The sequence below is a fragment of the uncultured Psychroserpens sp. genome, assembly GCF_947503375.1.
Lineage (GTDB): Bacteria > Bacteroidota > Bacteroidia > Flavobacteriales > Flavobacteriaceae > Psychroserpens.
Map to the genome: position 1 here is coordinate 57,672 of NZ_CANNDQ010000007.1, position 57,671 is coordinate 115,342.

The following is a 57,671-nucleotide window of genomic DNA, read 5'->3' on the forward strand; positions in this document are numbered from 1 at the left end:
CTGCAGCTGAGTCTCGTAATTATGAAATAAAACCAGTTAATGGAATTAAAGTGCTTGACGAGAATATCCCTGGATTAGGAAGTCAAAGAGCTATTGTACGTTGGGCTTTTGAGGACGGAACAAAATCAGGTGATTATAAACGATTCTCTATTCCAACTGGTGGATATGCTGTTGTGCAATTGGTAAAGAAAACCAAAAAAGGTTTAATGGATGCTGAAAGTGCTTCTGCTACTGTTTTAAGTGAGATTAGAAAGGAGAAGAAAGCTCAAATGATACGAGAAAAAATCACAGGAACTACGATTGAAGACGTTGCTAAAAATCAAGGTGTTGCTACTAACAGAGCTTCTGCCGTGAACATGAAGAGTCCAACGCTTTCTGGCGCAGGATCAGAACCTAAAGTAGTTGGCGTTGCTTTTGGGCTTGAAGAAGGTGAAGTTTCTAAACCTATTGATGGTAATAAAGGTGTCTATCTAGTTCAAGTCACTAAAATAAATGAAGTAACTTCACTTGATAATTATCAAGCGCTAGCTAACCGATTGAGCATTGCTAGATCTAATGCTGCACAAAGCAAAGTTTATAATGCTTTAAAAGAAACAGCAGATATTGAAGACAATAGAGCAAATTTTTATTAGTGCATACTACAAGACAATAAACATAAAAAAAGCTTCACATTAGTGAGGCTTTTTTAGTGTTAAAACACCATAGATTGGTAGTTTATTAGTGTTTTATATCCTTTTTCTTTAAAATAATCGGTTGGATCAGTTTTTGAAGCTACTAGAATAAAATCACCGCCCCAAGCACCAAGACTTTTTATGCTTCCACTAAAATCATTAAATAGTTTTTGCTTCACAGGAGTTTGGTTTATCAACTTCGAAATAAGATGTTCATGTTGCTCTATCAATTTTTGAAAAGTTTCTAAAGAATCGCATGAGAGCATTTGTTTAGTTATATTTGAGATTTCAGAAATTTCAGCAGTAATAGCTGAAGTAACAGCCCTGTACTGTGCTATTCCATCTCTGCTATCTTGCTTTTGATTGAGATGAACAAAATACAAGTGAGATTTGAATGAAGGGTTAAAATCAACAGGTGTTATATGTCTTTGATGCTTATCAATCAATTGATAGGTAATGGCACTATTGGCGTCAGCGCAAGCAATGTCGTAGCCACTTCCACCAAACGTGAGTTCTAAAAGTTTGTATGGGTCTATTTTTGCCCAATTAGACATGGCATATATTAATGTAGAAGATGTGCCTAGTCCCCAATTCCTAGGGAATTCAAGTTCTGTAGAAACCTTGTAACCTTGATCTGTATCTAAAAACTCTGGTTGAAGCATTTTTGCTGCACGTAAGATTTGCAATAATCTTTTTGTGACAGAATCGTGATCATTGATTTGATCAGTAAGTTTGAGTTGGTCTAAGTCGAATTCAGTATTGAACCAAATGTTTGAGTTGTCATCAATGCTTTGCCATACTAATCTAGAACCTTCTATAGGTTCAACAGTAAAATGTTGACCATAAGTTGTGGGTAGAGCTAACGATAATGAGCCATCAAGAATGACATATTCTCCTGTGAGTAGTAATTTTCCATGACCGAAATAATTTTTTATCATTGGTGTTTTACTCTTCTTAATGCTTCTAATGTTTCAACAACGGCGCTATGGTTTACTGCATTGGTCTTAAAATGGGATATTAGTTGTTCTTTTTCCTCAGGCGTAGCTTTAAACTGATTTAAAATATTCATCAGGTGCATCTTCATATGTCCTTCTTGAATACCTGTTGTGGTTAAAGAACGTAAAGCAGCAAAATTTTGAGCCAATCCTGCTACTGCAACAATTTTCATGAGTTCTTTAGCTGAAGGTTTATCTAGCATTTCTAAAGCTAATTTCACAAGGGGATGTAAGCTAGTCAAACCGCCTACGGTTCCTAATGCCAATGGAATTTCCATCCAAAACTTAAATACGCCTTTATCTATTGATGCTTGTGTTAGGCTACGATATTGACCACTTCTTGAGGCATAGGCATGAATTCCGGCTTCAATTGCACGAAAATCATTTCCGGTTGCTAGAACAACAGCATCAATGCCATTCATGATTCCTTTGTTATGTGTAACTGCTCTGTAAGGCTCTATTTCAGCAATCTTTACAGCTTGAATAAATTTTTCAGCAAAAGATTGAGGTGAAATACCATCGTTTTCTGTTAACTCTTCTACTTTGCAACTTACTTCAGCTCTAACTAAACAATTGGGCACATAATTAGACAAAATACTCATAATTATATTCAAATTTCCACTTAAGTTTGTTTCAGCATAAGTCTTTAGCGTTGTAGCAAATTGTTCTAAACAGCTATTTATAAAATTTGCGCCCATTGCATCAATGGTCTCAAATGTGGCATGAAGCTGATAATAATTATCAAGCTCTTTGGTTTTGTTTTTAAATTCAATATCTAAAATACCACCACCGCGTTTTTTCATGCTTTTAGTAATAGTGCTAGTATCATCATAAAACTTTTGGCTTAGTTCATTAAAAGCTGTAATTAATTCTTTGGTTTCACCATCATAGGTAAAATGTACTTGTCCGATTTTTGTTGTAGAAATAACTTTAGCTTTGAAGCCTCCTCGATCAAGCCAAAATTTAGCAGCTTTACTTGCTGCTGCTACAACCGAACTTTCTTCAATGGCCATTGGAATGGTATAGATTTTGCCATTGATTAGAAAATTTGGCGCAACACCAAACGGGAGATAGTAATTGGTTATGGTATTCTCTATAAATTCATCATGTAACTGTTGAAGTTTCTCATTTGAATTCCAATACTGCTTTAAGATGATTTTAGCATCATCATTGTTTTTGAAATAAGTATCCACTATCCAATCAATTTTTTGAGATTTAGACAGTTTTGAAAAGCCAGTAATCGTTTTGTGCATTAACTTGAATTTAAGGTTACAAAGATACTATTCTTGCTTGTAAATTTCTTTACTGATACTAATATTGCGTATTTAACTGTTAATAGTTAGGGTTTTTTGCTTAATTTTTAGTAAACTTGGCAATATTTTGTCAAAAAATAGCACGATTCTTGATACAAGATTAAGAATTAAGAAAAATACTAACTAAAACAATTATTTATGTCAGCAACAACTTTAAAACCTCACCAAAGAGAGCTTTGGGGACATCCAGTTGGATTATACGTTTTATTCTTTACTGAAATGTGGGAACGTTTTTCCTATTATGGAATGCGTGCTCTTCTAACACTTTACTTGGTAGAAAAAACTACTGCAGATAACCCTGGACTTGGTTGGTTAGATTCTGAATCTATAATGCTTTATGGATGGTACACGATGTTAGTTTATGTCATGTCAATACCAGGCGGTATGATTGCTGATAAATACCTCGGGCAAAAAAAGGCCGTTTTATATGGTGCTTTAACTTTAGTCGCTGGTCATGGAATTTTAGCTTTTGAACCAATGTGGGCTTTTTATACTGGTTTGGCTCTAATAATACTTGGTGTTGGACTCTTAAAACCAAATATTTCTACTATGGTCGGAGGTTTGTATAAACAAGGAGACATCAGAAGAGATAAAGGCTTTAGTATCTTTTATATTGGGATTAATTTGGGGTCTCTATTAGCAACATTTATTGTTGGATATGTTGGCGAGAAAATAGGATGGCATTACGGTTTTGGTCTTGCGGGAATTGCAATGTTACTTGGTTTAATGGTGTATTTATATGGTCAGAAATACCTAGTTACGGTTGGAAATAAACCAACTCAAGAAGATAAAAATAATGATGTTTCATTAGCTAAATTGTTTGGTGATTTATTCAAGTCTCCTGTTAATTTAGGAATTGTCGTTATCATCATGGCTTATGCTGTTTATGCTGGATTTACATATTCAGGAGTTGATAGTTGGGGCTATACTGCACTATACGTCTTTATAGCGTTGGTTGCAGGTGTAATGATGATGATTTACAAGAACCTAGACACTCAAATTTCTAAAGACCGTTATTTAGTACTTCTCTTATCGTTTCTAATTGTAATTGTCTTTTGGGGAGCTTTTGAGCAAGCAGGAGGATTAATGAGTATATATACTAAGACAAATACAGATAGAGTGTTATTTGGATGGGAAATTCCAGCGACGTGGTTTCAAGGGTTAAATGCTGGCTTTATTATTATTTTCGCAACTCTTGTTGCAGGATATTGGGCTAAAAGAAAGTTGAAAGGAAAGGAAGGGTCTTCTTTATTCAAAATGGCAATAGGTACTATGATTATGGGTCTTGGTTTTGTGTTTATGATTTTTGCTGCAGCTGAATATAATGCAGAAGGAAGTTCAGGAATGCAATGGTTAGTTTTGGCATATTTATTTCATACTATTGGAGAGCTTTGTTCTTCTCCTGTTGCATTGTCTTTTATTACAAAATTAGCGCCCGTTAAGTACGCTTCATTGATGATGGGTGTATATTTTGCTGCTACAGGTTTAGGTAATAAAGTGGCTGGAGTTATAGGAGAGTCTGCATCAGAGTTTGGTGAGTATGCAATTTTTTCAGGAATAACTATTTTTACAGTAATTTTTGGATTATTAGTAATTTTACTTTTGAAACCGCTTAAGCGTTTAACTCATGGTGCAGAAGATAATGAACGAGAAATGCATACTGATGAGACTGAAGGTTTTGAACTAGCAGACAACTAAAAGCAAATAATATATAAACCCTCTTTTTGAGGGTTTTCTTCTTATAACTAAACTTATATTTTAATTAATTTTCTCAATTATGAGTGAAAATTCTACAGACCAATTCTTTAAAAGCAATGTATTAGGGCATCCTTCAGGATTGTTTGTTTTATTCTTTACAGAAATGTGGGAACGCTTTTCATTTTATGGAATGCGTGCTCTTTTAGTACTATTTTTAACGGCATCAATTTTTGATGAAGGTTGGGGCTGGCCTAGAGAACATGCAATGGCAATATTCGGGTCGTATGTTGGTTTGGTATATTTATCTACAATGTTAGGTGGCTATTTTGCAGATAAAAAAATTGGTTATAGATGGGCTGTAGTTATTGGTGCCTTATTAATGACCTTAGGGCATGGTTCTATGGCAATAGAAACTCCTTGGTCTATTTATCTTGGTCTAGCACTATTAGTTTTTGGCAATGGTTTTTTTAAACCTAATATGACATCAATTATCTCTGAGATGTATCAGCACAGGCCAGAAAAAAAAGATGGTGCTTATACTATTTTTTATATGGGTGTAAACGCTGGTGCTTTTTTTGGAATACTGCTTTGTGGTTATTTAGGAGAAAAAGTAGGTTGGAGTTATGGGTTTGGTCTGGCAGGTATATTTATGCTATTTGGATTAATTCAATTTTGGCTGGCTCAAAACATTTTTGGAAATATTGGTTTAAAACCTAATAAACTTGATAAAGAATCTATTGAAGCTCAGGATAATGATAAACGTGTGCCGTTTTCTAAATGGCAATTAGGATTAATACTATTGATGACCATTTTAGGGTTATTATGGATTTTAAATGATCCAGCAACTAAAGTTTCAGAAGGAAATTTTAATCTTTTCGGCTTTTTAGGAGATAACGGTAATAATATAGTTATCATATCTGCTTTAATAATGTTTTTGATTTTATTGATTTATCGTCTTAGTCAATATTCAAAAACCACAAGAGAAAAATTAATAGCAGTTTCTTTCTTTGCATTTTTAACTGTTTTTTTCTGGGCTATTTTTGAGCAATCACCTGGAACTTTGACCATTTTTGCTAATGATTATACAGATAGAATTTTAGAAGGAACATCGGCAAACATATATAAGATTGTTAATGCACTAATTGCAATAATCCCCTTAGCTGTCATTACTTGGGTTTTGATACTTCTGTTTAAGCAAACATTTAAAAACTATAAATGGTCTAATTTAATTCTTGGTTGTAGTTTTTTAATTGTTTGGGCTATAGCAATATGGATGATCAATAATGATTTTAAATCACAATCTTACACAGCTAACTATCAAAATGTAAATGGAGATACTAAGGAAGTTAAAATAGTTTCATCAGAATCATATAGTGTTAATGATGTAATTCAAATTAGAGATAATCAAAAGCTAGCACTTTATAACCCTAAAGATGATAGTAATAAGTCTAATACTTTAGTAAATAATATATTGTTAGATGAAGATAAGAATGAAATTGCTGAAGTTTTTAATGGAAGAGTCATTCGCTTTTCTAAAGAAGATAAAATAGGGGCATTTGGCACAAAAGTAAATAAAGGAGAAGTTGAGTTTGTTAACTCAAAAGGCGAAACAATTACAAAAACGTTACGATTATCAAGTAAAGAAAGAGATAGTTTAGAACTAAATAATAATTTATACTTAAAGATTGAGCATGATGTTAATTATGATTTACACAAAGAATCTGAAAACCGTGCAACAATAACAGCTATAGATAATGCAGTAGAAATTCCAGCTAGCTGGTTTGCCATTTTAAATTCTTTATTTATTATTGCTTTAGCACCATTGTTTTCAAAGTGGTGGGAAAGTAAGTATAATCCATCAGCAAACATGAAGTATGGGATTGGCATGTTTTTACTGGCTCTAGGGATGGCTTGTGTTGCTTTTGGTGCTGCAGGAATAGAGCCTGGTGCTAAAACGGCTTCAGTTAGTATGATATGGTTAGTCTTGGTTTATTTATTTCACACTATGGGCGAATTATGTATTTCGCCAGTAGGATTGTCTTACGTAAGTAAGTTGGTTCCTGCACGAATGATTGCATTTATGTTTGGTGTTTGGTACTTAGCAGTTGCTATTGGAATGAAAGGCGCTGGTAAATTTGGTGAGAATGTTGATAAGATTGCAGACGAAAACGGAATAAGTTATTTTTTCTGGATGCTTACTATAGTATCAGTTATTGTAGCTGTATTCTCTATTGTTATGACACCAATAATCAAAAAACTAATGCATGGTGTACGATAATCGAATAAAATCGTTAAAATATCGCAAAACGCTCCTTTTTTGGAGCATTTTTCGTAAGTTCGGAATAGAAATTGCAACACATTAATCATGAAAAAAATAACATATATACTTGTTTTAGCACTATTAACTTCCGTTAGTAGTTTTGCTCAGTTAGAAGGTATTAATTGGGTTACCTTAGATGAAGCATTAGAACTTCAAAAGAAAAACCCGAAAAAAATCATGATGGATGTCTATACCAACTGGTGTGGTCCATGTAAAATGCTTGATAAAAACACATTTCATAATAAAGATGTTGTAGACTACGTGAATGAAAATTATTATGCTGTGAAGTTTAACGCTGAAGGTGATTCAACAGTTAATTATGATGGTAAAACATTTAGTAATCCTAATTATAAACCAGCTTTAGCAAACAGACGAAATGGTGTACATGAGTTAACTCGATATTTAAAGGTTAGCGCGTATCCAACGATTGTATTTTTTGATGAAAATGCTAAGGTTATTGCTCCAATTCGTGGATATAAACAGCCTCAAGGTATTGAACTATATCTAAAGCTATTTAAAGAAGATGATTATGTTGGGATGACTCAAGAGGATTTTAGTACGTATTCTAAAGCATTTAAGCCTGAATTTCAGCAGTAAATGGTATCATTTAATTATTAATGCTCCTTTTTCACTGGTTTGGTGGAAAAGGAGTTTTTCTTTTACACAAGTTGCTTTCCAACGTTTTTGATAGGTTTTATAATTGCTTCCATCAGCGATGATCAATTTTGGTTGTAATGAGTCGATCAAGCGTTTTAAGTTTATTCTAGGAGAGTTTCGTAATAAAACGTAATCAGCCTTAAAGCCTTTAATATTATAAATGTCTAAACTATCTACGATTAACAAATTTTTACTATTTATTTGATAAACTGAGCGTATTGAGTCTTGATCGATTGATTTTATAAAGTTTCCTATTTTAAAATTATTAACTATAGTATTTTTCACAGAACTACCATTTAGATTATGCCACACTTTTAGATGCGTATTCGTCTTTTGAGCAATAATGGTATGTCTACTTTTATGAAAAATAACGAATGCATTTTTTGAAGTTTCAATCTTGTTAACTATAAACCCAATTTGAATCAATAGTATTCCAATGCACAATAGTAATACGCGTTTAAAGTTGGGCTTTTTAATCAGTAAGACGATTATAATAATTATCGTATAGGCAAGAATAACGTGAAGTAGATTAAATGACACATCTTTAATTAAAAACGGTTCTTGCTTTGAAACCCAATTCACCAAACTATTCATTGAACTAATAAGATTATCATAAAGGCTAGCAAGTGATTTTGGTAAAAGATTACATAACGCTAAAACGATAATTATAATTCCTAAGCCTAATATTATTCCAAGAAATGGAATAATTGCCATGTTGGAAATGATGAATAAACCTGGAAATTGATGAAAGTAATACAAGCTTACAGGTACAACTCCAAATTGAGCAGCAATAGTGACGGTAAATATTTGCCAAAAGTAATTAATGATTTTCCATTTGGGAATCCATAATTTATAAATCATAGGTTGTATTGATACAATTGACAATACTGCTAAATAACTCATTTGAAAACCAACATCAAATAAAAACATAGGTTTAAATAGCAGGAGAATAAATATTGAAATGGCTAAGGTGTTGTATATGTTAGCTGTTCGTTTTAAATGCATAGCTAGCGCAATAATGCTAAACATGGTTACTGCTCGTGTTACTGATGCAGATAGTCCTGCTACAACAGCAAAACTCCACAACAATATTAAAATCAAGATGACTCGTATTGCTTTTCCATGTTTTAGATAGAGTAAGGGTTTAAAGATAAAATTTAGCAATAATAAGATAATACCAATATGTAAGCCAGATACAGCCAAAATGTGTATAGCACCAGCTTTAGCATAGTTTTCATAAGTTATCTTATCCATATTCTGTCTTTGGCCAAGTATTAATGCGTTAACTATATTTATTACCTCTGGTTTAAAATTATACTTGTCAATTTTTTTGTTAATGTGTTTTCGAAGCTTATCGGCATGACCATAAATAGTGGTTTGATTTGAATTTATTTTTAAAATGGAGTTGTTGCCCACAAATAGTTGATGATAGATATATTGTTTTTTTAAATATGAACTGTAATCAAATTGATTTGGATTTAAGGGTGATTTTATAGGCTTTATAAAAGTATTTACTACTAATATTTCATCTACATTATAGGTTGTTTTTAAATTGTCTTTTTTAACATTTAAAAGCATTTTTCCGTCTACAGTTTTATCATTAAGTTTTATAATATCAATGATGTACTTATTATGAAAAGCTGTAGGTTTTAGGTGTTCTCTAATCTTGAAAATTAGTACGTCTTCCTGATCTTTGTTTAAGACATCAGCGTTACTGTAATGTTGTTTAAACATTTTTTGATCATGACTACTGTAGATTAATAAGCCTATGCTTGACATCAGTAAGTATGCCATAACTCCAAACCAAATTGTTTTATTCAATCGTTGTTTACTAAGAGAATAGGTTAAAATAGTTAAGACTAATGCAATTGCTACTATATAGAAAATTATTTCAATCTTTAGGTCAAAACCATGTGAAATTAAAATGCCCGTAATCAAGCAAATAGTTAACTTTATAATGGTGAAATTGAGTGGTTTCATTTCTATAAATATAGTAAATAAACTATATTTATAGAAAATAAACTATACAACGCGTCTTGCTTGTACGTAAGCTAGATACCAATAACGTTCAGATAAGTTGGATGTAATTACACCTTTACTTGTAGTAGAATGAATAAATTCGACGTATCCTGGTCGAGATTTTGTGACAATACCAACATGATTCACTTTGCGGCTATTCTTTTTCGTAGCAAAGAATAATAAATCACCTTCTTTTACGTCTTTTACATCAATCCATTCACCACGTCTCGATAAATCATCTGTAGTTCTTGGTAAATAGACCTCTTCTTTTTTAAATGCTGTAACAACTAAACCAGAACAGTCCATTCCTTTTTTTGTTGTACCACCATATTTGTAGCGCGTTCCTTCAAAAGTTTTAGCATAATCAATAATGTTCGAAATGGTTTTTGAAGATACAGATGATGTATTTGTTTTCTTAGTATTAACTTTAGCCGTTTTGGTTTTTTTGGTCTTAACTCCTTTAGAAGAATTACAACTGCCTAAACAGAAACATAAAATTATAAGTAGGATAATTTTTTTCATAAAAAAACACTAATAGGGTATAAAAATATATAATAATTTAATTTCTATATGAAGATAGATCTCACGTTTTTAACAATGTTATTTACAGCTTTGGAAGATTAAACTAGCTGCATTTACACTAGCACCTTTTCCTCCTAATTTTTTCTCAAGATCGTAATAATCTATGAATAGCCTAATTCGTTCTTCGTCGTTTAGAATTTTCTCCAATTCAATTTTTAATCGTTTTTTGTTTAAATCTCTTTGAATTAATTCAGTAACGACTTCGCGATCCATAATCAGGTTCACTAAGGAAATAAATTTCAATGTTATAATACGTTTTGCAATATGATATGATATTGTGTTAGCTTTATAACAAACTACCTGAGGCACTTTAAATAATGCAGTTTCTAATGTAGCAGTACCAGAAGTAACTAAAGCAGCGTGAGAGACACTTAAAAGATCATAGGTCTTATTAGAAATAAAAGCTACATTTTTTTGATTTATAAACGATTTGTAAAAGTTATAATCCTGACTAGGAGCTCCGGCAATAACAAATTGATAATCTTTATAATCATCAACTAAACTTAACATAACACCTAACATTTTTGTGATTTCTTGTTTTCTACTACCAGGCAAGAGCGCTATTATTGGTTTATCACTAAGATGATGTGTAGTTCTAAAAGTAGACTCGTCAATTTGCTGTCTATCAGCAATAGCATCAATAAGTGGATGCCCTACAAAATGAACACTATAATTGTATTTTTTATAAAAATCTTTTTCAAAAGGAAGAATAACATACATTGCATCTATATCCCTTTTAATTTTTTCAACTCGACTAGCTCTTGATGCCCATACTTGAGGCGAAATGTAATAATGTGTCTTGTAGTTTTTTTCTTTTGCCCACTTGGCTATGCGTAGATTAAAACCAGAATTATCAATAAAAATAATAACGTCTGGTTTAAAATTATCAATATCATTTTTACAGAATTTGATTAAACCTAAAATTTTTCTTAGGTTAAATATAACTTCAGCAAAACCCATAAATGAGCGATCTTTGTAGTGTATAACCAGAGAGCCTCCAACACTTTGCATCAAGTCACCTCCCCAAAATCTAAATTCAGCATTGTTATCTACATGTTGTAATGCTTTCATAAGATTTGAGCCGTGTAAATCTCCAGAGGCTTCGCCAGCTATGATGTAATATTTCATTTAATAAATCTAACAATAATGGTTACAACAGCAACAAGAACTGTAGCAATTAACACGCCTTTTGCTTTTAGATCTTGCTTTTTGTTTATGAAAAGAAAGAAGATTGCTAAATTTAAAAGGGCGCCAATGCTTACTAATTTTGTTAATACCCCTTGCCTAATTGATTGCTGTAAAGATTCGTATATAGAATTTTCACTGCCAAAGAACTTAAGAGCTAATAATAACCCTAAAGCACTAGAAATTAACCCAACTATAAGTCCAATCGCTATATTTTTACTTTTCATTAAAATCCCATGAGTTTAAATGCTGAATACAGTGATGTGCTGTGAGATCGAATTGTATTGGCACCACAGAAACATAACCATTTTCTAAAGCCCATTCATCCGTATCTTTGCCATCATCTAAATTTACAAATTTCCCAGTTAACCAGTAATAATCTCTACCTTGAGGGTTTTTTCGCTTGTCAAATTTTTCTTCCCAATTTGCTCTAGCTTGTCTGCAAATTTTAATTCCTTTTATTTCTTTTTTATCAAGTTTTGGAAAATTTACATTTAAAACAACACCTTTGGCTAAACCATGTTGTAACACCTGTTCGGTTATTGTTTTTACATAGGTTTTACATGCGTCAAAGTTGGCGCTCCAATTGTAGTCACATAAAGAAAACCCTATTGAAGGAATGTCTTCAATTCCTGCTTCTATAGCAGCACTCATCGTGCCAGAGTATATTACATTTATCGATGAATTCGAACCATGATTAATTCCAGATACACAAATGTCTGGTCGCCTGTCTAGAATTTCTCTAACACCAAGTTTTATACAGTCTGCTGGAGTTCCAGAACAGCTGTACTCAATTTGTTTGCCTTTATCAATCGTAACTTTTTCAACATATAATGTAGAGTTAATGGTAATTGCATGACCCATACCACTTTGTGGGCTATCAGGCGCAACAACAACTACATCTCCAATGGTGTTCATCACTTCGATAAGCGCCCTAATTCCTGGAGCAGTAATACCATCGTCATTAGTAACTAAGATAAGAGGTTTTTTTAACATTTGCCTTAAATTTTAACTACTGCAAAAGTATGCAAACATGCTTGAATTTCCTATAAATAAAGGTTTAACAAAAAATTAGTAGGAGTTGATTTTAATGGCACGGTTTTTTCTTTTACTTTAGTAAAAATTATGAATTGGTGTGTACGTGGTTTTGAATTCGATATCTTAAACACGCTTATATAAAAAAAATACTATGAAGACTATTATGCAAAGGAATTATAAATTATTGTTATTAGTATTATTACTAGCTTTTGCTTCATGCAGTTTTACGTCTAAAACATTTGAAGATCCAGATAAAGACAAATTGCTTGTACAACTTATTACTTACGTTTTAGATCAAGGGCATTTCAATCCTCAACAGGTTAATGATGATTTCTCAAAAGAAGTGTTTGATGATTACCTTGAACAACTTGATCCTTTCAAACGTTATTTCTATGCTTCGGATATTAAAGAATTTGAAGCCTATAAAACAGATTTAGACGATCAAATAAAATCATACGACATTACATTTTTTAATGTAACCCACGACCGTTTATTGCAACGTATTGAAGAGTCAAAAAGTGTTTATAAGGAAGTGCTTAAAGAAGCATTCGATTTCTCAACTGATGAAACATTTTCTACAGATTATGAAAACTTACCTTATGCAAATTCTAGAAAGGAAATGAAAGAACGCTGGAGAAAGCAATTGAAGTTTTCTACCATTGCAAATTATGACGATTTAATTTCTGAGCAAGAAAGAGCTGTTGCTACTAATCAAAGTAATGGTAAAATTGACGCTGATGTAAATAATTCTAAAAATGAAATACCCGTAAAGAAATCCTTAACAGAATTAGAAAAGGAAGCACGTGAGTCTACTTTGAAATCTTTAGATGAGTTGTATGACTTCATAGATGATAGGCAACGTAAAGATTGGTTTGCAGTATATATGAATGCCATTGTTGAAGAATACGATCCGCATACGTTCTATTTTGCTCCTGAAGATAAAGATCGTTTTGATGTTGCAATGTCTGGTAACTTTGAAGGTATAGGTGCACGTCTTCAAAAAAGGATGGATGCAATTACTGTAAATGAAATTATTAGTGGTGGTCCAGCTTGGAGACAAAATGAATTAGAAGTTGGTGACCAAATATTAAAAGTGAAACAAGAAGATGAAGACGAGGCATTGAATATTGTTGGAATGCGATTAGACGACGCCATCAAATTTATTAAAGGTCCTAAAGGAACAAATGTTACACTTACACTGAAAAAAGTTGATGGTACAATTGAGGATATAACTATTACTAGAGATATAGTTGAGCTAGAAGAAACGTACGCAAAATCATCTACAGTTATTAAGGATGATAAAAAATATGGAATTATAAATTTACCTAAGTTCTATGTCGATTTTAATGATTATAATAAGCGAAATGCAGCTTCTGATCTCAAGCTTGAAATTGAGAGATTGAAAGAAGAAGGAATGGAAGGTCTGGTTTTAGATTTAAGAAATAATGGTGGAGGTTCGCTACAAACCGTAGTAGATATGGTAGGTCTTTTTATTAAAGATGGACCAGTTGTACAAGTTAAAACTGCAGGAGAACCAAAAGAAGTTCTAAAAGATAGAGACAAGTCTATAGTATGGGACGGGCCACTAGTAGTCATGGTTAATGAATTATCTGCATCTGCTTCTGAAATTTTAGCTGCAGCTATGCAAGATTATAAAAGAGCCATAGTTATTGGTAGTAAACAAACTTATGGTAAAGGAACAGTACAAAATGTATTAGATCTAAATCGAATGGTTAGGAATAATAGCAATGGAGATATGGGAGCATTAAAATTCACTACTCAAAAATTTTATAGAATCAATGGTGGTTCTACACAATTAGAAGGTGTAAAAAGTGATGTCGTGGTTCCAGATCGATATAGTTATATTGATATTGGTGAGAAGGATCAAGAAAATCCTTTAGAATGGGATAAAATTGATGCTGTTGATTACGACCTGTGGGATAGTTATTACGATTACGACACTACCATTTCTAAAAGTAAGCAACGTATGGCAAATAACGAACAACTTAAGTTAATTGATGCTAATGCACAGTGGGTGAAAAAAATGCGTGACAGAGAATCGTATTCTCTAAATTATGAGTCTTATAAGGCAACATTAGAGGCTAATGAAAAAGAAGCAAAACGCTTCGAGAAATTGTCAGAGTATAATACCAACTTAACATTTCAATCCTTACCATACGAATTGAAACTTATGGAGCAAGATTCAGTTTTAAAACAAAAACGAGAAAGGTGGCATTTAGATTTGAGTAAAGATGTCTACATTGAAGAAGCACTCAATGTTTTAAATGATCTAAAAATGACTTATGGTATTAAAAATAAAGTGGCTACATCAGTAAAAAATTAATATGGCAAATAGTGCCTCATTAACTCAACTAGCGCTTCAAAAGTTTAAAAAGAACTTTTGGGGCGTTTTAAGTTTTTGGCTAATTATTATCATTGGATTGATCTCTGTATTTGCATATGTAGTTGCGCCTGATAATTCGCAAGATGCAAATCAAATGAATTTATCAATTCACTCAAAATCTCCTGGATTCAAAGTATTAATGTTGAGATTGCCTTCAGACTCAGAAAGTGAACAAAATGTATTTTCAAAATTATTTTATGGAGATTACAATGGCGTTATCGAAATTCCAATTTCAGACTTTAAAAAAGGCGATAAGGACCTACATTATATAGAATATGCTTCAGATGGATTGATTGGTGTAGAAAAATCTATAAGCTTGGAGGTCTTTCCAAATAAAGATTATAAATCATTTGTCAAAGAAAGAACATTTATATTTGGTACAGATAAATATGGTAGAGATTTACTTAGTCGGATCTTAGTTGGTTCTAGAATTTCATTTTTTATTGGTTTTGTTGCTGTGTTTATATCTCTGGTTATTGGAATTTTAATGGGAAGTGTAGCTGGTTTCTATGGAGGCAAAATAGATGCTCTTATTATGTGGATTATTAACGTAACGTGGTCTATTCCCACCTTGCTTTTGGTAATAGCAATTACATTAGCATTAGGGAAAGGGTTTTGGCAAGTATTTATAGCTGTAGGTTTAACCATGTGGGTTGAAGTGGCGAGAGTTGTGAGAGGTCAAATCATAAGTGTTAAAGAGATGCAATATGTTACTGCTGCAAAAGCTTTAGGTTACAATGATTTTAGAATTATCTCAAAGCATATTCTCCCTAATATAATGGCGCCAATAATTGTAATTTCAGCTGCAAATTTTGCAGCGGCAATACTTATAGAAAGTGGTCTCAGTTTTTTAGGTATTGGAGCTCAACCACCAATGGCAAGTTGGGGCGCAATGATAAAAGATCACTATAATTATATTATTTTAGGTAAGCCATATTTAGCCTTGATACCTGGTTTGTGTATTATGATTTTGGTGATGGCGTTTATGCTCGTTGGAAATGCACTTAGAGATGCTTTAGATGTAAAATCTTAGATCAACCAATGTGATAAGTCTCTATTAGTTAATGTTTCGATTTTTTTAACATCACTTTTTATATTCTCTAAAACATAGCTTTTAGTTTGCTCGTCAAGTTGAGGTTTTTTATTAATCATATCAGAACTAAATACAGTATTTTTAATTATTAATAATACCTTCTTTACTTTTTTTGTTAGTGTTTTTGGATTGTCGTATTTGTGATGTATTATGCTTTTGTCAAAGCTTTTATTTGTGTTTAGAAATTTGTTGTCAATTACAATTGGTTCAATATTTAGAAAGTTAAACACCGTATTCAAAACAGATTGAGGGTTAATTATAAAATCCTCAAAAAATAATAATAACACATTTTTTCTTCCAAAATGTTTTATATAAGGCTCAATTTGCATCGCGTATTTACCTGTGTTTATATAATGAATATTTGAAGAAATAGCTTCATTTATGTCTTTTAATGGTTCATGACCTCTATTGAAAGAATGAATGTAATGAGAAATCATTCTATCTAATGGATGCCTCATTATATAAATGATTTTCATATTTGGATTATAGTTAAATATATCCTTATGTATATTTTGGTTGTAATGAGGAAATTTTGAATAATTTGTTGATGCTTCACCATATAATTTTGCTGTTTTTTTAAACAGTGAATGATATTCATGTAAATGTTCTTTCCAGTTTTCTTTACTGAAGAATTGAGGCTCTTTTTGATTACAAAAACAGATGTCTGGATGTTGAGAAATTCCATTGCTTAAGCTAGTCGTAGCTGATTTTGCTGAACCAATAAGTAAAAAGTTTACAGTCACTTTAAAAATAATTATCGCATCGAATTTATTTGATCATTAGTACGATCTATAAATTCAAGCACTTGATCACGACCAATAGCCTTTGAGGATGATGTTACAAAATACTGTGGTAATTCTTCCCAGGTTTTAAGAAGTTCACTGAAATAGGTCTCTATATTACGTTTAATCACGTTGGGTTTTAATTTATCGGCTTTAGTAAAAATAATACAAAAAGGAATTTCTCTTATTCCTAAATACTCCATAAACTCTGTGTCAATTTTTTGAGGCTCATGCCTTATGTCAACCAATATAAAAGCAGAAACTAGTTGTTTCCGCTTCTCAAAATAGTCGGTAATAAATTTTTGAAACTTTTTTTTAGCAGTTTTAGAAACTCTAGCATAACCGTAGCCTGGTAAATCTACTAAAAACCAATTTTTATTTATAAGAAAGTGATTAATCAGTTGTGTCTTTCCTGGTCTTCCAGATGTCTTTGCTAAGTTTTTATGATTTGTGAGCATATTAATTAGTGACGATTTCCCCACATTACTTCGTCCAATAAATGCATATTCTGGCAAATAGTCTTTAGGGCACTTGTCCACATCAGAATTACTTATTATAAATTCGGCAGTTTTTATAATCATGATCGTTTAAATAAAAAAGAAGTGCTTATTACTGTGTAGTTGATTATAATTTTCTTTCCTGTAGCCACTTGTAAAGAACCTCATTGAACTCATCTGGATGCTCCATCATTGCTGCATGACCACATTTATCAATCCAAAATAAATCAGAGTCAGGAAGTAGTTCATGAAACTCTGTGGCTACTTCTGGAGGCGTTACAGAGTCATTTTTACCCCAAATAATACAAACTGGTAAATTCATTTTTGGTAAATCCTTAGCCATATTATGCCTTATAGCACTTTTAGCAATAGCTAATGTTTTAATCAACTTGTTTCTGTCATTTACTGTTTCGTATACTTCATCAACAATTTCTTTAGTGGCAACAGCAGGGTCATAAAAAACATCTTGCGCTTTTTTCTTGATGACCTCGTAATCGCCACGTTTAGTGTAACCGCCACCCATAGCACTTTCGTATAGACCAGAACTTCCTGTTATGATTAACGATTTAACTTTAGCAGGATATAATTTCGTATGGTAAAGTCCAATGTGTCCGCCGAGAGAATTTCCTAATAGAATAACTTCTTCAAAACCTTTGAATTCTATAAAATCGTATAAGTATTTAGCAAAACTTTTTACGTTGGTTTTTATTAAAGACATGGTGTATATTGGAAGTTCAGGGATAAGCACTTTGTATCCCTTTTGGCTAAAAAAAGAAGTAACGGCATCAAAATTACTCAAACCACCCATGAGACCATGTAACACAATAATTGGTGTTCCTTCTCCAACTTCAATATATCTAAAATTTTTTTCCTTCTTTAAATGATGCGCCATTAACTATAGGTCATTTGATCAAAAACAAATATAGGTATTTCAATTAAAACATTCTCACATTATTTAATAGAACATGTATATGAATATATGAGATATTAACAATAGATATGAACCAGCAATTTTATTTTTAGCCAGCTGATTTTTAATTTTTTAACTAAGTAATGAAGTCTTAAAAAGTCTAAAAATAGCACTTCATCGAAAATTTATCAACAAAAGTGGTAAGATGTGGTAAGATGTGGTAAATTTTTCAATATATTTGAATCTTAATCGTTAGTTGTACTAAATCAGTCACTTTGAACCCATTAATTGGAACTTATGAATGTAAAGTAGATGCCAAAGGTAGGCTAATGCTTCCTGCTGCTATAAAAAAACAGCTACTGCCAGTGTTGCAAAATGGTTTCGTCTTAAAAAGAGCTGTGTTTCAGACATGTGTAGAGCTTTATCCAATGAGCGAATGGGAAGTGTTAATGCAAAAAGTGAATAAACTCAATCGTTTTAAGAAGAAGAATAATGACTTCATTCGCCGATTTACAGCAGGATTAAAAGTGGTTGAAATAGATGCAGCAGGACGATTGTTGATTCCAAAAGATTTAGTGGCTTTTTCAGGGATTAGCAAAGAGATCGTGGTGTCTTCTGCGATAAATATTATTGAAATTTGGGATAAAGACAAATATGAAAAAGCTATAGATGATGCTACAGGAGATTTTGCTGATTTAGCTGAAGAAGTTATGGGACAAGATGATGACCATGAAATATCATAACCCAGTTCTATTAGAAGAAACAGTAGATGGTTTAAATATCAAACCAGACGGTGTTTATGTTGATGTGACCTTTGGAGGAGGAGGTCATAGCAAAGAAATTTTGAATCGATTAGGTAATAGTGGAAAATTATTTGCCTTTGATCAAGATAAAGACGCTCTTTTAAATAAAATTGATGATGATAGGTTTGTACTTATCAACGAGAACTTTAGATACTTAAAACGTTTTTTGAGATTTCATGGCGTAAAAGAAGTGGATGGTATTTTAGCCGATTTTGGTGTTTCTTCTCATCAATTTGATGTTGCCGAGCGAGGGTTTTCAACACGATTTGAAGCTGACTTAGATATGCGCATGAATCAAGATGAAAGTATTTCGGCTTATCATGTGGTAAATGAATACGAAGAAGAACAGCTAAAACAGGTGCTTCTTCAATATGGAGAGTTAAGGCAAGCGCCAGCAATGGCTAGAGTAATTGTTGAAGCAAGGCGTAGTGAGGAAATTATAACCAGTGAACAATTAAAGGCATCGCTTAAACAGTTTTTAAATCATAAAAAGGAGAACAAAGTGTTAGCTCAAATTTATCAAGCAATTAGAATTGAGGTAAACCAAGAGATTGAAGCATTAAAAGAGTTTTTGTCACAAACTCCAGAGATTTTGATGGTTGGAGGTAGATTAAGTTTGATATCATACCACTCTCTAGAAGATCGATTGGTAAAGCGTTTTATAAGAAATGGACTGTTTGAAGGGGAGCCTGAGCGAGATGTGTTTGGAAATTTTGAAGTACCATTAAAAAAGGTAGGCAATTTAATTGTGCCTTCAAAGTCTGAAATAGCAATTAATAATAGAGCGAGAAGTGCTAAACTTAGAATAGCTGAAAAACTATGAGGAAAAGCATCTATAGTATATTAAGAGGAAAGTTTTTAGTGAGTGATGATTCTTTTAAAAACTGGAGAATCATAATTTTTATCTCACTACTTGCAATCGTTATGATCGCTAGTTCGCATAGTGCTGATCAAAAAGTATATGAAATTGCAAAACTTAAAAATGAGGTGAAAGAATTAAGATCAGCATTTGTTGATGGAAGATCAAAGCTGATGAGACTTAAAATGGAATCGTCGATTATAAAAAAAGTAGCAGAAAAAGGAATTAAGATATCTGAAATTCCTCCGAAAAAAATAAAAATTAAATCAAAAAATTGAGTTAGTGGCAACTACCGAAACAAACATATTGAACAGATTATACTTCATAGCTGGATGTATGTTTGTCTTCGCATTGGCTGTTGTTTTTAAGTTGTGTAGTATTCAATTCATTCAAGGTGATGATTATAGAGCACTTGCTGAAGAACGTACAGTTAAAAATCATGAGATTCCTGCAAATAGAGGTAACGTGTATTCTGCAGATGGTAGTTTGCTTGCAACTTCAATTCCTAAATACGATATTAGAATTGATGCAGTGCAACCTAAAGACGTCATATTTAATAAGTACATAACAGCACTATCAGATTCATTGTCGAACTATTCGGGAAAACCTATAAGTTATCATCAAAACGCAATAAGTAAAGCTAGATCTAATAAAAATCGATATTTCCTTTTAGCACGTAACATAAGCTATTCAGATTACATAAGATTAAGAAACTTTCCAATGCTCAATCTCGGAGCTATAAAAGGAGGTTTAATTGTAGAGCAAACCACACGTAGAGAACATCCAATGGGAGGCATTGCTGAGCGCACTATTGGCTACGAACGAATTGATGAAAAAGGAAACATAACTCGTCCTGGTATTGATGGTGCATTTGGAGAGAAATATTTAAGAGGGGAAAATGGTTCAAGATTGAAACAAAAAATTGGTAACGGACAATGGAAACCAATTGTTGATTACAATCAAGTTGAGCCAAAAGACGGTTATGATGTGTATACAACTATTGATGTGAACATACAAGACATTGCTCATCATTCTCTTTTAGGGCAATTGGAAAAATACGAAGCTGATCATGGTTGTGCAGTTGTAATGGATGTTAAAACTGGAGAGATTAAGGCGATTTCTAATTTAGGGCGTAATAAAGATGGGAAATATTATGAGCGCTTAAATTATGCTGTTGGTGAGAGTCATGAACCAGGATCAACATTCAAGGTAATGGCCTTAATGGCTGCATTAGAAGATAAGGTCATTGATACGTCTACAATAGTCGATACTAAAAATGGGTCTAAACGTTTTTACGGTAGAACCATTAGTGATTCTCGAGGTTATGGTAAAATTTCTGCTGCTAGAGCTTTAGAAGTGTCTTCAAATATTGGTTTAGCTACAATTCTTGACGATCATTATTCTAAGCAACCTAAAAAGTTTATCAATCGTATAAAAAACTGGCATCTAAATGAAACATTGGGTGTGTCAATTATAGGAGAAGGGAAGCCAGTAATACCAGAACCTGGAGACGCTATATGGAGTAAAAATGCGTTGCCCTCAATGGCTTATGGATACAACATGCAAATGACACCTTTACAAACATTAACCTTTTATAATGCCATAGCTAATAATGGTGAGATGGTTAAACCTAGGTTCATTAAAGCAGTAAAGGAGTTTGATAGAGAGATAGAGGTTTTTGATAAGGAATTACTTCATCAAAAAATATGTTCAGATAAAACCTTGGCTGAAATCCGTGAAATTTTAAAGAATGTTATCCTAAGAGGTACTGGCAAACGCATGTACTCAGAAAATTTCTCAATGGCTGGCAAAACAGGAACCGCAAGAACAGACTATAATAATTACGAAGAATGGCGTAAAGATAGAAAATACATTTCATCATTTGCTGGTTACTTTCCTGCAGACCATCCAAAATATTCATGCATTGTAGTTATACATAAACCAAGTACTAAAGTGGGCTATTATGGTGCAGACGTATCTGGTCCAGTTTTTAAAAGAATTGCTCAAAAAATATATACCGAAACACCACTAATAGATGAAATTGAAACTTTAGAAGTAGTAAACACAAACGTTGAACAAGAGTTTGAATCCTATTATGAAATAGCGCAAACCTATAAAACCATTATGCCAAGTGTTGTTGGTCTTCCTGCAATGGATGCATTAGCACTATTAGAAAATATGGGACTTAAAGTTAAGCTTAGTGGAGCAGGAATTGTTAAATCTCAATCTGTAGAAAAAGGTAATAAAGTAAAACCGAATCAAATAATTGTCTTAGGAACTTAATGATACAACTAAAAGACATATTGTATAAAGTAACCATTAATGCCGTTGTTGGAAGTACAAGTGTAGATGTCAATATGTTACATTTTGATTCACGCGAAGTGTCTAAAGGAGATGTTTTTGTCGCTATTAAAGGTGTTGCTTCAGATGGTCATACGTTTATTGATAAAGTAATAGAAAAAGATGTCGTTGCGGTTATATGTGAACATCTTCCAGAGGTTTTAAAAGATGGTATTACATATGTAGAAGTTGCATCTTCTAGTCAAGCCATGGCATACATGGCTGCTAATTACTATGGCAATCCTTCTGAGAATTTACGCTTGGTTGGTGTTACAGGTACCAATGGAAAAACAACTGTTGCCACACTATTATATCAATTGTTTAAAAAAGCAGGTTTTAAAGTTGGGCTATTATCTACTGTAAAAATTATGGTGGATACAATTGAGTATAAAGCTACTCATACAACACCAGATTCACTAACTATCAATAAGTATTTACAATTGATGAATAATGAAGGTGTTGAGTATTGTTTTATGGAAGTTAGTTCTCATGGAATTCATCAAAACAGAACTACAGGGTTATCTTTTGAAGGTGGTATTTTTACGAACATATCTCACGATCATTTAGACTATCACAACACTTTTGCTGAATACCGAGATGTGAAAAAAGCATTCTTTGATCAATTGTCAAAACAAGCCTTCGCATTAGTCAACATTGACGATAAAAATGGCTTGTTCATGATGCAAAATACCAAAGCTAAAAAATACACTTATGCACTTAAAACTTATGCAGATTATAAAGCACAAATATTAGAAAACGAATTAAGTGGATTGCTTCTGAAGTTAAACGGTAATGAACTTTGGACAAAACTCATAGGGAATTTCAATGCATATAACGTTGCGGCTATTTATGGTGCTGCAGAATTATTAGGCTTAGAGAAAGTAGAAATACTAAGACTTATAAGTGAATTAGAAAGTGTAAGTGGTCGTTTTCAATATTTAATTTCAGATGAAAAAGTTACAGCTATTGTAGATTATGCTCATACGCCTGATGCTTTAAAAAATGTATTAGAAACTATTAATAGTATTCGTACTAAAAATGAAGAACTGATTACGGTTGTAGGATGTGGTGGAGATAGAGATAAAACAAAACGACCAAAAATGGGGCATATTGCTTCATCACTGAGTACTAAGGTCATATTTACTAGTGATAATCCGAGAAGTGAAACACCAGAAGCAATCATAGAAGATATAGAAAAAGGAGTAGAGCCACAAAATTTTAAAAAAACAATATCAATTACAGATCGTAAGCAGGCCATTAAAACAGCTTGTCAAATGGCCAATAGTAATGATATCATTTTAATTGCTGGGAAAGGTCATGAGACCTATCAAGAGATCAAAGGTGAACGTTTTGATTTCGATGATTATAAAATTGTTCAAGATGTTTTAAAGCAGTTACAGAAATAAATTAGTCAATGTTATATTATCTATTTGAATATTTAGAACAACAGTACCAATTGCCTGGCGCAAGTGTGTTTCAATTTATCACATTTAGAGCAGCATTGGCAATCATATGTTCACTATTATTCTCAACTATTTTTGGAAAGAAAATCATTGGTTATTTACAAAAACAACAAGTCGGTGAAACAGTTAGAGACCTAGGACTTGCTGGACAAGTAGAAAAGGCAGGAACGCCTACAATGGGCGGAATTATAATTATACTCGCCACATTGTTGCCAGTTGTCTTATTTTCTAGGCTAGATAATATATATGTCATCATGCTTATTGTTACCACACTGTGGATGGGTTTAATAGGATTTATTGATGATTATATCAAAGTGTTCAAAAAAGATAAAGAAGGATTAAAAGGACGTTTTAAGATATTAGGACAAGTAGGACTAGGTGTTTTTGTAGGAGCAGTAATGTACTTTCATCCAGGCGTTACAATTAAGCAAGAGAAAGTAAATCCTCAGTTTTCTAATGAATTGATTACCCAAAGCTCAGAGAGCGAATTCTATGCAGAAGAGAGTCAATCGCTCAAAACAACAATTCCATTTGTGAAAGATAATGAATTCGACTATGCCACATTAGTATCGTGGTTAGGTGATGGATATCAAAACTATGCATGGCTCATTTTTATTCCAATAGTTATTTTCATTGTAACAGCTGTTTCAAATGGAGCTAATCTCACAGACGGTATTGATGGTTTGGCTGCTGGGAGTTCTGCCATTATAGTTTTTGCACTAGCAATATTTGCATTTGTATCTGGTAATATCGTGTTTTCAGATTATCTCAATGTAATGTTTATTCCAAGATTGGGAGAAGTAGTAGTTTTTATTGCTGCTTTTGTAGGTGCGCTTATTGGCTTCTTATGGTATAATACGTATCCGGCTCAAGTGTTTATGGGTGATACAGGGAGTTTGACAATTGGTGGTGTGATCGCTGTTATAGCAATAGCAGTTCGTAAAGAATTACTTATTCCTTTATTATGTGGGATTTTCTTTGCCGAGTCATTATCAGTGATCTTACAAGTAAGCTGGTTTAAATACACTCGGAAAAAGTATGGCGAAGGTCGACGTATTTTTAAAATGTCACCATTGCATCATCACTATCAGAAGTCGGGATATCACGAAAGCAAAATAGTTACAAGGTTCTGGATCGTTGGAATTTTTCTAGCAATACTATCAATTGTAACACTCAAGTTGAGGTAGATGAAACGACTTGTAATATTAGGAGGAGGAGAAAGTGGCGTAGGTACAGCGCTATTAGGAAAAGAAAAAGGATATGAAGTTTTCGTGTCTGATAAAGGAGTTATAAAAGAAAAGTACAAACAAGTTCTTATACATAATGAGATTGAATTTGAAGATGGTCAGCATTCTGAGGGAAAAATTCTAAATGCAGATTTAGTCATGAAAAGTCCTGGTATTCCAGATAAGATATCAATTGTAAAGCAAATCAAGAAAGCAGACATCTTAGTGGTTTCAGAAATTGAATTTGCATCGCAATATACTGAAGCGACTTTGATTGGAATCACTGGTAGTAATGGTAAAACCACTACAGCAACACTAACTCATCATATTTTAAAGCAAGAGTTAGAAGTAGGTTTAGCAGGTAACATTGGAACTAGTTTCGCGAAGCAGATTCTGCAAGATAATCCTCCCAATTATGTACTGGAAATTAGTAGTTTTCAGTTGGATGATATTGTTAGGTTTAAGCCAAAAATTGCAGTACTAATGAATATTACTCCAGATCATTTGGATCGATATGATTACGTTTTTGAAAATTATATCGCTTCAAAATTTAGGATTGCCAAAAACCAAACCCAAGATGATTATTTCATTTACGATGCAGATGATGAGGTCATCACGACTTGGCTAGAAAAGCATCCAATTCAATCAATATTAGTGCCATTTTCATTGACAAAAATTATTGAAAATGGAGCGTATTTAAAAAGAGAAAATATAAAAATAACAATAGATAACAACCAGATAATTATGCCAACAGCAAATTTAGCTTTAGAGGGAAAACACAATATTAAAAACGCTATGGCTGCTTCAACAGTAGCTCATTTATTAAAAATTAGAAAGCAAACCATTCGTGAGAGCTTAGAAAATTTTCAAGGTGTAGAGCATCGTTTAGAGCATGTGCTAAAGATTAATAAAGTACAATACATAAATGATTCTAAAGCAACCAATGTAAATGCTACTTACTATGCTTTAGAAAGTATGGATGCACCAACGGTTTGGATCGTTGGAGGCGAAGACAAAGGAAATGATTATCAAGAGTTATTTCAGTTTGTAAATGAAAAAGTCAAGGCTGTCATTTGCCTAGGTGTTAATAATGAAAAATTAATGCAAAGTTTTGGAAGTATGGTAGATGTTATTGTTGAAACTCAATTTATGAGTGAAGCAGTAAAAATTGCCTACAAAATTGCTGAAGCTGGAGATAATGTACTCTTGTCACCTGCTTGTGCAAGTTTTGATCTATTTGAAAACTATGAAGATAGAGGGCGTCAATTTAAAGAGGCTGTTAGAAATTTATAACAATTAAAAGTGCAAACACTGTTTAAAAACATAAAAGGAGATCGATTGATATGGGCTATTGCTGCTTTGTTGGCAATTTTCTCATTCCTTCCTGTGTATAGTGCTGCTAGCAACTTAGCTTATGTAGGAGGTTCGGGAAATACATTTGGTTTTTTTGTGAAACACTTCATGCATCTTTTTCTTGGATTTGCAATTATGTACGGTGTTCATAAAGTACCATATCGATATTTTAGAGGCTTGTCTATGGTAATGATTCCTATAGTTTTAGTATTACTGATTGTTACAATGCTTCAAGGAACAACCATTGAAGGCGCAAATGCAAGTCGATGGATTCAGATACCATTTGTAGGAATGTCATTTCAAACATCAACATTAGCAGCCGTTGTTTTGATGGTCTATGTTGCACGTTATTTATCTAAAATTCAAAATAAGGAAATCACCTTTGTAGAAACACTATTGCCACTTTGGGCTCCAGTATTTTTCATATTAATACTTATTTTACCAGCTAATTTCTCAACAACAGCAATTATATTTCTAATGGTAATGATGCTCACTTTTATTGGTGGTTATCCAATAAAATATTTAGCTATTATTATTGGTGGCGGAATTGTTGCACTAGCATTATTCGTTCTTGTAGCTAAAGCATTTCCAGATTTTATGGATAATCGTATAGATACATGGACAAGTAGAATAGAAAATTTTGCTAATGGTGAAGATACAGAAGCCGATTATCAAATTGAAAAGGCAAAAATTGCAATAGCAACTGGAGGTATACAAGGTGTTGGGCCAGGAAAGAGTGTCCAAAAAAACTTTTTACCACAGTCATCTTCAGATTTTATTTTTGCAATCATCATAGAAGAGTACGGTTTAATTGGTGGTCTGTTTTTACTGGTAATGTATTCTTGGTTACTGTTCAGAATAGTTATCGTCTCTCAAAAATCAGATACGATATTTGGTAAACTTTTAGTATTAGGTGTTGGTTTGCCAATAGTGTTTCAAGCATTAATCAATATGGCTGTAGCTGTTGAGTTGTTTCCGGTTACTGGGCAAACATTGCCACTAATTAGTAGCGGAGGAACGTCAATTTGGATGACCTGTTTAGCTATTGGAATTATATTAAGTGTAAGTGCAAAACGAGAAGAAATTAAAGAACAAGAGGTTAATGAAGATAATCCGTTAGAAATTTTAAGTGAAGCGATTTAATGAGTAATTATAAGATCATATTATCTGGAGGTGGTACAGGAGGACATATTTATCCTGCTATTGCTATTGCTAATGAGCTAAAATCTCGTTTTCCAGATGCTGAATTCTTGTTTGTTGGAGCTTTAGATCGAATGGAAATGGATAAAGTACCTCAAGCAGGCTATAAAATTGAAGGGCTATGGATTTCAGGCATCCAACGTAAACTAACGCTGAAAAACTTGATGTTTCCTTTTAAACTAATCATTAGTTTATTGCGCTCGAGAAAAATAGTTAAAACGTTTCAGCCAAACGTAGCTATTGGTACTGGTGGTTTTGCAAGTGGACCACTATTGAAGGTGGCTTCCTCTAAAGGTGTGCCTAGTTTAATTCAAGAACAGAATTCTTATCCTGGAATAACAAATAAACTATTAAGTAAGCGAGTGAATAAAATATGTGTGGCTTATGAAGGTCTTGAAAAATTCTTCCCTAAAGAAAAAATAATACTCACCGGAAACCCAATACGTAAAGATTTACTCAATATTGCAAATAAACATATACAGGGTAAAGATGCATTCACATTGATACATAGCAAGCATACATTGTTGGTGTTAGGCGGTAGTTTAGGAGCCAGACGCGTAAACCAATTAATTGAAAGTAAACTTGAATATTTTAAGTCGTTAAATGTGCAATTAATATGGCAGTGTGGAACACTATACTATCAACAATACAAACAGTATAATGAATTAAACCATGTACAAGTACATTCGTTTTTAAATAATATGGACATGGCCTACGCAGCTGCAGATGTTATTATTTCTAGAGCTGGAGCTGGTTCAGTATCAGAGCTTTGTGTAGTTGGCAAGCCTGTGGTTTTTATTCCGTCACCAAATGTAGCCGAAGATCATCAAACAAAAAATGCTAAAGCTATTGCAGATAAAGGTGCAGCAATTTTAATTAAGGAAAATGAGTTGGATGTAGCATTTGAACCTCAGTTTACAAAACTGATGGAATCTAAAGAAAAACAAGAAGAATTAAGTAAAGAAATAAGAAAATTAGCATTAATAAATGCAACAAAAGATATAGCAGACGAAGTTGAAAAACTATTAAAGCAATAGATGAATCTAAAACACATAAATAGCGTATATTTTATTGGTATTGGTGGTATCGGAATGAGCGCTTTGGCTCGTTATTTTGTTGCTAAGGATCTAAAAATTGGTGGTTATGATAAAACAAAAACCAATATCACAGATGCGCTTGAAGCTTTGGGTGTTTCAATTCATTTCGAAGATAACATTGATTTGATTGACTCAGCATTTTTGAATCCTGAAAACACGCTTATTGTATTTACGCCGGCAATCCCAAAATACCATAGCGAATTAAATTACTTTAAAGCTAATGACTTTCAAGTTATGAAGCGTTCTATGGTTTTAGGAGAGATTACAAAACAAACTTTTTGTCTTGCAGTTGCTGGAACTCACGGAAAAACCACCACTACCAGTATTTTAGGGCATTTATTGAATAGTTGTAATGTTGAGGTTACTGCATTTTTAGGTGGAATTAGTGAGAACTATAATTCTAATTTAATTCTTAATGGAACCGATGTAACTGTAGTTGAGGCCGATGAGTTTGATCGTTCCTTTTTAACCTTATCACCAGATATGGCCTGTATTACCTCAATGGATGCAGATCATTTAGATATCTATGGCGATGCTACAGAGTTAATAAAATCATTTGAGGCGTTTTCTGAAAAAATTAAGCCTAATGGAAAATTATTTGTAAAAAATGGATTGTCAATAAAAGGAATTACTTACGGAATAGAAGATAATTCAGATTATTCTGTTCAAAATATAAAAATAATAAACGGTAGCTATGTGTTTGATGTTAAAACACCAAATGCACTACTTGAAAATTTCAAATTTAGCCTACCTGGTAGACACAATCTGTCGAATGCATTAATAGCCTTGGCGATGTCTGTAGAATATGGTCTCCCTACACCGCAGCTCGCCAAGGGATTAGCATCTTATAAAGGTGTTAAACGCAGATTCACTTACCAGATCAAAACAGAAGAATTTGTATTTATTGATGATTATGCACATCATCCTGAAGAAATAAATGCAGTACATCAAGCTGTTAGAGAAATGTACCCAAATAAAACTGTATTGGCTGTTTTTCAACCTCACTTATTTAGTAGGACTAAAGATTTTGCTGATGAGTTTGCTAGAAGTCTATCGTATTTTGATGAAGTATTATTGCTAGATATTTATCCGGCTAGAGAGCTTCCAATTGATGGTGTTACATCAAAATGGTTACTTGGAAAAATTAATAATAAGCATAAAAAATTGGTTCAGAAATCTGAATTAATTAATGAAATAAAACAATCAACTGCACAGGTGTTATTAACTATTGGAGCAGGAGATATTGGAGAAGAAGTTATACATATTAAACAAGCTTTGAGTGTTGCAAGTTAAATTTACATATATAAAAGTTATTGTCTTACTGCTATTAGTGGTGTTCTTATTTGCGTTTTCATCTTATCGAAATGCGACACGTAAAGTAAGTAACCCAACAATAGAATTTATTGGCGATAATAATTTATTCGTAACTCAACAAACTGTTAGTAAATTGTTAATACAAAATCATGAGAGTGTTACGAACAAGCCTAAAGAAATTATAGATTTGAACGCATTGGAATCTGCCCTAAATTCTAATCCAATGATTGAGCAAGCACAAGTGTACATGACGGTTGATGGCTCAATCACAGCTAAGATTGAGCAAAAAAAACCTATAGCTAGAGTTAGTACAAATGCATCTTATTACATAGATGAGCATGGATCGTATATGCCTTTATCAACAAATTATACGGCAAGGGTGCCATTAGTAACAGGAGCAATTGAAAAAAATAATCTGTCAACTGTATATACAATAGCAAAAAAAGTTAGAGCGGATGAGTTTTTAACTAAGCATGTAGTAGAGATTCATCAAAATGAAGACCAATCTATTGATTTGAAGTTAAGACAACAGGATTTTAAAATTCATTTAGGGACTCTAAAACTATTAGATAAAAAAATTAATAATCTGAAGGCTTTTTATTTAAAAGCTATGAATGATAAAGTATTAGACAGCTATAGTGTCGTGAATTTAAAGTTTGATAAGCAAGTGATTTGCACCAAAAAGTAAGTGATGGAAAACAATAAAATTTCAGTAGGACTAGATATTGGAACCACAAAAATTGTGGCAATGATAGGTCGTAAGAATGAATATGGAAAAGCCGAAATTTTAGGTATTGGTAAATCCAAAAGCTTAGGTGTGCATAGAGGTGTGGTGAATAACATAACTCAAACCATCCAATCCATTCAGCAAGCCGTTCAAGAAGCCGAAGCTGAAGCAGGACTTAAAATTGAAGACGTAACTGTTGGTATTGCTGGTCAACACATTAGGAGTTTACAACACAGTGATTATATCACAAGAGCTAATTCTGAAGTTGTTATAGATGAAGATGACATTGATCGTTTAATCAATCAGGTCCATAAACTAGTAATGCTACCTGGTGAAGAGATCATTCATGTGTTACCACAGGAATACAAGATTGATGGTCAAGCAGAAATTAAAGAACCAATCGGGATGTATGGAGGCCGACTTGAAGCTAATTTTCACGTCGTTGTAGGTCAAGTATCATCAATCAGAAATATCGGTCGTTGTGTTAAAAGTTCTGGTCTAGAGTTAGAAGGAATCACATTAGAACCATTAGCTTCGGCAAACGCAGTATTGAGTCAAGAAGAAAAAGAAGCTGGAGTTGCTTTAATTGACATAGGAGGTGGTACAACAGATCTTGCTGTATTTAAAGACGGGATTATACGTCACACTGCTGTAATACCATTCGGAGGAAATGTAGTTACTGAAGATATTAAAGAAGGGTGTTCTATTATAGAAAAACAAGCCGAATTGTTAAAGATAAAATTTGGTTCTGCTTGGCCAGGAGAAAACAAAGACAACGAAATTGTATCTATTCCTGGTTTGCGTGGTCGTGAACCAAAAGAGATCACTTTGAAGAATTTGTCAAAAATCATTCATGCAAGGGTTGTAGAGATCATAGAGCAAGTCTATGTTGAAATTAAGAATTATGGGCACGAGGAACAAAAAAAGAAATTGATTGCTGGTATAGTACTTACTGGAGGAGGAAGTCAATTAAAACATTTGAAGCAATTGGTTGAGTATATCACTGGTATGGATACCAGAATAGGGTATCCTAACGAACACTTGGCTGGTGATAGTGATAACGAAATTGCTAGTCCATTATTTGCCACAGCTGTTGGTTTAGTGATGGATGGTCTAAAGCGTCAAGAACGAAAAAGAGTAGAAAAAGAAGCTGAAGAGCTGGAGCAAGTTGGAGAACAACAATACTCAGATGAAAGTTTATCACATCAAGAAAAAATGATAGAGCAACCCAAAAAAGAACACAAATCTTTTTTGGACAAATTAACAGAGCGTGTTAAAGATTTTTTAGATAACGCAGAATAAAAAACATCATGCACTTTTAATTGATTAGGCTCAATTGAAAGTATTTGGGAAAAATAAAGTATAAATAGAGAAAACGTAGTTTTATGAGCAACAACAATGAGTTAGGCAATATTGCATTTGATCTACCTAAGAACCAATCAAACGTTATTAAAGTGATAGGTGTAGGTGGTGGAGGAAGTAACGCTATTAATCATATGTTTTTACAAGGGATTAAAGGTGTTGACTTCGTAATATGTAATACAGATGCCCAAGCACTGCAAAACAGTGGTGTCCCGAACAAAATCCAATTAGGAGTAAATTTAACCGAAGGTTTAGGAGCTGGAGCAAATCCCGAAGTAGGAGAGCAAGCTGCAGTTGAAAGTTTAGAAGATTTAAGACGCATGTTAGATACTAATACTAAAATGGTATTTATAACAGCAGGAATGGGCGGAGGCACAGGAACTGGAGCCGCACCAATTATAGCTAAACTTGCAAAAGAATTAGATATTTTAACCGTAGGGATTGTTACAATGCCATTTCAGTTTGAAGGTAAGACCAGAAACGAACAAGCTCAAAAAGGCGTTGAGACCTTACGAGCACATGTTGATTCTTTAGTGGTCATCAATAATAATAAGCTACGTGAAGTTTATGGTAACTTAGGATTTAAAGCAGGCTTTTCAAAAGCAGACGAAGTGCTTTCAACAGCCTCTAGAGGTATAGCAGAAGTTATTACACATCACTACACACAAAATATTGACTTACGAGATGCAAAAACAGTCTTGAGCAATAGTGGTACCGCTATTATGGGTTCATCAACTGCATCAGGTAAAACTAGAGCACAAGAAGCAATCATGAAAGCTCTAGACTCACCATTGTTGAATGATAATAAAATTACTGGAGCCAAAAACGTATTGTTGCTTATCGTTTCTGGATCTCAGGAAATCACAATTGATGAAATTGGAGAAATCAATGATCATATCCAGAATGAAGCTGGTCACGGCGCTAATATCATCATGGGTGTTGGTGAGGATGAGTCTTTACAAGAATCAATTTCAGTAACAATTATAGCTACAGGTTTCGATATAGATCAACAGCACGAGATTTCTAATACAGAGCAAAAGAAAGTTGTTCATGCGCTAGAGGATGATCGTAATGAAGATGTTACAGTAAAGGAGAGTGACCCAGCAATCATTACACCAGATATTGTTCTTGAAAAGGAAGAAGAAAAAGTGTCTGATGTCGTAATTCACACATTAATAGATGATGATATAGATGAGGTTGAAGCTCATGTCGTTACCGATTTGATTACCACAACAGACATTATAAAAAACATCAACGTTGTCTATGATGAGGTCTTAGACCATAAGGCTGATACAGAAGAGTTTATCATAACACCAGTTCAAGAAATCAAGGAAAATATTGTTGAAGAGGTAGAAGAAGAGCAGATTACTTTAACCTTTGATTTACCATTGACATTTGGAAAAGAAGAAGCGCAAGAAGAGCTTTCTAACGTTGAGGACAAAACAGTTTTTAGTCTTGAGGATGAAGTTAAAGACTTAAATGTTAAAGATCATATTGAAGTAATACCAGTTACTGAAGCTAATGAAGAGGGAGAAAAGCGTTACGCTCTTGATGATTTTATGAGTTATGAGTCTTCTATGAATGATACAAAAACTAAAGTTCAGCCAGAGATTGAAGAAGATATTGTTTTTGAGAAAAAAACAATTGAATCAGAGATCACTAAAGAAGAAGTTAAAGAAGAAATTGACCCAATGAATAGTCCAATTTCAGAATTGCTTAAAGAAAGAGCTGATGAGCGTAGACGTAAGATGAAAGATTTTAATTATAAATTTAATTCATCTAAGATTGATGAAATTGAAAAAGAACCTGCATACAAAAGACAAGGTGTGAATTTAGAAGAATCGCAGCATTCTTCAGAAACCAAGGCTTCTAGAACCTCTGTTGCTACTGATGACAACGACGATATTCAATTAAGAAGCAATAATTCATTTTTACACGACAACGTAGATTAATAGCAAATTTAGTTTAGTGTTTCACACTTTTGTCAAACCCGAAGCGTTGAGAAATACGTTTCGGGTTTTTTTGTGTTCTAGTTCGTGATTAAAGTATTTTAAACCATTGAGTTTTTATATCTTCGCAATTCAAATTAAATCAAGAGTAATGAGTTTGCAACAAGATATTATGACTGCCATGAAAGCAGCAATGAAAGATAAAGATCAGGTAGCATTAGCAGCTTTAAGAGCAGTTAAATCTGAAATACTATTAGCACAAACTTCAGGTTCTGGGCAAGATCTAACGGAAGCTGATGAAATAAAAATTTTATCTAAGTTGGTAAAACAGCGTAAGGATAGTGCTGCAATATTTTCTGAACAAAATCGTAGTGATCTAGCCGAACCAGAGTTGGCGCAAGCAAAAGTTATTTCTCAATTCTTACCTGCTCAATTAAGTAAATCAGAAATTGAAAAAGTTGTTTTAGATACAATTACTAGTGTAGGTGCAGAAAGTATGAAGGATATGGGTAAAGTGATGGGAATAGTAAACAAGCAATTAGCTGGTCAAGCAGACGGAAAAACCATTTCTAACATAGTTAAGGCAAAATTGTCATAAAAGTTAAGGCCTCGTAGTTCAACTGGATAGAATATCAGATTTCGGCTCTGAGGGTTGGAGGTTCGAATCCTCTCGAGGTCACAAAAATTAGCCTCACAATATTTTTATTGTGAGGCTAATACCACTCAAAACTTCATTAAATGTTAAGCTATTTCAATAATTATCAAACCAGTCAAATTTGTTTTTCATAATATTTTCCTTGTTCTCATTGATATGATCTACAAAATGTTTTGCTATAGTAGATAAGTTTTTTGAACTAAGCCAAATTAAATTCCAGTTGGTTGTCAAAGGAAGGTCTTTCACTGGGATAACTTGTAAGTCTCCATTATTTAATTCATTTTTTATTCCTATTAATGGCATGATAGAAAATCCTAATCCTGCAATTACTGCTTGTTTAAGGGCTTCATTTGATTTTAATTCCATTTTCTTATAAGTAGAGATTTTATTAGCAGCAATAAAGTATTCCATTTGATTTCTGGTAGCAGACCCTTGCTCTCTGTATATAAGTGGTAATTGCTCAAAAGCTTTAATTGAAATGTATTTTCCAGAATGATTATACTGTCGACCACCTACAAGGTATAGCTTATTGTCCATCAATTGAATACGATTTATTTTTAAATGTTTAGGAATGGTTGAAACCATAGCAAAATCGACCTCATTGTTTTCTAGTGAGCGAACTACTTCTGCTTTATTAGTTACGTCCATTGCAAGATCAACCCCTTTATGTTTGTTCATGAAATCCGTTAAAAAATAGGGCATTGCATATTTAGCGGTCGATACGATGGCGATTTTTAATTTGCCAGCCAATTCACCTTGGAAGGATAGTGCTTTGTAATTAATAGCATTTACTTCATTTAAAATGTTTTCTGCCGCTAGTGCAATTTCCTCTCCAAATTCTGTGATGTAAAGCTTTCGGCCAACAACTTCAAATAGTGGGATTTGAAATTGATCTTGAAATTTTTTTAACTGTATGGATACTGCAGGTTGAGTTAGAAATAATTCTTCAGAAGCTTTAGTTACACTCTTTAATTCACAAACCTTGTAGAATATCTCTAATTGGTGTAAAGTATAATGCATAATTATTGTTTATGTATTTTATAATAAAAATAAATAAAAATATATAAAAAATACGCTAGATATTTGCAAAAACATTTAAAAATAATATTCAATGAGCGATTTTGTAATTAGTAAACAGGGGCAAGCAAAAACGAAAGAAAAACAGATGTCTTTAAGATCTGTTATTATAAAACAACATATAACAACGTTGAAGTTGCTGCTATTGTTAGGCTCTTATGGAGCATTCGTTTACTTATCAGTAAGTAATAATAATTTATTTCTTAAAGAATTATTAGTAGTAGGTGGTATTTTGTCGCTAATTTTTATAGTTCACCTGTTCTCTAACAAATAAATAAGCTAAAATTAGTTACATACTAATTTGCAGATTTAATGGATCTACATTTACTTATAGATAATCTAACAAATCCTGCACTTCTCTTCTTCTTTTTGGGAGTGATTGCAGTGCAGCTTAAGAGCGATCTTACAATACCTGAGACCTCATCTAAATTTATTTCTCTATACTTATTATTGTCTATAGGATTTAAAGGAGGTCAAGAATTATCGCATAGCGAATTCAATATTGAAATACTATGGTCGTTGTTGTTTGGAGTCTTTTTGGCTATTATTATACCAATTTATACATACTTTATCTTACGAAGAAAGTTTAATGTTGAAAATGCTGGAGCTATTGCAGCGGCATATGGATCTGTCAGCGCAGTAACTTTTGTTACCACCATTTCATTTCTAGAGTTAGAGCAAATTGCTTTTAGTGGTCATATGGTTGCAGTTATGGCACTAATGGAGGCGCCATCAATCATGGTTGGTTTGCTACTTATGATGTTCTTTAAAAAAAATAAGAAAGAAAAAGGGGCTCCAATGAAAACAGTTTTGCATCATGCACTTACGAACGGTAGTGTTTTAATTATTATTGGTAGCTTATTTATAGGTATTATGGCTAGCGAAGCTCAAGCTGAAGGAATAAAACCATTTACCACAGATATCTTTAAAGGCTTTTTGGCAGTATTCCTCTTAGATATGGGAATTACTAGTGGTCGCAAGTTGTCTGATTTTATAAAGAAAGGATGGTTTGCGTTAATATTTGCTATTGTAGTTCCTTTAATCAACGGATGTTTAGTAGCTGTAGTTAGCAGCATACTTACTGAAAGTGCTGGCAATAGATTGCTTTTTGCTATTCTTGCAGCTAGCGCATCCTATATTGCAGTTCCAGCAGCAATGAAAATAGCAGCGCCAAAAGCTAATCCAAGTCTTTACATACCCATGGCATTGGCTATTACATTTCCGTTTAACATTACCTTAGGTATGCCACTATACCTTTGTATTATAAATTTAACATAAAATATACTAATAATAAATATAAAATATATAAATAAAAATATATAAAAATAAAACCGCAACTTTGTAATGCGATTATATCAAAAACAATTAAAATTATGGAAACAGCAGAGGCATTAAAAACAGATCAAAAAATTGATTTAATCAATGGTAAGTATACACCGTCAGAAGCAGCTCACATCATTAACTCCGTTTTAAACGTTAAAATCAATTTTCATAAATTACAGCGTTTATCAATAACTGAGGGTAATGATTTAGACGAATGTAAATTTGATAGTGGTAGAATTAAAGAGCTTTTGAACGAGCAAGAAATTGCAAAAGAATTCTTTTCTCAAGCAAGACTTAAAGGAAAAAAACTGAGAATGACAAGTAAGATATATATAGAGATTGAAGATTAAGTATCTTTTACAATAGCATAAGATTTCTAAAAAATAAATAGTTTTTAATTTTAACTATCCCGATTACTAAAAATGCAATAACATTTAGTAATTGGGATTTTTTTTTCAGTATTTTTAAAAAATGATTTTAATTTTACTTGAAAAGGAAGAACTATCTCCTATTGGGCAATTCATTTATTTTTCTGTTATCATTTTTCTAGTAGCCCTAATCGTAATATTCATACTCTACAAATTATTTAATTTTTTTGAAATGGCTTATGTAGAGTATTTCAACAAAAAGCTATTCTACAATCATAAGTATATAAAAAAGAAAAAGCTGCCTAAAGATCAAAAGTCTATTCTTAGGCAATACATTAACTTCTACAATAGATTATCATCTAAGCATAAATCTTATTTTGAGCATAGAGTTAAACAGTTCATAAAAACAACCGAGTTTATTGGTAAAGACATAACAGTTACTGATGAAATGAAAGTTGTTACTGCAGCTACATTGGTTAAGCTTACCTTTGGTCTAAGAGATTATAATATAAGTTTAGTAGAGCGTGTTATTTTTTATCCTGAGGCCTTCTATTCTACAACCAATAAAACATATCATAAAGGAGAATTTAATTTGGGATATAAAGCTTTGGTTTTTTCTTGGAAAGATGTAAAACATGGTTATGAAATTGAGGATGATAACTTAAACTTAGCTATACATGAGTTTATTCATGCGATTCACTTTTACTACATGAGCGTAAGGAAACGTAGTACCAGTGCTGCAATTTTTTTGAATTCTTACTACGAACTTACCGAAGATTTGGATAAGGATAGCAAATTGAAAAAAGAGCTAATAACTTCAGATTATGTTAGGGAATACGCCTTTACCAATCAATATGAATTCTTAGCTGTTTTTGTTGAAACGTTTATAGAAACCCCTCACGAATTTAGAACACAGTTTCCAACAATATATACTAAAATTAAGACAATGCTAAATTTTAATTTTTCAGGATACTAGCTTTAGGTGCGATGAAACTTATATTCTAATAACAGCTTGTAACATAAACTGGTAGTGGTTATTGTCATACTGTCTTCTATCTGAAGTAGTTGCAAATTTACCAACACCTTGAAGTCTAATAGCTACAGTTTCACTTACCCAGAACATCATACCTAACGAACCATTAATAGAGGTATTGATTTCTTCGATGTTGAACAGACCTAAACCAAAGCCACCATAGAGATCTAACCACTCTAATTCTTTAAAAATATGACTTCCAAAATAATATTTAAGTGTCGTGTTCGTAGAAAAATAAAATAAATCTTTATCTGGAGTCCCGTTATCAATGAATTCAGATTCTTTAAAACCATTAAATGAAATATCTTGCTCAATATGTAAAAATTTGGTCCATTGACGCTCAATTGCAATTGCGATTGGTTGTCTAAAGGCAAATCGAGTTGAATTCTCGCTTAAGTCCTCAAATGGATTCTGAGTACCAAAGTTTGCAACTGTATTTACACCAACGCTAAGTAACCACGTATCTCTTTCATTAATTCTTGTTTGGCTATATGAAGATATACCAACAAACAATAGAATAAAACCAATTATTATTTTTTTCATTGCAAAAAATATTTGCTTCAAAAATAGGTTTTTACTTTTATAATATAAAACAAATAGAGGCTAACTTTTAATAAAGGTTTTATTTTTAATAATATGAGTTCGGTAACTTTTATTGGTTATAAAGAGGTTTAAACGGTCTATACAATTTATGGTAATCCATTTTATTTTGTATACGAAGTAGGCCAATTTAGGGTTGTTCATTTTTAGTTTGAAACGCATTTTTATAAGCCTTTCTTTTAAAGTACTCTTTCTAGATATTGCTTCAGGAAATAGTAGGTCTATTAGAGATAAGTAAGTTAGACCATGTTTGTTATGCAGTAATTGGGTTAGGAGCTGTTTTTCTTGATCGAGTTTAAGAACCTGACTATCGTAAGCATGTTTCAATGGTATCGATAAAAAATAGGTGCCTCTATCGTTAATTTGCGCAGTGAGTATGTTTATACTATTGAAGTAATACAAATTAGGGATGTTTACTTCATTAATAACGGTTTTTGTGCTTAAGAGCTGTTTCGCATCAATTAAATCTTTATACTTTGTTTTTAATACATAACTATGTAGTTCTACAGCTGCTAAACAATTATTTGAGACCTGTCTTGGTAGATGTCTGTAATCCTTTTGTTCATAGTTAAACGGTATTAATTTATCATAGCCTTCTTTAACAAGTAAATTAAAGGCTTTGTGTAAATCTTTGTCGTCAACAAGAATGTCTAGATCGCCAACCATTCGTTCTCCAATATCGGCATAGAACTTGCCAGCAATAAGAGCTGCTCCTTTTATAAAAACATAATTGATTGCATTGGATTTAAAAAGGGTAGCAATTGTTTTTATTTCTGATAATAAAGAGTTGTTTCGGTTTCTATTTATTGAGGCGAGTTCTGTCAAATAATGGTTAAGCTCAACAGGAATATATTCTAAAAGTGCCTTCTCTTTTAATTTGAAAAAAATTGTTGGGAGTATAAGATGCTCACTAGCTATCGTTACTAATGAATCCCAATCAATTTCGGTGGTATTGAACTTGTCTTTTAAAAAAGAAGCATTGTCTTGAAAGCTAATAATATCAGCAATCAATTGAATGGTAATTTTGTATGCGTGTTTTTTTTTAATCAAAAGCCGCCATTGAATAACATGTCAAATGTAGTTAAACAAATGGCTAATAAAAATTTCAAGAATCGAATAATACTTTAAATTCATTTATGGCATATGCATTATCGCTATAATTAAGCTGATAAAACCTCACGTTAGTTAGCCAATCGATAAATTTTTTTGAATGTTCAGGTTTAGGGGAAATCCATGAGTCAGGAATCAATGTCTTTAAGATTTGTTCTCCTGAGACTTTATTTATAGTAGATTTACTATCCTTTGAATAATTAACTAAAACAACAGTGTTACAAGGAAAGGAAGGTTTCATTTCATGAAATGGGTTACTACTAGCTAAATATTTTACCAAAACTTTTTTTTGACCATTAGCATGTATTTTAAGTTCATTGAAATGTGGAAATTCATCTTCAAGAATATTAAAAGCGCCTTCTTTTACAGAAATAGCTGATGGATTTCTGTAAACTTCTTGAGTTTCAGCGAGCATAGGTGTAACATCATCTGCCAACATATCAAAGCCTTGTGCCATAAGTAATGCGGTTAATGTGCTCTTTCCGTTTCCAGAATCTCCTACGATCATTATGGCTTTATTTTTATTGCTTACTGTAGAAGCATGAAATGTAGCTAGCCAGTCTTGTTCTGTTTTTTTATAGAGAACGTTAGCTATTTCTAACGTAAACCTTCCTTGTAAATAGTTGAATTTTTTTGTTTCGAAACTTTTTAGAAATAACTGATCTTTGTAAATAAGCAATCGATTTTTGTATTGAAATAGATCAAAAACGACAGCAGTAGTTGTTACTGAATTGATTGTTAGATGATCAAAAAGTGGGTGAATAAGACTTTCTAAGATTTCTGAACCATAGTTGACCAAAATATGATGTTCACCAATAGCATAAGTTTTACTAATATGAGGCTTAGTAATCGTAAATTTTAAATGATCTTCAATAGTTAGCTTTTCAGTTGTATTTGCTTCATTAAGAAAATCTGAAGCTTCCTTTACCAAACTATTTATATTCTGTGTGTTTAATTTAGGAATTGATGATAAAGTTTTTACACATTCATCTCTACTTTTAGCTTTTATGAACGTTTCAAGAATAACTTTTAATAATTCAGAGACAATGACATAGTTGTTAGATTTTTCAAACCACAATAGATAGTTTTCATCTAACTTGTATGAATATTTTGGAGCTAAATCCGCTTTCAAAATAAATAACGGTGTAAATTATTCAAAAGGATTTCCTCCTGGATCTGGAGGAGATGAAGCTTGTGCCTTTTTTGGGTTTAAGATAAGAAAAGTACCAACAGCAGTAAGTGCAGCATATTTCCCCATCTTTTTCATGGCTTCCTTACGTGTAATTTGATCTTGTGAATTCGTTCTTTTCATTGCTTCAATCTAAATAACGGTCAAAAATAATTAAATTAAATAATTTATGAACGCTTTTTGGTTAATAATATATTATCTAACAATTAGCTTAAGTGTTTTTTCTTGTAGGTTATTTTTAAGCTTAGCTACATAAAAACCAGCACTTATATTTTTCATATTGATTGAATTTGAGGTAGAGTTAACACTTAAATGATACTGTGTTATTAAACGACCGTTAACATCATAAATATGTAATATGGTATTTTCTTTTATTAGTCCTTTGACGTATAAGACATTTTCACTTGTTGCAAACATCTGAAGGTTGTCGTTGTAATTCTCATTAATAGATAAGGTGTCTTCTTCAGCATAATGAAGGAAAAAACGACCTGTATCTCTCAATGATGTATTAGCAGTAAATACATAATTATTAATATTTAATAAGGTAAATGTATTAGTGACATTATCTTCTAAGTAAATCAAAAAACTATCTGGCAATGTGCTTTCTTCAATGCTAATTGTTACCTGTTGACCAGTGTTGGCATTCACACCTAACGGCACACTAAGTGTTTGAGTAACGTCTGAGAATGCTATACTTTGTATGCCCATATCAATTCCGCTATTGTCATTGACCAATTGGGAATAGATTGAAAAATTTGGTGCATTCCCTCCAAAAATACTAGCATCATAACCTGGGTCTAAACCTAATGAGGTGTTATCAATAAAATAAAAATCAGTAGTATAACTATTTGAATTACTGGTAGCTTTCAATCTAAAATAACCAACATTACTATCATTTCTACCTAAAATAAAATCATCTGTATTTCCTGAACTTCGCATACTGGGATTAAAAGTTACAGATCCTCCACCAGGTTTTGTTGCAACCAGAAACCCTTGTCCAGGTGTAATCAATGCATTAGGGTTTAAAGTTGAATATGCAAGGTTCCAGATAGTCCATCCATCGGATGCATTACCATCATAACCATATACACCAGATGCATCTACATTGAATTCACTATTGTTTTGTGTTAAGAAGTCTGAAAGTCTTATGTAGGAAGTGTAAGGGTTACCAATTAAATTCCATTCTTCAAATTGAGGTCCAGAATCTAAAATGGTTTGAGATATCGAACTAGTATTAACTACTCCTGAAAATAAAAAATTTCCATTATCTGTTGAAGCTGCTCTATAACCTACTCCAGCATCAAGTGTTGTATTAGCATCTGTACTTAGATCAGTATCATATATTTGGTATGTTCCAGTAGTTTTATTGAAAGGGCCAAATAGTTTTCTAGATGGATCAGATGGATTGAAAAAAATATTTGAGTTGACGCTAGCAAATGCTCCAAAGGTTTGTCCGCTTACTGGTGGAGAAATTAAATCATTTCCACCAGAGGAAGCATTAGTATTCACGTGTCTATTATAAAACACACTGCCAGTTACGCTACCGTTGACGATCAAACTTGAGTATTCGTCAGAATCTGATTCTAAAGTTATGGCATCATTTGTTGTTAAGTTTCCATTAACTGTTAAAGAACCTGTTTTTTCAATAATTATTGAAGCACCAGGATTTACAATAAGATCGTTAACTGCTACATCTGAAGTTTCTGTATAGGTGCCATTTAATACTAATGCGTTGCTTGTTCCAGTTGATGCAGAAGGTGCATTAGGCGTCCACTCCGAATTTGAATATATAAGTCCGTCAGAAATCACAGTGCCTTTTAGTACTATTCCTGTATCGTCCAAGGATAAAACTGTACCCAGACCACCTTCAATATCGAGACTGCCAAAACTACCGAACAGGCCAGCGCTAGATTCAAAACCATACAATCTAAATGTAATTGAACCTCCAGTAGTTGAATTCAAATTCGTCACTATAGACTGAATTTCTCCTGCATTACTAACATTGGTGTCTGAAAAAAGATCTGAATTATAATTATCAAGACTTGATCTTAGCCTCAATTGAGCTGGTCCACTTCCAATAAGGAATTGTAAGAAACCACCATCAGGATCTCTATCGTAGTTAATATCTATTCCAGTTATATTGACGCTAAAGTTAGGTGCAGCAGTAATTGTCCATTCAATATAATCGTCAGGATCAATGCTAGTGTTAGCTGTCCAAGCACCACTATTAAATGTAGCTCCTCCTAAAGCTGTTAAACCAGAACCTCTAGTTAAAGCTTCAGCAGTAAGATTATTAACTGCAGTAGCCTGTGGAGTTGCTGTTCCAGAAAATGCAGCAATATTTTGACCAGCTATATTTAATGATACTAGTAGTAAAATACTTAATGTAATTTTCTTGAGATCAATCATATGTTAACTATTCTCTTTTGAAGATTATTAGTTAATTGTAAATAACATAACTATTTAAGTATAACCTTTTGGGTTTTTTGCTGTGTTTGATTTTTAAGTTTAACCACATAAACACCTGTACTTAAATTTGACACATTTATCTCATTAGAAGTCACATTGATATCTAAAGTAGATGAAAGCACAAGACGACCTTGAATATCGTAAATTTCTACAGTTGTATCGCTAGACAATTGGCCTTTTACAAAAACTGAATTAGATGAATTTGTTGTAAAAATAGTTAGACTATTAGAGTCTTGTTCAACTGTTGATAGGGTAGTGTCTGTAAATCGTAAAAAGAAACGTCCAATGCGATTTAAGTCATTATCTGCTGTAAAGATAAAATCGCTATTATTAAGTAAAGTCGATGTGTTATTGGAGTTATCTTCTAGGTAAACTTCAATTGATGGAGGTAACGTGTTTTCAGCTATACTAACAGTGACTTGCTGCCCAGCAGTTACATTAATTCCTAATGGAATAACAGCATTTGGAATATCTGAATTAGCAATAGATTGTATAGCCATGTCTATATCTGCATCGTCTTGAACTAAATGGGAATAAATTGCAAAACTAGGTGCATTATTACCAAACACGCTTGCATCGTATCCAGGGTCTAGACCCAGTGAGGCGTTATTAGTAAAATAAAAATCTGTACTATAGGATTGTGCACCACTAATTGCTGTAAGTTTAAGTAAAGAAATATTAGCATTTCTAAATTCTATAAAGTCATCACTTGTACCTGTATCTCTCATATCTGCTGTAAAGTTCACAGAGCCACCACCAGTTTTTGATGCCACAAAGAACCCTTGGCCTGGAGCAATTAGAGCATCAGGGTTAAGAGCAGAAAATGCTAAATTCCATATCTCAAATCTATTAGATGAACTACCACCATTATACCCATAAACACCAGCAGAATTTGTGTCAAACTCAGTGTTATTCTGAGCTAGAAAATCTGCTAATTTAATATAAGAAGGATATGGGTTTCCAATTAAATTCCATTTATCAAATCCTGGTCCACTAACAACTATAGGTTTGTTAACAGTACCCGTATTCATTGATCCAGTATAAGAGAAATTATTATCTCCAGAAATTGATGCAGCTCTATACGCATTTGCTGGATCTAAAGTGCTATTTGCATCATCAGGAATATCTAGATCATAGATTTGATAAGCTCCAGTAGTTTTATTGAATGGGCCGAATAGTTTCTGAGAAACATCACTTGGATTTTCTACTATATTTGGGTTATTACCAGCAAAGTCACTAAATGTTTGACCTGTAACAGGAGGTGATACTAGGTCATTTCCTCCAGCTGAGGCTGTCTCATTGGTGTAGCGGCTGTAGGTAAAATTACCACTTCCAGATACTGAGCTGCTAATTAAACTTGCAAAACGAGTTGATGTTGAACTTAGTGTAATGGTTCCTCCGTTATGAGATATAGCATTACCTACAGTTAAACTTTTCGTTGGATCAATATTTAAGCTACCATTATTAAGTAAAGTGAGATTGTTTACTATATCAAAATCTCCATCATTTGCACTTCCGCCTGTGGCACTCAAGTCTACACTAGAGTTATCGATAATTACATTTCCAGGTACACCGCTACCAATGATGTCTCCAACATTCCATTCGAGAAATCTATTAAAGGTTCCAGAAATATCTTTGTAAGCTAATGTAGAACCAGAAGCATATGTTGGAACTATAGTTGTAAAGCCACCATTAGTGATTTCAAACGTACCATCAACATTAAGATTTCCACTGTCAATAATACCGTCTGATATAGATAGAGTGTTACTTGAATTGATCGTTAATGTATTACCAGCTGATATGGCTAGACCATTTACATTTACATCAGTATTTAAATTGATATTATGGTCTATTACAATTTCGTCACCTTCTAAAGGGTCATTACCATTCTCCCATGAGCTAGCATTTGTCCACAATCCATTAGCAGAAGTTGGAGCTTTACCGCCTTGATCATGACTGGTAACTTGGTAGTAAGTAATAAACTCTATTGCAGCTTGTCCAGGATTGAATTCAGCAGTATTCTTACCTATAGATTCATCAGACCTAAATGCAGTAGCTGCATCAATATAAGTTGCTAAAAATTTAAAACTTTCTGGTCCAGGAGTTGCATTAATGCTACTGAAATTAATATTGAAAGTATATGAAGAAGCACTGGCATTGCCAATTGGGCTTAATGAAGCATTTTGTACAAATGAGTGAGCACCACCTTCATCTAACCTATAAAATCTAGCATCAGCATTACTCATTGATATAGCATATTCAGGTGTAAAACCAGGAGGGAAGGTAATAGTAGATCTATTTGTGCCATCAAACCCTGAAACAGCTTTTCTCCAATCGTCACCTACATCTACTAAGTTGGCAGTTGTGGTGATTCCTCCACTCTGACTATCAATATAAACTACAATATAATCACTAAATGTACCTGAACCTCTATTAAAAACAAAGTCTATGGTTGGGCCAGAGTTTGCACTAATTTCAAAATCCCCATTTCCAAGAGCACCTCCAAATCCTGTATCTGCATTGCCCTCATATACATCTGTTACAAAACCACTAAGTTTAAAATTGTCAAATTCTATGACATCGCTTCCTCCGTTTAAAGTTCCTGTTAACTGTAGACCTACAGTTGAAGTGCCATCAACAATAGGCACTGTTATTGTACCACTAACACCTGGAGCAGTATCTGGATCATTGAAGTATTGAACAGCACCTTGACCAACACCATCGATAAATACTTCATAAGATCCATTATCTGCGTTTGCAAATGCATGGTAATCAAAAGCCACTTCTATTGAGGTGTATCTAGAAACATCAATCGGATCAAATGTAAATGTGTAAGGTGATAATGATGGTTCACTATCTTCTCCTTCTAAATCTCTACCAAAGGCTGTGTTTCCTGAAAAATTACTATTGTTAGTTGTAGCTGCCTGAATAAATAAACCTTGGTCTGGTGAATTTGGATCTACAAATAATTGACTAGCAATATCATTAGGCCAAGTTGGTGTTCCGTTGTCAAAATCTTCAATAGCGATACATGTCGGACCAAGATTAATATTAAAAGGATTACTAACAGCATCTGTAGCTTCTGTGTCTGAAGCTGTTAATGTTAGAGCTGTTCCAGAGGCAGTGTGAATGATTGAATTAAAAGTTGATATACCACTGATTGGTGTTTCTGAAAGAACACCTGATAAAGTACCACTAGAAGTGACTGTAACATCAGAATTGTTATCTGTATCTATATTGTTATTAGCGTCAACACCAGCAACAGTGACTGCAGGAGTCATAGCTGAGTCAGTATTGGTGTCAGAGGGTTGTTGTAAGAATAAAAGCTTTGTTTTTGCAACATCGATCGTAAATTCGTTACTAACAATATCGTCACCACCATTAAGGGGTGAAATAAAATCACTTCCTAAAGTAGAATTTGCAATAAAACCACTTGAGACTGCATCAATTTGAAATTGAAGAACACTACCATCAACAATATTAGAGGTATTTAAATAAAACCCTAGAACGACATCTATGGCATCAGCATCATCAACTTCAACAGGAGCACTGAAAGTTACGATGATTTCAGTATCAGAGATACTTACAGACTGTCCAGGATCGAGAGGTGTAAGGCCATCAGTTATGGTTATTCCTTGAATATGATCAGACCAATCTGCAGTGTTACCAATAGCAGGTGTGAAGCGCATTTGTGTGATGAATGTATTTAAACCATCAGACGTTCCAAAATCTTCAATAACAAAAGCAAGAGCATCTTGTGCATCAAGTTCACTTGTAACATCTGTGGCAATAACAGTTTCTGAATCAATTGTATTTAAGCTTTCTGCTACATCTGTATCTGAATCTACAACTGGGACATCAATAGTAAATTCGTTACTAACAATATCATCACCACCATTAAGGGGTGAAATAAAATCACTTCCTAAGGTAGAATTTGCAATAAAACCACTTGAGACTGCATCAATTTGAAATTGAAGAACACTACCATCAACAATATTAGAGGTATTTAAATAAAACCCTAGAACGACATCTATGGCATCAGCATCATCAACTTCAACAGGAGCACTGAAAGTTACGATGATTTCAGTATCAGAGATACTTACAGACTGTCCAGGATCGAGAGGTGTAAGGCCATCAGTTATAGTTATTCCTTGAATATGATCAGACCAATCTGCAGTGTTACCAATAGCAGGTGTGAAGCGCATTTGTGTGATGAATGTATTTAAACCATCAGACGTTCCAAAATCTTCAATAACAAAAGCAAGAGCATCTTGTGCGTTACTTTCATCTATAGTTGTTGCTGCATCAACAGTTTCAGGATCAATTGTATTTAAGCTTTCTGTTACATCTGTATCTGAGTCATTTGAAGGAGCACTAATTGTAAATTCGTTACTAACGATATCGTCACCACCATTAAGAGGTGAAATAAAATCACTTCCTAAAGTAGAATTTGCAATAAAACCGCTTGAGACTGCATCAATTTGAAATTGAAGAACACTACCATCAACAATATTAGAGGTATTTAAATAAAACCCTAGAACGACATCTATGGCATCAGCATCATCAACTTCAACAGGAGCACTGAAAGTTACGATGATTTCAGTATCAGAGATACTTACAGACTGTCCAGGATCGAGAGGTGTAAGGCCATCAGTTATGGTTATTCCTTGAATATGATCAGACCAATCTGCAGTGTTACCAATAGCAGGTGTGAAGCGCATTTGTGTGATGAATGTATTTAAACCATCAGACGTTCCAAAATCTTCAATAACAAAAGCAAGAGCATCTTGTGCGTTACTTTCATCTATAGTTGTTGCTGCATCAACAGTTTCAGGATCAATTGTATTTAAACTTTCTGCTACATCTGTGTCTGAGTCATTTGATGAAATAGCTGTTACAGCACCATTTACAACTAAATCATTGCCACTGAAATCGCCTATTCCGCCAGAACCGCCTGTTTGTTCAGCAAACATATATATTCTGTATGTAACAGGTGAACTAGAAGATGATTGAGTAAAATTAAAAACAAAACTTTGTGTTGACGTGACATCATTTATAGCTTTTTCTGAGTCTAAATTGGTTGTGTAATTATCTACTGAATTTCTAATTGCTATACCTCTTGGACCAGTTGCTGATCTTTGAAGGTTAATTTCAATAGAGCTAACAGAAAATTCAAAGTTTAGATTAGGTGTTATTGTGAATTCCATATAGTCATCACCACTTACTGCGTTTGATATACTTGAAAGAGCCCAGTTGGTAGCATTGAATCTCCCGCCATTATTGGAAGCATTGAGACCAGCTCCTCTACTAATTGTAGAAGAATTTAAATTTATGTCATTTGAGTTTGAACTTGCATTAGCTTCATTTCCGCTTAGAGCGGAAAATTCAAATGTTAATATTTGTCCAAATCCATAGAAACAAAAGGAAAGTGTAATAAGTAGTAAGTAAATTTTTTTCATAATGGTGCTGTTATTTTTCCTAACTAAGTAACTCAAAATCTTAGAGCTACAATTTACAAAAATAAGAAAGTTAGCTTTTATATAGCGGTTTGTGTGTTATAAATTTATTAACTAGTTGTAATGCAAATGTTTTTGATGCTGTATTGTTTTTAAATTACAATACATATCAACCTTTTTTAAGCTTTTTACTCTTTAAAAGCCACATTATCTGGTATAGTGTTAATATTCTCTTTTGAAAAATTAGAAATCACACTACCAATAGTATAAATTTGCAAACAGTATTATTATTGTATTTTTGCCGTTTTTATGTAAAAGAATGTAATACTTGTCCTTGATTACAACGTATGTAATTGTGGTAAATTTAATATTGAAGTGTATACATGAGCTCAGATCCCTCATATAAATTAGTTATCGAACCTAAAACGCGGCTTTTAGACCTTAACTTAAAAGAAGTTTGGCGTTATAGAGACTTGCTGTTTTTATTTGTAAGGCGTGATTTTGTTGCTGTTTACAAGCAGACCATTTTTGGTCCGCTATGGTTTTTTATTCAGCCAATCTTAACTACTGTTATGTTTATGGTAGTATTTGGTGGTATCGCTAATATGAGTACCGATGGCTTACCACAACCTGTATTTTATTTAGCGGGTATTGTGAGCTGGAATTATTTTGCTGAAGCACTTAAGACTACCTCTGAGACGTTCGTTTCAAATGCAAATATTTTTGGGAAAGTATATTTTCCTAGAGTCATTACACCATTGTCTATTGTTATTTCTAAACTGCTCACTTTTGCTGTGCAATTTTCCTTGTTTTTATTGGTCTACGCGTATTTTATATTCTTCACAGATGCGAATATACAACCCAATTCAAAATTGATATTACTACCAGTTTTAATAGTCATAACTTCAGGTTTAGCATTAGGTTTAGGACTGCTTGTAACAGCATTAACTACTAAATACAGAGATTTTAGGTTTTTGATTACATTCGCCATTCAACTTGGTATGTACGCTACACCTATTATATATCCAGCGAGTATGATCGAGGGTAAAATAAAATACTTGATCATGGCTAACCCAATGAGTTCTATTATTGAGACTTTTAGATTTGCATTTACAGGCTCAGGTAATTTTAGTTGGTACGCACTGGGATACAGTTTTATAGTAATGATAATTTTACTTTTTATAGGCATGTTAAGCTTTAACAAAGTAGAGAAAACCTTTATGGATACAGTTTAAAAGGATATTTTTAGAGTAGTATGAACCCCATTATAAAAATAGAAAACTTAGGTAAGCAATATCGTCTTGGAGCTGTTGGTACAGGTACATTATCTCACGATATTAATCGTTGGTGGCATACCATAAGAGGAAAAGAAGACCCTTATCTAAAAATTGGAGAGTCAAACGACAGAACTATAATAGGAAATTCAGATTATGTTTGGGCATTACGTAATATTAATTTTGAAGTACAACCTGGAGAAATTCTAGGAATTATTGGTAAAAATGGTGCAGGCAAATCAACATTATTAAAATTGTTAAGTCGTGTAACAGCTCCAACTACAGGTAGAATAACATGTCATGGTCGCATTGCCTCTCTTTTAGAAGTTGGAACTGGTTTTCATCCTGAATTGACTGGTCGTGAAAATATTTTTCTCAATGGTGCAATCTTAGGAATGTCTAAAAAAGAAATTGCTGCTAAATTTGATGAAATTGTAGATTTTGCTGGCTGTGCTAAGTATATTGAAACACCTGTAAAACGCTATTCATCTGGAATGTACGTAAGATTAGCTTTTGCTGTAGCAGCTCACTTAGAACCAGATATCTTAGTGGTAGATGAAGTCTTAGCTGTTGGTGATGCAGAATTTCAGAAAAAAGCCATAGGCAAGATGCAAGACGTATCAAGAAATAGTGGGCGAACAGTACTATTTGTAAGCCATAATATGGCGAGTATTCAAAATTTATGTAATAAAGTCTTGGTTATGGAGCAAGGCACAACTATATTTAGTGGAGAGGTTTCAGAAGGCATCGAATTTTATATGAACTCAAGTTTGAGTAAAAGTGCTATTGCATTATCTAATAGAACAGATAGAGGCGGAAAGGGCGGACTTTTATTCCAAGACATCACTGTTAGAGATGAAAAACATGAGGAAATTGCCGAAGCGTTTTCAGGTAAATTATTATATATAGATATTACTGTTGATATAAAACGAAAGCTAGATCAACCTATATTTAGAATCATGTTTCTAGATACTAAAGGTGTGGTTCGTTTTTTATGTAACAACCATTTTTCTATGAAGAATAAAATGGAGTTGAATGGAATCGGAACATATACTGTTAGATGTATAATACCAGATTTCCCACTACCAAAAGGGATTTATTCAGTACAATTAACATGCTACTCACTTGAAGGTATTGAAGATGATGTTGAGTCGGCTTTAGAACTTACAGTTGCTGGTGGTGATTTTTTCAATACTGGAAAAGAACAAGTTTTAAAAGAAGGTGTTTTAGTGAAAAATTCATTTGAAGTATTATAAATGAAACATATTCTAAAAAAAATCATCCCTTCTCCGTTCAAAGAACGACTACAAGAGTACAATCGAAGACGTTTTTGTAGTAAGCTGTATCTAAATAAAGAGCGACCAAATCCAGGGCCTTATTATTCTCTTAATGTGTTTGATTATTACAGATGTATTTTTATTCACATTCCCAAAGCAGCAGGTATTTCCTTTAATATGTCTTTATTTGGTAATTATGGTGGAGGTCATCGTGATTTAAAGTTTTATGAAGAGAAATATCCAAAGCGTACCTTTAATGATTATTATAAATTTACTATAGTAAGAAATCCTTGGGATCGTTTGTATTCAGCATATACATTTTTAAAAAAAGGTGGTTTTGATGCTATTGACAAAGCTTGGGCAGATGAACATTTAAACCAATTTAATTCATTTGAAGACTTTGTTTTAAACTGGGTTACAAAAGCGAATGTATATAAGAAAATTCACTTCATGCCTCAGTACGAGTTCTTAATTGATGTTAGTGGTGAACTAAACATGGATTACATAGGTCGCTTCGAAACTATTGAGACCTCTTATAAAGACATTGCAGCATATTTAGGGATAGATACGGTTTTGGAAAAACGTAATATCACTAAAAACAAGAAACAATATTTTGAGCAGTATACAGAAAAAATGATTACTATTGTAAGTGATGTGTACCAACGTGATATTGAGGAATTTGGTTATACCTTTAGGTTATGAGTCTTCAAGATAATAAACCAGAGGTTTCGGTAATAATGCCTGTTTACAATGGTGAGGCATACATCGTAGAGGCTATCCATTCTGTATTGAATCAATCCTTTACTGATTTTGAATTTATTATTATAAATGACGGCAGTACAGATCATACTCAAACACTAATAGAGCGTTTTAGTGATGCCAGAATTAAATCCTTTTATCATGAGAATCAAGGTGTCGCAAGATCATTGAATACCGCTTTGAAATATGCTGTGGGTAAATATATTTGGCGTCATGATGCTGATGATATATGCTTGCCTGAACAATTGCAAACTCAAATACAATTCTTAAAAAGTCATACAGATTTTGCATTGGTTTCTACACAAATAGCATTTATGACCAATCGCGGCAAAATTGCTTACAATTATAAACAACCCAAAGATGTGTTTTTTGAGAATGCGCCTTTTATTAAAGTAGTAAGAGCTCATTTTAATCCTTATTCTCCAATTACTCATGCTACAGTTCTAATAAAGAAAGAGGTCTTTGAAACTGTAGGATATTATAGAACTGAATTTAAAACTTCAGAAGATACTGACCTTTGGTTAAGAATACTTGAGCATTATAATGCTGCAGTTATGCATTACTGTTCTTATTTTGTTAGAATTAATAGTTCTTCTGCTACACAGGTACATAAAAAAACAAATACGTTTTATAGAGACTTAGCATATAAATTTGCTGACGAGCGTAATACAAAAGGAACCGATAGTCTTCAAAGAGGAGAAATAATGCCAGAACCTATTGAGAATGAATTAGAAGTTCAAAACGATCCGAATTTTGGTAAACACTATCGAAACGATTTGTTAGATTTTCGATATCGGTTAGTGCTTGACGCAAAAGACTATATAAACGCATTTAAAATTATGCGGCTTTCTATTAAAGACGGGTGGCGCCTATCTAGAGTTTGGAAAGCAATTTTTCTGCCTTTATTAGGTGATAAGATAGTTGATAAAGGTATTAAGGCCAAAAAGGCAATGAAATTATGAAACGTTCTTTTTATCCAAATATAGAAGGGTTTAGAGGTTTAGCAATTTTACTAGTACTTTTGTCACATTGGATAGTAATAGCTTATTTCCCCAATTTTATTTTTTTAAAACTAGGGTTTTTAGGGGTTAACTTTTTCTTTGTTTTAAGTGGGTTTCTTATCACAGAGATTTTATTGATAGACCTACATAATAAAGTAAAAAAGAAACACATTTTAATTAATTTTTTTGCTAAACGAACCCTTAGGATTTTTCCAATCTACTATATAACAATCATTGGTCTTGCTATATTTAATATTAGAGGCAGTATAGATTTATTGCCATGGACATTAACCTATAGTTTGAATATAGGGCAAAATTGGTTTGGCGCTTATGATAAGATGTTCATGCACATTTGGTCTTTATGTGTTGAAGAGCAATTTTATTTGATATGGCCTTTCGTGTTATTGCTAACTAGACGAACTAGATATTACAAAGTGATTCTTAGTTTTATCATCATGTCTATAGTATTCAAGATTGTGATGTTTGTTCTTCATTGGAATAATTACGAGGCTGTAAATCATTCTAATCTAATTGCTGCCATCGATGCATTAGCGGTTGGAGGCATGTTAGCGTATTTAAAACGCTATAATCATTACCAATGGATCAGAATTGAAAATAGTTCACCTTATATAGCACTAGTATTATTATTTTTGTTTTGGTTCATTTCATTCAATGCGAATGATTTTAAGCTTGCAAGTACATCATTATTACGTTTATTATCAGCTTGTATAGCATCAATTCTAATTGTTAAAGCCGTTTCACAGCGTAATTATAGTATAAATAAGATCATTAGGACTAAAGCATTTAAGTTTTTAGGAAAAATATCTTATGGTGTATATTTATACCATTGGATCATTTCATTTTTACTCATGGGTTATTTTTCTAAGCTGTGGGAACGTGTAAATTTTGATGTATTAGGTGTTTTTAAAGTTGTACAATATCATAAGTATATAGGAAGCTTCTTGTTCTTTTTAATTGTTACTATTGCCGTTGCTATTATTTCATACTATTGTATTGAAAAGCCAATTTTGAAGTTAAAACGATTTTTCTAAAATGGTGTCAGTCATTATTCCAAATTATAATAGATCACAGTACCTTAAACAGGCCTTACAATCTGTAATGGATCAAACGTATTCAAACTGGGAAGCACTTGTGATTGACGATGGCAGTACAGATGATTCTAAAACTATTGTAAATGAATTTGCTATAACCGATAGCCGTATTGTTTGGTTAGAACGAAAAAATAAGTTAAAAGGAGCGTCTGTTTGTCGAAATATCGGAATTAATAATGCTAAAGGTACCTATGTCGTTTTTTTAGACTCAGATGATTTACTTGCACCGCATTGCTTGCAACAACGTACACAATTTATGAAAACTAATCCTGACCTTGATTTTTCAGTGTTTAAAATGCAATTCTTTGTTGAAGCTATTGGAGACGATGATCGCTTATGGAATTTAAAAACCAATGAGAATGAACTTCAACGGTTTTTAAATCTCGATTCAGTATGGCAAACCACTGGTCCTATTTGGAAGACTCAAGCGCTAAAAAAAATAGGAGGTTTTAATCCTGAACTAGAATGTTGGCAAGATATAGACATTCACCTAAAAGCCTTAAGCTCTAACCTAAATTATCAACTATGTTATAGTTTACCAGTTGATTGTTATTATCGTAAAAATTCAACAGGTTCAATTAGTCAAGTACATACAAATTCATTATCAAAACTAGAAAGTAAACGTAAGCTATATTATTGGTTAAATGAAAGATTTGATAGTTCAGATTTTAATATAAAACAAATACCTTTGCACATCTTGATAAGTGCTATTAACGGACATCAAAAACGTTTCTATAAACAATTTTATGGGCAGGTTATATCTTTGTTTTCAAAACAAGATCAAAAGCGAGTACGTCAAATGGCGAGAATAAATTTTTACAGACTTAATAAATTACAACGATTTGAAAGGAGATTTTCAGAATTAAAAAATAGCTTGATCAAACACAGTTCGATTGGTAAATTTAAAATTAATGATGCCTAAAATATCTATTGTTATTCCTGTAAAAAATGGTATTGGTATTTTAAACCAATGTCTTGATGCCATTCAAAAACAAACCATTTTTAAAGACTGTGAAGTTGTTATTGTTGATAGTGGTAGTACAGATGGTACTATAGCGATGTTAAAAACATATGATGTTACTTTAGTTTCTATTCCGCCAGAGACGTTCAATCATGGTGCCACCAGAAACCTTGGTGTTACACATGCAAAAGGTGAGTTTGTAGTTATGACCGTCCAAGATGCTGTACCTACAAATGAGTTTTGGTTAGAAAATATGTTACGTCATTTTAAAGACGATCATGTTTCTGGCGTTTGTGGACAACAAGTAATTCCGCATCATAAAAATAAAAACCCACACGAATGGTTTAGACCTCAATCTAATCCTAAATCAAAAACAATACACTTTAAAAGTAAACAGGCCTTTGATGAACTGTCACCAGAAGAGAAAAGAAATGTTTGTGGATGGGACGATGTGAATGCGATGTATCGTAAAACGGCTTTAGAAGCTATTCCGTTTGAAACAATAGCCTTTGGTGAAGATATGCTATGGGCAAAGGCTGCTTTAGAGCAAGGGCATAAATTAGTCTATGATCATGCAGTACGTGTTTATCATTACCATTATCAGTTTCCAGATTATACGTACAGACGTACTATGATCTCTAAAGTGTTTATTTATAAATGTTTTGGATACGCCGTGCCACATAAGTTCACGCTTAAAGATTATGCATTGGTCATCTACAGAAATTTTAAATGGAAATTGCATCCAAAATGGATCTGGCATAACTTAAAAATTGTCTACTATCAAAGAAAAGCTACAAACGATTTTCTAAGAGCGATTATGAATAATACTTTGTCAGATTTAGAACAATCATTAGCTTTGAACATTCCGATTGGTCAACAAAAAAAGTAATAATTTAATGAGGCAACATCCTATTTTGGTTACTGGTATTCATCGATCGGGTTCTACATGGATTGGAAAAACAGTAGCTGTTTCACCACAAGTAAAGTATGTGCATGAACCTTTTAATCTTCAGATTAAAAGAGCCAATCCATTACGCAAACTAGGAATATATACTTTAAGATCACCTTTGAAATTTTGGTTTGAATATGTAGATGGTAAAACAAACAAGAAACGACAAGACGAAATTTTAAATTACATTAGAGCGTTCTATTCTATTAGTACCGTATCTGTGTTGCATGAATTTTTCAAAATAAGGAAACCAAGCGATATTAAACTATTCTTCAATGAATTGAAAAGTCGCAGTAAAAGACCTCTCATCAAAGATCCATTAGCCTTGATGTCTTCAGCTTTTATTGCTGAAAAGTTGAATGCAAAGGTTGTGGTATCTGTTAGACATCCAGCTGCATTTGTAGCTAGTATCATACGTAAAAATTGGAAGTTCGATTTTAATAATTTTGCCAACCAAGAGCGTTTACTTGATGAACATTTATTTCCTTATAAAGAAGCGATTATAAGTTGTTCAAAAAAACGCCTACCTTTAGTTGATGAAGCCATTTTATTATGGAATATTATCTATAGCTTTACATCGAAATTACAAGACAAGTATAAAGATGATTGGTATTTTGTTAAACATGAAGATTTATCAGAAGATCCAGTAGAAGAATATAGGAAGCTGTTTCAATATTTAAGTTTAGAGTTTAACGAAATTATTGTCTCACAGATTCAAAAAAGCACATCAGGTGAAATACAAGATGTGTTAAATAGAAATGCAAAGGAAAATATTAAGTCTTGGAAAAATGTGCTATCTAATGATGAGATTACTAAAATAAAGAAGCAAACCAATACGGTTGCAAGCAAATTTTATACTGAAGAAAGTTGGAGTTAGAAAGACCTATTAAAAATCAACCACTCGTTAGTGTACTTATGACCGTTTATAACCGTGAAAAGTACATTGCTCAAGCTATTGAAAGTGTATTGAAAAGCACTTACAGTAATTGGGAATTGATTATAGTCGATGACCAATCTAAAGATAGTTCTGTAGCTATAGCTAAAACATATCAAACCAAAGACGATAGGATAAAATTGCACATAAATACAACAAATTTAGGCGATTATTCTAACAGAAATAAAGCGGCATCATATGCTAAAGGTAAATACTTGAAGTACGTTGATGCAGACGATATGATCTATCCTCATGGTCTAGAATTGT

The 57,671-nt window shown here is 32.9% G+C and carries 49 protein-coding genes and 1 tRNA gene (2 of these 50 cut by a window edge); 33 read left to right on the forward strand and 17 right to left on the reverse strand.

Annotation, left to right across the window (positions count from 1 at the left end; genetic code table 11):
- Positions 1 to 632, forward strand: the end of a protein-coding gene (locus tag Q0876_RS12565) for a SurA N-terminal domain-containing protein (protein ID WP_299228402.1). The gene continues 1,516 nt to the left of window position 1, outside the view; the window shows 632 of its 2,148 coding nt (coding positions 1,517–2,148); the start codon falls outside the window, past its left edge; the stop codon is at positions 630 to 632.
- A 59-nt stretch (positions 633 to 691) separates the two neighbouring features.
- Here Q0876_RS12565 and Q0876_RS12570 read toward each other — a convergent pair whose 3' ends face one another.
- Together Q0876_RS12570 and Q0876_RS12575 are read right to left on the reverse strand one after the other, a co-directional pair.
- Positions 692 to 1,609 carry a GYDIA family GHMP kinase gene (locus Q0876_RS12570; RefSeq protein ID WP_299228403.1) on the reverse strand — a complete coding sequence of 306 codons (918 nt, stop codon included), beginning with the start codon at positions 1,607 to 1,609 and terminating at the stop codon, positions 692 to 694.
- Positions 1,606 to 2,919, reverse strand: a complete 1,314-nt coding sequence (locus Q0876_RS12575; protein WP_299228405.1) for a hydroxymethylglutaryl-CoA reductase, degradative — start codon at positions 2,917 to 2,919, stop codon at positions 1,606 to 1,608. The genes Q0876_RS12570 and Q0876_RS12575 overlap by 4 nt, the downstream gene beginning before the upstream one ends.
- A gap of 198 nt (positions 2,920 to 3,117) precedes the next feature.
- Between Q0876_RS12575 and Q0876_RS12580 the strand changes: the two genes are divergently transcribed.
- The 3 genes from Q0876_RS12580 (at position 3,118) to Q0876_RS12590 (ending at position 7,594) form a co-directional block, all read left to right on the forward strand.
- Positions 3,118 to 4,677, forward strand: a complete 1,560-nt coding sequence (locus Q0876_RS12580; protein ID WP_299228407.1) for a peptide MFS transporter — start codon at positions 3,118 to 3,120, stop codon at positions 4,675 to 4,677.
- Positions 4,678 to 4,756: 79 nt separating this feature from the next.
- Positions 4,757 to 6,955 (forward strand): peptide MFS transporter, encoded by a 2,199-nt coding sequence (locus Q0876_RS12585; protein WP_299228408.1) that lies wholly within the window; start codon positions 4,757 to 4,759, stop codon positions 6,953 to 6,955.
- A gap of 87 nt (positions 6,956 to 7,042) precedes the next feature.
- The gene (locus tag Q0876_RS12590) at positions 7,043 to 7,594 is read left to right on the forward strand and encodes a thioredoxin fold domain-containing protein (protein ID WP_299228410.1); all 552 of its coding nucleotides are present in this window, start codon (positions 7,043 to 7,045) and stop codon (positions 7,592 to 7,594) included.
- A 6-nt stretch (positions 7,595 to 7,600) separates the two neighbouring features.
- On the opposite strand, the gene Q0876_RS12595 is transcribed toward Q0876_RS12590, so the two are convergent.
- The 5 genes from Q0876_RS12595 to surE form a co-directional block, all read right to left on the reverse strand.
- Positions 7,601 to 9,634: a ComEC/Rec2 family competence protein gene (locus tag Q0876_RS12595; protein WP_299228412.1), complete on the reverse strand. Its 2,034-nt coding sequence runs from the start codon at positions 9,632 to 9,634 to the stop codon at positions 7,601 to 7,603.
- 42 nt (positions 9,635 to 9,676) lie between these two features.
- Positions 9,677 to 10,195 carry a C40 family peptidase gene (locus Q0876_RS12600; RefSeq protein ID WP_299228414.1) on the reverse strand — a complete coding sequence of 173 codons (519 nt, stop codon included), beginning with the start codon at positions 10,193 to 10,195 and terminating at the stop codon, positions 9,677 to 9,679.
- 78 nt (positions 10,196 to 10,273) lie between these two features.
- A complete protein-coding gene (gene lpxB / locus Q0876_RS12605; RefSeq protein ID WP_299228415.1) occupies positions 10,274 to 11,383 on the reverse strand; it encodes a lipid-A-disaccharide synthase in 1,110 nt (369 codons plus the stop codon).
- Positions 11,380 to 11,667 (reverse strand): hypothetical protein, encoded by a 288-nt coding sequence (locus Q0876_RS12610; RefSeq protein ID WP_299228417.1) that lies wholly within the window; start codon positions 11,665 to 11,667, stop codon positions 11,380 to 11,382. The genes lpxB and Q0876_RS12610 overlap by 4 nt, the downstream gene beginning before the upstream one ends.
- On the reverse strand, positions 11,657 to 12,436 hold the full coding sequence (gene surE, locus Q0876_RS12615) for a 5'/3'-nucleotidase SurE (RefSeq protein WP_299228419.1): 780 nt from the start codon (positions 12,434 to 12,436) through the stop codon (positions 11,657 to 11,659). Before surE ends, Q0876_RS12610 begins: the two co-directional genes overlap by 11 nt.
- Before the next feature lie 205 nt (positions 12,437 to 12,641).
- On the opposite strand from surE, the gene Q0876_RS12620 reads away from it, so the two are divergent.
- Entirely contained in the window at positions 12,642 to 14,822 is a 2,181-nt protein-coding gene (locus tag Q0876_RS12620) for a carboxy terminal-processing peptidase (protein WP_299228689.1), read from the forward strand.
- 1 nt (position 14,823) lies between these two features.
- The gene (locus Q0876_RS12625) at positions 14,824 to 15,915 is read left to right on the forward strand and encodes an ABC transporter permease (protein ID WP_299228422.1); all 1,092 of its coding nucleotides are present in this window, start codon (positions 14,824 to 14,826) and stop codon (positions 15,913 to 15,915) included.
- Here the strand turns inward: Q0876_RS12625 and Q0876_RS12630 are convergent.
- The 3 genes from Q0876_RS12630 to Q0876_RS12640 are packed head-to-tail and all read right to left on the reverse strand — an operon-like array spanning position 15,912 to position 18,146.
- Positions 15,912 to 16,718, reverse strand: coding sequence for a sulfotransferase (locus Q0876_RS12630; RefSeq protein WP_299228424.1), 807 nt, complete (start codon positions 16,716 to 16,718; stop codon positions 15,912 to 15,914). The genes Q0876_RS12625 and Q0876_RS12630 overlap by 4 nt on opposite strands.
- Positions 16,719 to 16,729: 11 nt before the next feature.
- The gene (gene yihA, locus Q0876_RS12635; RefSeq protein ID WP_299228426.1) at positions 16,730 to 17,338 is read right to left on the reverse strand and encodes a ribosome biogenesis GTP-binding protein YihA/YsxC; all 609 of its coding nucleotides are present in this window, start codon (positions 17,336 to 17,338) and stop codon (positions 16,730 to 16,732) included.
- Between the two features lie 43 nt (positions 17,339 to 17,381).
- Entirely contained in the window at positions 17,382 to 18,146 is a 765-nt protein-coding gene (locus tag Q0876_RS12640; protein WP_299228427.1) for an alpha/beta hydrolase, read from the reverse strand.
- A 293-nt stretch (positions 18,147 to 18,439) separates the two neighbouring features.
- Between Q0876_RS12640 and mraZ the strand changes: the two genes are divergently transcribed.
- The 15 genes from mraZ (at position 18,440) to Q0876_RS12715 (ending at position 34,536) form a co-directional block, all read left to right on the forward strand.
- The gene (mraZ, locus tag Q0876_RS12645) at positions 18,440 to 18,907 is read left to right on the forward strand and encodes a division/cell wall cluster transcriptional repressor MraZ (RefSeq protein ID WP_299228428.1); all 468 of its coding nucleotides are present in this window, start codon (positions 18,440 to 18,442) and stop codon (positions 18,905 to 18,907) included.
- Positions 18,894 to 19,790, forward strand: coding sequence for a 16S rRNA (cytosine(1402)-N(4))-methyltransferase RsmH (gene rsmH, locus Q0876_RS12650; protein WP_299228429.1), 897 nt, complete (start codon positions 18,894 to 18,896; stop codon positions 19,788 to 19,790). The genes mraZ and rsmH overlap by 14 nt, the downstream gene beginning before the upstream one ends.
- Entirely contained in the window at positions 19,787 to 20,104 is a 318-nt protein-coding gene (locus tag Q0876_RS12655; RefSeq protein ID WP_299228430.1) for an FtsL-like putative cell division protein, read from the forward strand. Before rsmH ends, Q0876_RS12655 begins: the two co-directional genes overlap by 4 nt.
- Before the next feature lie 58 nt (positions 20,105 to 20,162).
- A complete protein-coding gene (locus Q0876_RS12660) occupies positions 20,163 to 22,109 on the forward strand; it encodes a penicillin-binding protein (RefSeq protein WP_299228691.1) in 1,947 nt (648 codons plus the stop codon).
- The gene (locus Q0876_RS12665; RefSeq protein ID WP_299228432.1) at positions 22,109 to 23,572 is read left to right on the forward strand and encodes a UDP-N-acetylmuramoyl-L-alanyl-D-glutamate--2,6-diaminopimelate ligase; all 1,464 of its coding nucleotides are present in this window, start codon (positions 22,109 to 22,111) and stop codon (positions 23,570 to 23,572) included. The genes Q0876_RS12660 and Q0876_RS12665 overlap by 1 nt, the downstream gene beginning before the upstream one ends.
- 8 nt (positions 23,573 to 23,580) lie before the next feature.
- Complete coding sequence (mraY, locus tag Q0876_RS12670) at positions 23,581 to 24,816, forward strand: phospho-N-acetylmuramoyl-pentapeptide-transferase (protein WP_299228434.1); 1,236 nt, start codon at positions 23,581 to 23,583, stop codon at positions 24,814 to 24,816.
- Positions 24,817 to 26,148 carry a UDP-N-acetylmuramoyl-L-alanine--D-glutamate ligase gene (gene murD, locus Q0876_RS12675; RefSeq protein WP_299228436.1) on the forward strand — a complete coding sequence of 444 codons (1,332 nt, stop codon included), beginning with the start codon at positions 24,817 to 24,819 and terminating at the stop codon, positions 26,146 to 26,148.
- A gap of 9 nt (positions 26,149 to 26,157) precedes the next feature.
- A complete protein-coding gene (locus Q0876_RS12680; protein WP_299228437.1) occupies positions 26,158 to 27,351 on the forward strand; it encodes an FtsW/RodA/SpoVE family cell cycle protein in 1,194 nt (397 codons plus the stop codon).
- Positions 27,351 to 28,445: an undecaprenyldiphospho-muramoylpentapeptide beta-N-acetylglucosaminyltransferase gene (gene murG / locus Q0876_RS12685; RefSeq protein WP_299228439.1), complete on the forward strand. Its 1,095-nt coding sequence runs from the start codon at positions 27,351 to 27,353 to the stop codon at positions 28,443 to 28,445. Before Q0876_RS12680 ends, murG begins: the two co-directional genes overlap by 1 nt.
- Complete coding sequence (murC, locus tag Q0876_RS12690; RefSeq protein ID WP_299228441.1) at positions 28,446 to 29,798, forward strand: UDP-N-acetylmuramate--L-alanine ligase; 1,353 nt, start codon at positions 28,446 to 28,448, stop codon at positions 29,796 to 29,798.
- Entirely contained in the window at positions 29,785 to 30,507 is a 723-nt protein-coding gene (locus Q0876_RS12695) for a cell division protein FtsQ/DivIB (RefSeq protein ID WP_367276653.1), read from the forward strand. The genes murC and Q0876_RS12695 overlap by 14 nt, the downstream gene beginning before the upstream one ends.
- A 3-nt stretch (positions 30,508 to 30,510) precedes the next feature.
- Positions 30,511 to 31,848, forward strand: a complete 1,338-nt coding sequence (ftsA, locus tag Q0876_RS12700) for a cell division protein FtsA (RefSeq protein WP_299228445.1) — start codon at positions 30,511 to 30,513, stop codon at positions 31,846 to 31,848.
- 83 nt (positions 31,849 to 31,931) lie between these two features.
- Positions 31,932 to 33,860 (forward strand): cell division protein FtsZ, encoded by a 1,929-nt coding sequence (gene ftsZ, locus Q0876_RS12705; RefSeq protein WP_299228447.1) that lies wholly within the window; start codon positions 31,932 to 31,934, stop codon positions 33,858 to 33,860.
- A 148-nt stretch (positions 33,861 to 34,008) separates the two neighbouring features.
- Positions 34,009 to 34,455 carry a GatB/YqeY domain-containing protein gene (locus Q0876_RS12710; RefSeq protein WP_299228449.1) on the forward strand — a complete coding sequence of 149 codons (447 nt, stop codon included), beginning with the start codon at positions 34,009 to 34,011 and terminating at the stop codon, positions 34,453 to 34,455.
- Between the two features lie 7 nt (positions 34,456 to 34,462).
- A tRNA-Arg gene (locus Q0876_RS12715) sits at positions 34,463 to 34,536 on the forward strand.
- A 72-nt stretch (positions 34,537 to 34,608) separates the two neighbouring features.
- Here Q0876_RS12715 and Q0876_RS12720 read toward each other — a convergent pair.
- The gene (locus Q0876_RS12720) at positions 34,609 to 35,532 is read right to left on the reverse strand and encodes a LysR family transcriptional regulator (protein ID WP_299228451.1); all 924 of its coding nucleotides are present in this window, start codon (positions 35,530 to 35,532) and stop codon (positions 34,609 to 34,611) included.
- Positions 35,533 to 35,901: 369 nt separating this feature from the next.
- Here Q0876_RS12720 and Q0876_RS12725 point away from each other — a divergent pair, with 369 nt between their 5' ends.
- The 3 genes from Q0876_RS12725 (at position 35,902) to Q0876_RS12735 (ending at position 38,256) form a co-directional block, all read left to right on the forward strand.
- A complete protein-coding gene (locus Q0876_RS12725; protein WP_299228453.1) occupies positions 35,902 to 36,867 on the forward strand; it encodes a sodium-dependent bicarbonate transport family permease in 966 nt (321 codons plus the stop codon).
- 95 nt (positions 36,868 to 36,962) lie between these two features.
- Positions 36,963 to 37,262, forward strand: coding sequence for a hypothetical protein (locus tag Q0876_RS12730; protein WP_299228455.1), 300 nt, complete (start codon positions 36,963 to 36,965; stop codon positions 37,260 to 37,262).
- A 121-nt stretch (positions 37,263 to 37,383) separates the two neighbouring features.
- Positions 37,384 to 38,256, forward strand: a complete 873-nt coding sequence (locus tag Q0876_RS12735; protein WP_299228457.1) for a zinc-dependent peptidase — start codon at positions 37,384 to 37,386, stop codon at positions 38,254 to 38,256.
- Positions 38,257 to 38,274: 18 nt separating this feature from the next.
- Here Q0876_RS12735 and Q0876_RS12740 read toward each other — a convergent pair whose 3' ends face one another.
- The 6 genes from Q0876_RS12740 to Q0876_RS12765 all read right to left on the reverse strand — a co-directional run bounded on the left by Q0876_RS12740 (position 38,275) and on the right by Q0876_RS12765 (position 49,140).
- Complete coding sequence (locus Q0876_RS12740) at positions 38,275 to 38,856, reverse strand: hypothetical protein (RefSeq protein WP_299228459.1); 582 nt, start codon at positions 38,854 to 38,856, stop codon at positions 38,275 to 38,277.
- Positions 38,857 to 38,916: 60 nt separating this feature from the next.
- On the reverse strand, positions 38,917 to 39,963 hold the full coding sequence (locus Q0876_RS12745) for a nucleotidyltransferase family protein (protein ID WP_299228461.1): 1,047 nt from the start codon (positions 39,961 to 39,963) through the stop codon (positions 38,917 to 38,919).
- Between the two features lie 55 nt (positions 39,964 to 40,018).
- On the reverse strand, positions 40,019 to 41,155 hold the full coding sequence (locus Q0876_RS12750) for a hypothetical protein (protein WP_299228463.1): 1,137 nt from the start codon (positions 41,153 to 41,155) through the stop codon (positions 40,019 to 40,021).
- A gap of 18 nt (positions 41,156 to 41,173) precedes the next feature.
- Positions 41,174 to 41,335: a hypothetical protein gene (locus tag Q0876_RS12755; protein ID WP_299228465.1), complete on the reverse strand. Its 162-nt coding sequence runs from the start codon at positions 41,333 to 41,335 to the stop codon at positions 41,174 to 41,176.
- Between the two features lie 72 nt (positions 41,336 to 41,407).
- Positions 41,408 to 43,621, reverse strand: a complete 2,214-nt coding sequence (locus tag Q0876_RS12760) for a T9SS type A sorting domain-containing protein (RefSeq protein ID WP_299228467.1) — start codon at positions 43,619 to 43,621, stop codon at positions 41,408 to 41,410.
- A 50-nt stretch (positions 43,622 to 43,671) separates the two neighbouring features.
- Positions 43,672 to 49,140 (reverse strand): T9SS type A sorting domain-containing protein, encoded by a 5,469-nt coding sequence (locus tag Q0876_RS12765; protein WP_299228469.1) that lies wholly within the window; start codon positions 49,138 to 49,140, stop codon positions 43,672 to 43,674.
- A gap of 380 nt (positions 49,141 to 49,520) precedes the next feature.
- On the opposite strand from Q0876_RS12765, the gene Q0876_RS12770 reads away from it, so the two are divergent.
- The 9 genes in view from Q0876_RS12770 to Q0876_RS12810 are tightly spaced (at most 20 nt apart) and all read left to right on the forward strand, a layout consistent with a single transcriptional unit that may run on beyond the window.
- Positions 49,521 to 50,372: an ABC transporter permease gene (locus tag Q0876_RS12770; protein WP_299228471.1), complete on the forward strand. Its 852-nt coding sequence runs from the start codon at positions 49,521 to 49,523 to the stop codon at positions 50,370 to 50,372.
- 20 nt (positions 50,373 to 50,392) lie between these two features.
- Positions 50,393 to 51,667, forward strand: coding sequence for an ABC transporter ATP-binding protein (locus tag Q0876_RS12775; protein ID WP_299228473.1), 1,275 nt, complete (start codon positions 50,393 to 50,395; stop codon positions 51,665 to 51,667).
- Positions 51,668 to 52,390 (forward strand): sulfotransferase family 2 domain-containing protein, encoded by a 723-nt coding sequence (locus Q0876_RS12780; protein ID WP_299228475.1) that lies wholly within the window; start codon positions 51,668 to 51,670, stop codon positions 52,388 to 52,390.
- Positions 52,387 to 53,409, forward strand: a complete 1,023-nt coding sequence (locus tag Q0876_RS12785) for a glycosyltransferase family A protein (RefSeq protein WP_299228477.1) — start codon at positions 52,387 to 52,389, stop codon at positions 53,407 to 53,409. The genes Q0876_RS12780 and Q0876_RS12785 overlap by 4 nt, the downstream gene beginning before the upstream one ends.
- Positions 53,406 to 54,500, forward strand: a complete 1,095-nt coding sequence (locus tag Q0876_RS12790) for an acyltransferase (protein ID WP_299228478.1) — start codon at positions 53,406 to 53,408, stop codon at positions 54,498 to 54,500. The genes Q0876_RS12785 and Q0876_RS12790 overlap by 4 nt, the downstream gene beginning before the upstream one ends.
- Before the next feature lies 1 nt (position 54,501).
- Positions 54,502 to 55,482 (forward strand): glycosyltransferase family 2 protein, encoded by a 981-nt coding sequence (locus Q0876_RS12795; protein WP_299228480.1) that lies wholly within the window; start codon positions 54,502 to 54,504, stop codon positions 55,480 to 55,482.
- Positions 55,472 to 56,410 carry a glycosyltransferase family 2 protein gene (locus Q0876_RS12800; RefSeq protein WP_299228482.1) on the forward strand — a complete coding sequence of 313 codons (939 nt, stop codon included), beginning with the start codon at positions 55,472 to 55,474 and terminating at the stop codon, positions 56,408 to 56,410. Before Q0876_RS12795 ends, Q0876_RS12800 begins: the two co-directional genes overlap by 11 nt.
- Before the next feature lie 7 nt (positions 56,411 to 56,417).
- The gene (locus tag Q0876_RS12805; protein WP_299228484.1) at positions 56,418 to 57,347 is read left to right on the forward strand and encodes a sulfotransferase; all 930 of its coding nucleotides are present in this window, start codon (positions 56,418 to 56,420) and stop codon (positions 57,345 to 57,347) included.
- Positions 57,338 to 57,671: the beginning of a glycosyltransferase family A protein gene (locus Q0876_RS12810; RefSeq protein WP_299228486.1), read on the forward strand. It continues 560 nt past the right edge of the window; the window shows 334 of its 894 coding nt (coding positions 1–334); its start codon is at positions 57,338 to 57,340; the stop codon falls past the right edge of the window. Before Q0876_RS12805 ends, Q0876_RS12810 begins: the two co-directional genes overlap by 10 nt.

Excerpts from the sequence above, each read along its gene's own strand:
- Q0876_RS12575 (WP_299228405.1), bottom strand. The coding sequence starts at position 2,919 with ATGCACAAAACGATTACTGGCTTTTCAAAACTGTCTAAATCTCAAAAA.
- Q0876_RS12610 (WP_299228417.1), bottom strand. The coding sequence starts at position 11,667 with ATGAAAAGTAAAAATATAGCGATTGGACTTATAGTTGGGTTAATTTCT.
- rsmH (WP_299228429.1), top strand. The coding sequence starts at position 18,894 with ATGAAATATCATAACCCAGTTCTATTAGAAGAAACAGTAGATGGTTTA.
- Q0876_RS12590 (WP_299228410.1), top strand. The coding sequence starts at position 7,043 with ATGAAAAAAATAACATATATACTTGTTTTAGCACTATTAACTTCCGTT.
- Q0876_RS12770 (WP_299228471.1), top strand. The coding sequence starts at position 49,521 with ATGAGCTCAGATCCCTCATATAAATTAGTTATCGAACCTAAAACGCGG.
- Q0876_RS12785 (WP_299228477.1), top strand. The coding sequence starts at position 52,387 with ATGAGTCTTCAAGATAATAAACCAGAGGTTTCGGTAATAATGCCTGTT.
- yihA (WP_299228426.1), bottom strand. The coding sequence starts at position 17,338 with ATGATTATAAAAACTGCCGAATTTATAATAAGTAATTCTGATGTGGAC.
- Q0876_RS12625 (WP_299228422.1), top strand. The coding sequence starts at position 14,824 with ATGGCAAATAGTGCCTCATTAACTCAACTAGCGCTTCAAAAGTTTAAA.
- Q0876_RS12725 (WP_299228453.1), top strand. The coding sequence starts at position 35,902 with ATGGATCTACATTTACTTATAGATAATCTAACAAATCCTGCACTTCTC.
- Q0876_RS12600 (WP_299228414.1), bottom strand. The coding sequence starts at position 10,195 with ATGAAAAAAATTATCCTACTTATAATTTTATGTTTCTGTTTAGGCAGT.
- ftsA (WP_299228445.1), top strand. The coding sequence starts at position 30,511 with ATGGAAAACAATAAAATTTCAGTAGGACTAGATATTGGAACCACAAAA.
- Q0876_RS12775 (WP_299228473.1), top strand. The coding sequence starts at position 50,393 with ATGAACCCCATTATAAAAATAGAAAACTTAGGTAAGCAATATCGTCTT.
- murC (WP_299228441.1), top strand. The coding sequence starts at position 28,446 with ATGAATCTAAAACACATAAATAGCGTATATTTTATTGGTATTGGTGGT.
- Q0876_RS12655 (WP_299228430.1), top strand. The coding sequence starts at position 19,787 with ATGAGGAAAAGCATCTATAGTATATTAAGAGGAAAGTTTTTAGTGAGT.
- Q0876_RS12585 (WP_299228408.1), top strand. The coding sequence starts at position 4,757 with ATGAGTGAAAATTCTACAGACCAATTCTTTAAAAGCAATGTATTAGGG.
- Q0876_RS12640 (WP_299228427.1), bottom strand. The coding sequence starts at position 18,146 with ATGGCGCATCATTTAAAGAAGGAAAAAAATTTTAGATATATTGAAGTT.
- Q0876_RS12580 (WP_299228407.1), top strand. The coding sequence starts at position 3,118 with ATGTCAGCAACAACTTTAAAACCTCACCAAAGAGAGCTTTGGGGACAT.
- mraY (WP_299228434.1), top strand. The coding sequence starts at position 23,581 with ATGTTATATTATCTATTTGAATATTTAGAACAACAGTACCAATTGCCT.
- Q0876_RS12570 (WP_299228403.1), bottom strand. The coding sequence starts at position 1,609 with ATGATAAAAAATTATTTCGGTCATGGAAAATTACTACTCACAGGAGAA.
- Q0876_RS12740 (WP_299228459.1), bottom strand. The coding sequence starts at position 38,856 with ATGAAAAAAATAATAATTGGTTTTATTCTATTGTTTGTTGGTATATCT.
- Q0876_RS12660 (WP_299228691.1), top strand. The coding sequence starts at position 20,163 with ATGTTTGTCTTCGCATTGGCTGTTGTTTTTAAGTTGTGTAGTATTCAA.
- Q0876_RS12720 (WP_299228451.1), bottom strand. The coding sequence starts at position 35,532 with ATGCATTATACTTTACACCAATTAGAGATATTCTACAAGGTTTGTGAA.
- Q0876_RS12730 (WP_299228455.1), top strand. The coding sequence starts at position 36,963 with ATGGAAACAGCAGAGGCATTAAAAACAGATCAAAAAATTGATTTAATC.
- ftsZ (WP_299228447.1), top strand. The coding sequence starts at position 31,932 with ATGAGCAACAACAATGAGTTAGGCAATATTGCATTTGATCTACCTAAG.
- Q0876_RS12765 (WP_299228469.1), bottom strand. The coding sequence starts at position 49,140 with ATGAAAAAAATTTACTTACTACTTATTACACTTTCCTTTTGTTTCTAT.
- Q0876_RS12795 (WP_299228480.1), top strand. The coding sequence starts at position 54,502 with ATGGTGTCAGTCATTATTCCAAATTATAATAGATCACAGTACCTTAAA.
- Q0876_RS12595 (WP_299228412.1), bottom strand. The coding sequence starts at position 9,634 with ATGAAACCACTCAATTTCACCATTATAAAGTTAACTATTTGCTTGATT.
- Q0876_RS12760 (WP_299228467.1), bottom strand. The coding sequence starts at position 43,621 with ATGATTGATCTCAAGAAAATTACATTAAGTATTTTACTACTAGTATCA.
- Q0876_RS12800 (WP_299228482.1), top strand. The coding sequence starts at position 55,472 with ATGATGCCTAAAATATCTATTGTTATTCCTGTAAAAAATGGTATTGGT.
- Q0876_RS12805 (WP_299228484.1), top strand. The coding sequence starts at position 56,418 with ATGAGGCAACATCCTATTTTGGTTACTGGTATTCATCGATCGGGTTCT.
- Q0876_RS12735 (WP_299228457.1), top strand. The coding sequence starts at position 37,384 with ATGATTTTAATTTTACTTGAAAAGGAAGAACTATCTCCTATTGGGCAA.
- murD (WP_299228436.1), top strand. The coding sequence starts at position 24,817 with ATGAAACGACTTGTAATATTAGGAGGAGGAGAAAGTGGCGTAGGTACA.
- Q0876_RS12790 (WP_299228478.1), top strand. The coding sequence starts at position 53,406 with ATGAAACGTTCTTTTTATCCAAATATAGAAGGGTTTAGAGGTTTAGCA.
- Q0876_RS12710 (WP_299228449.1), top strand. The coding sequence starts at position 34,009 with ATGAGTTTGCAACAAGATATTATGACTGCCATGAAAGCAGCAATGAAA.
- Q0876_RS12665 (WP_299228432.1), top strand. The coding sequence starts at position 22,109 with ATGATACAACTAAAAGACATATTGTATAAAGTAACCATTAATGCCGTT.
- Q0876_RS12620 (WP_299228689.1), top strand. The coding sequence starts at position 12,642 with ATGCAAAGGAATTATAAATTATTGTTATTAGTATTATTACTAGCTTTT.
- murG (WP_299228439.1), top strand. The coding sequence starts at position 27,351 with ATGAGTAATTATAAGATCATATTATCTGGAGGTGGTACAGGAGGACAT.
- surE (WP_299228419.1), bottom strand. The coding sequence starts at position 12,436 with ATGTTAAAAAAACCTCTTATCTTAGTTACTAATGACGATGGTATTACT.
- Q0876_RS12780 (WP_299228475.1), top strand. The coding sequence starts at position 51,668 with ATGAAACATATTCTAAAAAAAATCATCCCTTCTCCGTTCAAAGAACGA.
- Q0876_RS12755 (WP_299228465.1), bottom strand. The coding sequence starts at position 41,335 with ATGAAAAGAACGAATTCACAAGATCAAATTACACGTAAGGAAGCCATG.
- lpxB (WP_299228415.1), bottom strand. The coding sequence starts at position 11,383 with ATGAAATATTACATCATAGCTGGCGAAGCCTCTGGAGATTTACACGGC.